This is a genomic window from Enterococcus mundtii (genome assembly GCF_002813755.1).
Taxonomy (GTDB): Bacteria; Bacillota; Bacilli; order Lactobacillales; family Enterococcaceae; genus Enterococcus_B; species Enterococcus_B mundtii.
The window spans coordinates 723,815-781,485 of record NZ_CP018061.1 but is presented as its reverse complement, the minus strand read 5'-3'; the positions used below and the strand labels follow the sequence as shown (position 1 = coordinate 781,485).

Here is a 57,671-nt window from a genome sequence, read left to right as displayed (position 1 = left end):
GCATAGGGTAGATCTGGTAATGTGTAAGTCATAAAAAATTCCTCCTCATAGTTGTTGGGTCTCTTTACACTAAAAGAGTAACAAAGTGAGGGGAATTCTTCAATTGTTATGCCTAGTCTTCCAATTTTTTACTGTTTTCTACTGGCTCTTCGATAATTTCTGTCTTATTGAAAATAAATAATTTGCTAAAGACATAATTTGCCAATACGACTAAAACCTGTGTAATGATTTTAGCCACATAATCATTCATTTCCAATCCTTTGATCATCAAGAACATGGCGCCCATGTCTAGTCCATAAGAAACGATTCGGTAAAAAACAAATTTTCCAAACTCGATAAACAAATGCGTATAACTAGGAGATTTTGATCGAAAGACCCATACCTTATTGGTGACAAATGCAAACAGAACAGAACAAATCCAAGAAATCGTATTCGAAACGGGCATCGATAACTGGAAGATTTGTTGCGCGATTGCATAACTGACAAAATTGACAATCGTTGCTAATCCACCAAAAAATAGATAGATGAAAACTTCCCAATACCCTTTACTTTCTAAATAGCTTTTAAATTGAACATAAATCTTCATTTTTCTACCTACCTTATTTATCATTCTTTCCTATCATACTCTATCTGCTAACAATTTTCATCTCTAGAAAACAATGAACAATAAGAATATAACCTTATCTATCGTGAGAGAATGTTTTAGAACTCTTGTAATTCATAGCATACTCCGCTAGAATTGCTAGTGATGACAATTCTACAGAAGGAGTAATTATGACAACAAAACAATTAATCATTAGCTCATTTGCTCGATTCACCGAGCTTAAAAATGCTAAAAACGTATCATTTGGAAAATCATTAGTCTATCTTTTATGTTTAAGTATACTAATGGCATTACCTATTTCTTACCAAATTTTTCAAGTGCTAGACACGATCAAATCCGATGGTCAAAAAATCGCATCTGAAATTCCAGATTTTAAGATTCGTGACGGACAAATCGATTCGCCAACAAATGATGGTTTTATTTATCAAACGGATTCGATCATCTTTACCTTTGATCCCGAAGGAAAACGTACCCCTGAAGATATCTCTTCAGATTTGATAGGGAATTTCCTAAGTGTCGGTCTGCTAAAGGATAAATTGGTTCTAGCTTTACCGAATACTGGCACGACTTCGGCATTGTTGAACAACAATCAATTTGAAATTGAGTATACGAATAATACCTTAAAAAATCTAACAGGTGAAAACTTACGTAGTACATTAAGTGAAGCAACGATCCCTTTTTGGATCAAAGCTTTAGTATTTTTGATTTCCATTTATCCTAGCTTTTTAAATTTGATCATCACTTTACTTATGGCCAATTTTGCAGCTTATGTTTACGCAAGATTACGTTTGGCTAAAGTAACTTTTCTCGATTGTCTAAAAACAATGATCTATGCGATTTCATTACCTACTGTTATTGCAACGATTCTGATGATTTTTGTACCAACTTTTGACACAACAGCGTTTATTGCATTTGCGGGTATATTCATTTTTGCTCAAGCAGTCAAAGGCTGGCCAAAAATCCAATTGCCAAAATAAAAGAATCTCTGGGAGAGGTAGTCACTACATACCTCTTCTAGAGATTCTTTTTCATTTAATAACCTTTAATAACCTTCATTCAAATCGATTTCATTTACTTCTAATTCTGTTTTTTCTACGTAGGATTTTAAGTTTTTTAGAAAAATATCCATAAACTTTGTTTGGAAATGTGGTGTCTGACCTGCAATGTGTGACGTGATCAATACATCTTCTCTTTCCCATAATGGACTATCTTTTGCTAATGGTTCTTCTTCAAACACATCTAAAGCCGCAAAAGCAAGTTGTCCATCGTCTAACGCAGCTATTAAATCAGATGTTTTTACAGAAGGCCCACGTCCTACATTGATGAATAGCGCTTCTTTATCAAAAGCTTCAAATACTTTTGCGTCAAACAATCCTTTTGTCTGATCTGTCAAAGGTAAGATATTCACCACAATCGTTGCTTTCGGCAAGATTTCTTTTAATTTATCTAATGGATAAGTCTCTTTGAAGCCCTCTACTGGATGTCCAGATGTGTTGATACCGATACATTCCAAACCAAATACAGCTGCATGTTGTGCCAATTTTTTTCCAATATGTCCAGTTCCAATAATTAGTAATTTTTGATCTGCCAATGCTTGATAATGGATCTCTGATCCTAGCCAATCTTTATGGAACTGCGCTCGTTGGGCTTGAAACAATCCACGTGAATAGCCTAAAATAATGCCCATCACATGCTCACTGATCGATTCTACATGGATACCACTTGCATTGGAAAGTAAGATATCTTTTTCGGCGAATTCGTTTAATGGAAGATTATCTACCCCGGCAGAAATCGATTGGACCCACTTTAAGCGATCAGAAGCGAATATACCTTCTTGATAATCACCGTTCCAACCGATACTGATCGCTATTTCAGAAAGTTCGTCGGATGCTACTTCCGTTTGAAATGAATATTCTGGTGCTATTTCTTTGATCTTTTCGATAAATTCTTCACGAAACGAACGTACTGAATAAATTATTTTTTTTGTCATCACACCCATCCTCTCTACTTATTAGTCTAGCTTAAACCCTCAAAAGAATGAAGTATGATGCACTTCATACCTTGAACGACTTTTTTCTATAATGAACCTAGTAAAAATGAATCAGCGTTTGACTGTCTAAAAAAAAGCCTAACAATCCGAAAGTAAGTAAATCTTACTTTTCGTTCGTCAGGCTTATTTTCCTAAAGATAAAAGACTATCTCTCACCTTATACATCTGCTGTTTCTTGGAAATGATACGTTGGTTCCTCTAATTGTGGATCATAATCAACAACCAGATCATAGCCTTTGAAGAACCAATCATCGGCTTCATCAATAAAGAATAATAGACCATCGATCGTTTCTTGTTTCATCGGACGTTCTGGTAACTCCACAGACATACCGATTGAAAATCCCTCATGTACTTCTGTTTTGCCATATACTTTCCCAAAAAAACGGATACCATAATTTTCAGGTAAATCTACCTCTGCTTGAAACCATTCTTTTGCTTTGTCCGTTATTGTTAATTGCATGTGATGAGCCCCTTTTTATTGATTCATTTTATCATCAAGTATATCTACATCTTCTGTTTCTCCGATAACAAGTAAATTATCATTTTCACGTACATACTCGTCAGCGGCTGGTGACACCACGACAGAACGATCGAAACGCCGGATGGCTACTACAGTCAAATCAAATCGCTGTCTGAAATTTAGTTCTGCTAACGTTTTATTAAAGAACTTAGGGTTGGATACCCGAATCTCAGCAAGCGAAAATTTGTCTGACAGCTCTAAATAATCCAAAATATTTTTAGAAACAAGATTATGTGCGATCCGTATCCCCATATCCCTCTCAGGATGGACCACGCGATCTGCACCGATCTTTTCAAGAACACGAGCATGATACTCATTTTGTGCTTTCGCTAAGATATTCGGAACGCCCATTTCTTTGACCATCAGAGTCACTAAAATACTTGCTTGGATGTCTTCTCCAATTGCTACGATCACATGATCAAAATTTCTGATTCCTAAAGACCGTAGAGTCATTTCATCTTGTGCATTCGCAACCACTGCATGTGTTGCGATATTCATATATTCATTCACGCGATCTTCACTGCTATCAATGGCTAAAACTTCTTGACCAGCTTCGACTAACGTACGACAGATACTGCCACCAAAACGTCCAAGTCCTACGATTGCAAAATTCTGTTTCACTTTTCTCCTCCTTTTTCCATTCCATTTCAAGTATAGCAAAGCCACTCTAAAAACAAAAGCAACCCTGCTTTTCTTTACGGAAAACCCTAATTTTTATGGAGGATCAAAAGAAGGGCTACTCTGGTAGATCATAGAATATTCCTTGATGTTTCTACTAAAAAGGTATGCCTATAATATACTAATTATTCCTACAATAGGTAGCCTAAGAATACGTTAACTGAAATAAAGTAAATAAATAACCCAGCAATATCTTTGATCGAGGTAATGATCGGTGCAGATCCAGCAGCTTGATCAATATTCAATTTCAATAAGATAAAAGGAATCAAAAAACCCAAGGCTGCAGCTAAGGTCATTGCAAAGACCAAGGAGATTCCCACAGCTACACCCAACAATGGTATCCCTTGCCACACAGAAGCGACTATTCCAGATACGATACCTACAACAATCCCTAAACTTAGACCAATACCTGTTTCTTTCAAAAAGTGCTTGATAAACGTGTTGAGATCAATGTGCCCTAAAGATAATCCGCGAACAAAAACCGTCGATGATTGCGTCCCTACATTCCCACCCATATCCATGATCAAAGGAATAAAAATAGCAACAGCGGCCACTGATTCTAACGTTTGTTCAAACTCATCGATCACTAGACCAGCTAACATCCCTGCAACTAATGTGATCGCTAAGAAAGGCAAGCGGACTTTCCAGATTTGCCAAAGACTGCCGTTAATCAGTACTGTACTACGATCAGCTTCTACAGAGGCGACGTCTGCTAAACCAGCAGCATTGAACATATCCTCGGTCGTTTCTTGCTCTAAGACATCGATGGCGTCATCCACTGTCACAATACCTACTAGTCGTGTTTCTTTATCCACGACAGGAATAGCGATCAAATCTAACTCTTGTAACAATCGTGCAGTTTCTTCCTGATCTGTATCTGTGGTTACATAAGCGACGTGCTTGATCATGATTTCTTCAATCCGTTGATCACTTTCTGCAATGACTAGATCCTTTAATGATAGTACTCCTTCAATTTTTTTCGCCATATCTGTCACATACAAAATATAGATTGTTTCCATTTCTTTCGCTAATTTTCTGATTTTATGCAGTGCTTCTTCAACAGTCATTTCTTTTTTAATTGAAATAAATTCAGTCGTCATGATCCGCCCAGCCGTCTCATGTTCATAGCCCATCAATCGATTCGTTGTTGCTCGCTCTTCTTCAGAAAGCTCTGCCAATAGTTTTTTAGTTACACTTGCTGGTAGTTCGTAAAACAACCTTACCCGATCATCTGGAGCCATCTCATTCACAAATTCAATCACTCCATCATCCGTAAACGAACGAAGCAAATCTTGTTGGATAGACGGTTCAAATGTTTCAAAGATTTCGAGGGCTTTGTCTTTTGATAATAATCGAAAGACCAGCACTTGTTTATCTAAAGGTAGCGTAACAAATAGTTGGATCAATTCCACTTTCTCGATCGTTGCTAAATAGTTCTTCAATTCTTCAAGCTTTTTTTGCTCAAGATAATTAAGAATCTTCAATTGTGTTTCTAGGTTATTTGTATCATTTAATGTTCTCATCTCGTATTCTCCTTTGTTACATCGTTTTTTCGATATAAACTTGTTGGATGGATTCGTTAGAAAAACAGGAAGTACATAAAAAAGACGGCCTCCAAAAGAAGCCGTCTCATAAGATCCCATCAAAATGGTACCAGTGTTTACCTGAACGAACTTCTCGTCTGAGCTTTAGCACTAAAAGACGTAATTCTGGAAATATGATCCAGATAGCTACGTTAAGCACGCCTTAAGCCGACGTTGCCTGTTATACCCTGTGGCGTCTCTCGACGTTTGAGGGCAGTAGCCTATGTTCTTTTAGGAGCCTCACCTAACAAGTTTTTATAATTAAACCCTACAGGTAAAATTGGTTTTTGTCAATAAGAGGATTAATATTTGATAAAAATAATCTGTAATATAGTTAATCGTATCCCAATATAGTTGTACATTCATTATTTTGCTTCTTTTTACTTTACCAACCCATGTTTGAACGCGTATATGGCAGCTTGGGTACGATCTTCTACTTCTAATTTCGCTAAAATATTGGAAACATGTGTTTTGACTGTTTTCAAAGTAATAAACAACTCGTCAGCGATTTCTTGATTGCTCTTTCCTTCAGAGATCAACATAAGAATCTCATTTTCACGATTCGTCAAATCATCGTGCAAGATTGGCTCATTACGTCGACTCATTTTTTCCATCATTTTAGAGGTTACTTCAGGTTCAAGCACGCGTTCACCTCTTTGAGTCGCACGAATCGCATCGGCGATTTCATGGGCTGTCGATGTTTTAAGTAAGTAGCCTGTTGCGCCAGCTTCAATAGCTGGATATACTTTCTCGTCATCAATAAAACTCGTAACAATAATGATTTTTGCTTCTGGCCAATCTTTGAGGATTGCTTTTGTAGATTCGATCCCGTCCATTTCTTCCATGACTAAATCCATTAGAATCACGTCCGGACGAAGTTCCATGGCTTTTTCGTAGCCTTGTCGCCCATCTTCTGCTTCTCCGATCACTTCGATATCTTCTTGGATCGACAAATAGGAAGAAACCCCTAAACGTACCATTTCATGATCATCGACTAGTAATACTTTTATCATTTTTCCGCCTCCTTTATTAAAGGAACTTTGATTTCCACACTTGTCCCTTGTCCTTTGAAACTAATGATTTTTACTGTTCCACCAATACCTGCTACACGTTCTCTGATATTGTTTAGTCCGTAGCTACCGGTTTTTGTTTCATTCATATTGAAGCCAGTACCGTCATCGATCACTCGTAATAAAAGATTATTATCGATTTTATGCAGATACACTTCTAATTCATTTGCTTTTGCATGACGCAACGTATTTGAAAGTAGTTCTTGAACGATCCGAAAGAGATGATCTTCAATCGAATCAGACAAAGTGATATCTTCAATATCCCATTTCAATGCAATTTGTATCTTGTTTTTTAATTCTTTTAATAATTGCTCAATCCCTTGTTTCAAACTTTTCTCTTCAAGGTTGACTGGTCGCAAATGTAGTAGCAACGCACGCATTTCAGATTGTGAAGCATTGATGATATCTGCTACCATTCTTAGTTGTTTACGAAACATTTCAGGCGTATCACTTTTTTCGGCTTGTTCTGTCAAAGCAGACATCATCATCATCGCTGCAAATAATTGCTGGGAAACTGAATCATGTAGCTCACGCGCTAAACGATGTCTTTCTAATTCTAAGATTTCCTCTTTTGTTTGTCCATCAACATATTGAGGTCGACTCGTCAATATTTGAAGTTCACTTGATACTTCGATCATTTTTTCTTTGATTTTAGTGATTTCTTTTTCAATTTCTTTGACATATATATCGTCAGATGCACTTGGTAAGGAATCATTTAAAACTTTTGCTTCATAGTTACCGGAAGAAATTGCCCGTAACTGTTCTTCGATTTTCCCATAACGTGCTTTTTGTAAAAGAGAGACAATCAAAAAAACAATCAAACCGACACCTGAAGAAATCGCTAATAAGTGAAAGATCAATGGTACGTATAAAATTCTGGCACTTAATAAAGTACGCCAAAAATGAGTTTGATTACTTGCGTAAAAATAAGTAAAAAATGAAAATAAAATGACGATAAATGAGGCGATCGAAGCATAAATAGCTAGCATCGGTCGAGAAAGTTTCTCAATCATGCTCGAATCACCTCAATATCCCCAAGTAATGTGTTCGTAATGATTTTTAAACGACGTGGATTTTCATCGTAATCGTTACTATAGATTTTAATCGACTCGTTCTTCAATGCAAATTGTTCTTCTTCAAATTGTACATTTCCTACTAACGTTGCATGTTCGAGACTGATTGCAATCCCTAATGGAACTAAAATGCGTGTCCGACCGATTCCTTTTCTGACGATAACGATATTATCGTCTTTAGGTAACAAGGTGTTCCCTAAATCGATGATCGTATCTCCTGAAAGTAGAGCGATATTGATATCATCCCATTCATACACATCATTACCAATTCGCTGATTACCGAATAATTGTTGTTTTTTTCGTTCATTATTGTGGGACTTCACTTGCTCTGTTTGAACCATAATGATTTGTTTTTTTCGCCAAAAAGCATTTTTTGTTAGATCGATCCCAGAAATCTCTACACCTTTAAGACCAATGAACAAGACAGCAAAGACTGCCATTACCCACAGCGCAGGACTATTGATCAAACTGAAAAAAATAACTAGTCCACCTAGTACAAATTGAAAATTTTGAAACCCCGATCTCGGTGATTTTCGCAATGCAAGATAGATATTAAAAATACCAAATAAAACTAATAGTAATAATTCAACATTATTTACGATTTGCCAAACTGCAAAGATCAATAGTAAGGCTTCTACTACTATAAAAAAGCGCCAAGAGCTATTCATCGCTATTCTCCTTTCCTTTTCATTCTCTTTTTTATCATACCTATTTTTGTTTTGAGATGCTATAGGACTTTAGATGTAACTATCGCTTTCTACAGTAAAAGGCCTGGGACTTTGTGTCATGGTCCCAGACCTTTTTGTATAGACAAACCAATAATTGATTATCTGTGTCTACATTTCAACTTATGCTTGCGCGACCTTGACGATTTTTACTTGCATATCGCCACCAGGTGTTGAAATCGTTACTTCATCATTTTTATATTTGCCGATCAAAGCTTGTGCGATCGGGGAATCATTTGAGATCTTTCCTGAGAAAGGATCTGCCTCAGCACTTCCCACGATCGTATACTCTTCTTCTTCACCATCTGGTAACTCAATGAACGTCACTGTTTTACCAATAGATACTTCATCCGAATCAACGCCATCATTGTCAATGATCTGTGCAAAACGGATCATATTCTCGATTGTCGTGATACGTCCTTCTACGAAAGCTTGTTCATCTTTAGCTGCTTCATATTCTGAGTTCTCAGATAAATCACCAAAGCCACGGGCGATCTTGATTCGTTCAATGATTTCTCCCCGTTTAACTGTTTTTAATTCTTCTAATTCTTGCTCTAATTTCGCTTTTCCTTCAAGCGTCATAGGATATACTTTTTCTACCATGTATAACTCTTCTCCTTTTTCTATGGAATACCGCAAAAGGTAATCTTTTACGGACTACAGTCCAAAAAAGATTACCATGCTTTTTCTAAAATGTAAATGTTTTTCTAAAAATAAATAAAGTTACAGATAACGCTCAATTTTAATTATTTACGTATTTTTGTACTAATTCCATATGCTCTTCATATGTTTTTGCAAAATAAACCTCACCTGTAGAGATATCTGCGACGAAATAATAATAATCATTCTCTGCAGGTTCAATCACAGCTTGAATAGCTGCTTCACTTGGGCTGTTGAATGGTCCTGGCCCATATCCCTTATTTGTATACAGATTATATGGTGAATCGACTGCCGTATCTTCATAAGAGACAAATTCTTTGTGTTCGCCTAACGCATATAAAATAGAAATATCTGATTGTAATGGCATCCCTATGTCAATCCGATTAAAGAAAACTCTAGCAATATTTTTACGGTCTGATTCAGATACGCCTTCTTTTTCGATCAATGAAGCAAGTGTCATGATTTCTTGAACCGTATGATTTTGCTGCTTGATCGTAGAGAAGTATGGTTGTAACACGGTATTCGTTTTATTGACCATCTGAATGATCAAATCTTTGAGTGACATATCTTTATAGTAATCATAAGTCGCTGGGAATAAGTAACCTTCTAAGCGATACTTGGTGTTTTCTGCCTTAGCTGCACTTTCTAATAAATCAGGATATTTTTGAGTTAACTCAGTGAAAAAGGCTTCATTTTTTAGTAGATCTAAAAATTCTTGCTTGTCTTTTCCAGTGATTTTAGCTACTCGTTCTGCAATCTGCTCTGCATCATATCCCTCTGGTATCGTGATCTTCCCATCTGCCACTTCTGTAGGTTCTGAGGTTCCACCTTCTTGGAGCTGTTTACCGATTTCATCTAACGTCATGTTAGGGGCTAATTGGTAGAAGCCAGCCTGAAAGCCAGTCATATTTTTAAATTTTGTATAATAATTAAATACGATACCGCTCTTGATGATATGGTCTTGTTCTAAAATCTCTCCGATTTGCTTATTTGAAGAGCCACTAGGGATTTCGATCGAAACCAATTGTTCATTCTCTGGGTCTAAAGGTTTTAAGCCACTATCGATATAGCGATAGACCGTAAAACCAAATACACATCCAATAATTAGCAACGTAAGCGCAATCACTAAAATAATTTTTCCTACGATTTTATCTTCTTTTTTACGTAGGTCTTTTCGCTTACTGACTACATCTGTCGAATCAGTTGCATTCTTTTGTCGTCGTCTCTTCTCATCTGGATGTTGTTTGTTTTCTGACAAAACAACTCCTCCTTACTATCAACTTCATAACTTTATTCATTATACATGAAATTCAGGCAGAGGTGAATTATTTTTAACAATTCTTATGTCAAAATTGTAAGTAGTAAATCGATTCTCTTCGGCTTAAAATAGAAAATAAAATGATTCTTATTTACTAAATAACAATAATCTGCTTCATTTAATCACTAAGCTCTTAGACAGGAAGGATTGATATACATGAACAAAAGGAAACATTTAAGAAGAAAACAAGCTTCCCATTTTTCTTTCTCTCAAAAAATCTGCTTATTCATTTTAGTCGTCACTATTGGAATCATCACTTGGTCTACCTATGAAATGGCACAGTCAAGAGTATCCGCCTCGATTCAAGTGGCAAACGATTCCCTAGATTTGACCAAAGACGAACAGGTCCTTGCCGATCAAATCGACCAATTGTTACAAAAAAATGATTATGTTGGATCTGTCTATATTCGTAAAAACAATCGAGTGATCCTTGAAAAGGGCTACGGATACGCTAACGAAGAAGCACAGCAACCAAATACTCCATCTCTGTATTATCAAATTGGTTCGATCCAAAAAGCAATGACTGCGCTACTGATTCTAAAACAAGTGGATATAGGGAAACTTTCTTTAGATACAAAACTGGCTAAATTTTATCCCCAAATCAACGGTAGCAATAAAATCACGATCAAAGATTTATTATATATGCGATCAGGATTGAAAAAAACAGCTTCTCCGACCGTACCGATGAATGACCAAGAGGTGATCCAGTTTGCCATAGACCATCTCGAATATACCAATGATCAAAGTTACAAATATGAACCATTGAATTTCACATTACTAACAGGTATTTTAATGAAATTGACCCATCAGCCATACGAAAAGTTGGTGTATGATCAAATCATCACTCCCTTACAATTGAAACAGACGACCTTCTATGACCAAGTCAAAAACACTTCAGAACACGCAGTCTCTTATCAAATGAGTCCAGACGATGATTATCATCAAGCTTTGACTGAATCTGAAACAGATATACGTAATGAATTAGGAACTGGGAATATCAGTATGTCCGTCTATGATTTGAATGAATTTTTTACAAAAGTATTAAAAGGGCAATTGATTCCAAAAGATTTACTTTTTTCTCTATGGGGAAAGAATTTGAGTGGGCGTCCATATAATGGTGGGGTCTATAGTGGAAGGGATACAATATTTGCTCAAGGAAACATCAATCGTTTCCATGCGGTATTAGCAATGAAAAAAGATACCTCTGATGCAGTTGTGCTAGAAAGTAATATCCAAGCCGATAAAAAATATAAAACAACTGCCACCGATCTTAGAGATCAGATATATAAATTGATGGGAAATGATGAATAAGCAATGTGTTGACCTGTCATCTATGATAATTGAATAAGAACGAAGAAAACCTTGTATAAGCAATTTGGCTTGATACAAGGTTTTCTCTGTTGTTTCCTGAATAAAGAAAATTTATTATTTTGTCGTATTTATTTCTGTTGCTAAATATTTTCTCATGCCATCAAGTATGCTATGTTTAGGTTGGTAACCTAGTGCTGAAAGCTTAGTGATATCAGCTAAAGAGTCGTGGATATCTCCTACTCTCTCCTCTTGATAATCCAACAGTAATTCAACTTCAAGAATCTGATTGATTGTCTGGATCAACTCAAGTAAAGTTGTACTGTTCCCCGTTCCAACATTGAATTGTTGCCCTAGTGCTTTTTCTTCTTTGGAAACAAGTAATAAAGCTTGCACAACATCTTCAACATAGACAAAATCTCTTGATTGACTGCCATCGCCGAATAAAGTAAATGACGCTTTTTCATCAGCAAGTTGCTTTTTATAGCGATCCACTAAAATCGAGATCACCCCACTATATGGCGAATTTGGATTTTGATTTGGACCGTATACGTTGAAGAAACGTACCGCAGTTCCTGGCACATCATACAAATGGCAATAATCAAGTACATATTGTTCAGCGGCAAATTTATCAATAGCATAAGGCGTCAACGGTCGAATAACTGACTCTTCTTTTTTAGGTAGTGTTGGTTCATCTCCATAAACAGCTGCAGAAGAGCTAAATACAATACGCTTTAAATTTGGCTGATACTTACGAATCAACTCAAGTAACATCAAGACACTATCAAAATTCACTCGATGAGTTTCCAATGGACGTTCAACGGAATCAGCAACACTAGCTATAGCAGCTAAATGGAAGATATAGTCAAACTGGTGATTGTTCAATAGCTCTTCCATTACTTTTTCATCAGCTACATCCCCCTCAACGAAGACAATGTTTTTGGTAGAATCAAGATTTTCTTTATTTCCCATAGATAGATCGTCAATAACGACCACTTTATTATTTTCACTCAAATGATTGGCTAGTGTAGAACCGATAAAGCCGGCTCCACCAGTTATTAAAATAGAATTCATTTGAACTCACTCCTCTATTTTTGATATTTTTATTTTCTTGAATGTACCATGCGTTTACCAGTCTTTAAAAGACCTTTTACGATGTCCATATTAACAAATAATAAAGCAATTAAGCAAACTAATTCTAATCCAATCAACAATAACCCATCGAATAAAAAGATCAATGCAACTTGGGCGGCCAAAACTACATGATTTAATACGATATTCCATACATTTATATTTACAGTGATAAATTTACTTGTATCATAAATTCGAATCATCCAACCAACAAACAAGCTGATCATCGAAGCAAATCCAACCCCTATCAAGCCAAAAGATGAAATGAAAAGAAAGTTAAGTATGACACTCAGTAAACCGGAAATCAATGAAGTATTCATCAATCCTTTTGTTTTCTTTTCTGCAATATAAAACTGTCCATAGAAACCGATAAATCCAGAATAAATAGCAGAAATCAATAAAAACGGAGTGACTTGCCAACTGATAAAAAATGAACTTTGGACTAAATTACCTAAAAGCCACTTTAAAATCACCATGATCGATGAAGCTGTAAAAAATAGCAAAAATGAATAATATTTAAAAATATTTGCATGAAATTCTCCACGAGATTCTGAGTCTCGCTCGTCAACAAGAGAAATCTGCCATGCTTGTGAGAAAACAGACTGCATCATAGAGATAACAGAAGGTATTTTATTAGCGACAGCATAGATTCCGTTTGCGCTTACTCCTAGAAAATACAAAATAAAGTATCGACTTGCACTATTGACAAACCACCATAAGACATCATTAGGAATAGTCGGAATCGAAAAAACTAGCATCTCTCTCATAAAAGATTTATTAATAAGTTTAACAGAAAAATCTTTAAAATATGGTGTTGTACATGCAAGATAAATGAAGGAAATGATTTCCGCAAGTATCAATGATATCAAATATCCATTCAATCCCATTTTTAATACTACCAGGAAGTAAATATTCAATAATCCGATCGCTAGAGTTTTGATCATACCATTAAAAGCAAAAATACGAACTTGTCCGTTACCTCTAGCAAATTGTGCAATGATTTGTGTAAATACTTGAAATGCCAGTAAAAACATAAATGCTAGAAGTATTTGATCAAAAGCACCAGTCATTGCCAATAATGGGTAACATAACGCTGTAATCACAATCCCAATTATTGCAATGATCGTAGCATTTGTTACGACTGATTTTTTATCTACATCTTTGTCCAGTGCAAATCTTAAAACAGCAACAGATATTCCTCCAGAAACAATTGGGATCAATAGGCTGACAGTTGTCGTAACTAAGTCAACCTTCCCATATTCTTGTGTAGTTAGATAATATGTATAAAGTGGAACCAATACGAATGATATTAGTTTACTCCCTAAATTACCTACTGCGAATATGAAAGAATTCCCGACTAATTTTTTGTATTTACTCATACTTCTTTTACGACCTTTCAGAATAAATTTGAGTTTGATATCGTGCCAAAAGTATTCTGTTTATTTCCGAAGAAACTACTTCTGGCATGCGCTTTGACCAAGTTTAAAAAGCCCTATGAACCTCTATTTATTCAGTTTTAGAGGTCCATAGGTGCCTAAATTAACGTTTGTAACAACCCCAAACTCTGTCTTGTCTATAACTAACTACTTAGACATCTCAATCAACAAACGATCTCCTAATGTTTTACTTGCATGACCAGATTCGGAAATATTCAAGCCTTGTTTAAATTCTTCCATTTTAGCTAGATACTCGTCCAAATCAAAATTCTCAATACCTTCAATGAATGTTTCTTGACTTCTAATCAACGGAAATGGCAAGTCTGCTAAATCCATTACTAGACCTCTATTTTCTAGATATTGGTCATAATCATACGCATAGATAAAACACTTTTTGTTAGATACTAATGCTTCACCGATAGTTGAAGAATAATCTGTGATCAATACATCTGTTGCGCACAACAATTCTTGCATATCATTATAGTCAGAAGCATCAATAAGAGTAGAGTTATCTAATTCTCCTAAAATCTGTTTTTTATTCTCCGTATCATTTGGATGAAGACGGATAAGCATCTGATAGTCGATGCCAAATTTATCTGAGAAAGCTTTTCTAACTTGCTCCAAAAAATCTGGACTGACTTTTATCAGTTCTCCTGCTCTAAAGGTCGGTGCGTATAAAACAATTTTTTGGTCTGTTGGAATTTGATAATACTCATACACTTTACGGATGATAGTGGGATCGTTATTGACGATCACGTCATTTCTAGGAACACCTTCTCTAAAAATTTCTCCCTCATACCAGAACATTTTACCGATATCTTTAAATAGATCAGAGCTTTCAAAAACCAATAGATCGCACATTTGAGAATCTTTTTTGGCTAATTTTACATATCTTGGTTTTAATTTACCAGCTGCATTATTCTCGATTCGCTTGAGTCCGAATCCAGCATGCCAGGTCTGGAGATAAAACTGTCCTTTTCTTTTGGGTGGATAAAAGCTTTTACGACAATTGTCGATCCAAATCTTAGCCGTGAACATCTCAATCAATGCTCGAACTGATTTATTTTTCACTAACCTTATCGTATCTGGAAATAGATCTGCTTGATGTTGAAGGACTTCTGGCTTACATAACCAAACAATGTCTAAATCATCTTTTTGGGATAGTAAATATTCACAAATATACTTAGGATTATCTCCATAACCTTTTCCAAAATAGCTAGAAACAACGATTTTATTTCTTTTTAAAGGTTGCATGACTAAAAATGGATAACAACAATAAAAAACAGCGTATCTTCCTACTCGCAAGAAGAGACTTTTGACTACAAAAATCATCCGATCGATATTATTTTTAAGCGACGCTATCATATAACTTTTCCTCACATTCTTATTGATTCATTCCATCGCTTGCTTTTAGCTTCCCGATTACTTCACCAAGTAAAAACCAGAATAAGAATGCGCCAGAAATATTCACAAGAATCATTTCATTATGGAAAAATCCAGAAAATGCTAATGCAAAAATACCACAAATACAATAAATCATTCGTGTACCAAATAAATTAGTGATTGGTTTGAATAAAAAGGTGATGATACGAGCTGCTTTACTAACGATGAAAGCAACAAATGTTAGACCACCTAATATCCCAGTAGATGCTAGAGTATTCAAATACGCATTGTGTACAGAAAAATTACGTTGTGCAATATAAGTATTTGGTAAAACATCTTGTGCATAAGCAATCATATTTTTAGGGGAAGTACCAAATAACCAACTTGATTGAAAAATCTCTACAGCACTTTTCCAAATAGTAAAACGTAAATTAGATACATCTGTACTTTGTGCCACATCGGGCCTTGTTAAGTTGACTCTACCTGCTGTAATTCCAGTTTGTTTTTTCTCAAAAAACTGTGGAAAATATGACCATCCGATTTTGATCAACTGAGCTCCGCCAAAAACAATGGCCATAACAGCCACCCCACTTACTATTGAAAGCAAGATGTTTAAAAGAAGGTTCATTTTTTTCTTTAATTGATACTGATACATCGAAAAGAAAACAAAAACAAAAGTTGTCACTAATAAAGTAATCAAGCCATTTCTAGAACCTGATAAAATGATGTAACTGATATTTAAGAAGATTGAAAAATACACACCTGTCAACAACCATTTGTTTGAATATTTCTTACTAAAGATATAATACAAGCTAAGAAAGATCGTTACTACACACATCACGGAACCATAGTTTGGATCAGAAAATACACCAAATAGTCTACCTTCCAACATACCTATTCTAAGGGGATTGACTCTGCTTAATTGGACTGAATAATTGTACTGAGTCAAAAACATCCCTAATGAAACGACTACTAAACTAGTCCAAATCACTATCAATGTTCCACTTATGATCGATAATAAGTGATCGGCCTTATTTCTATCACTGCTGATTCCATTGTCATAGACAATAAAGAAATATAATGCTTGCCATACAATAAATTTGAGATTACCAAATATACCGTACTTCATGTTTATCAAGCTAGAAATACACATGATAACGATAAATAAAAGTAGCAAGATATCATATGTCCAACGATTTTTTTTCAATACTCTAGTAAAAAAATCAGCTAATAATACAATTGAACCAAATATCGCTAATATCGAAAACAGTACACTATCAATTGTAGAAGGAAGTAAACTGTACGCACCAACTGCTCTACTGATGAGCAGGACCAATAACCCTACTATAAAAATATTTTTACCTTTTTGAAGATAATCATCTTTTTTTGTTTCCATAAAACTCATTCTTCTCCTGTCACATTCATTTTTAAGCCATCAACTATTTTTCTTAGTTACATAATTATATTTTATCTTGGCTAATGTATCATAACATAAATTACTTATCATTAATGCAAGCATCGACAGTTTTCGACTTTTAGTGAATATTGGATTTTTCATTACAAACATGAAATTCGATTTTAAAAATTTCACTAGCGGTTTTCTGATTTCTTTTGATTCACTATTATCACTGATCGCTATCTTATCTAAAACATCAAAATATGCCCAACATATTCTACGATGGATCGAATCTGAAAGTTCTGGGTAAGCGTTCTTCACTAACTCACCATTTTTTTCCCATGCTTCAATCACATCAAAATTTTTAGTCGAAAAAGACAATCCAGTAATACTGTCATTTCTTCGATAATAATAATATTTTTGTTCAGTATTAGTAACTATCCTATCACATTGAAGTAATAGATCCATAATTATAAAAGCATCTTCTACAATTTTCCCAATAGGATAGCGTACAGTGTCGAAAAGTTCTTTTTTATAAAGTTTATTGACTGCATACGCGTATACATCTGTACTATCTAGAACAGCTTTTATCGCATCTTTTTGATCTAGAACTTCAACTAATTTTAAGTTATTGACCTTTGTTTCTTTGTTTTCATACACATCGATCATGCCTATTGTAGCTATATCCGCATCATAATCCAGTAACTGATCATACAATATTTCAAACATATCTTCAGCAATATAATCATCACTATCAATAAATCCTAAATACTTTCCTTTAGCCATCTCAATACCCGCATTACGAGCACTACTCAATCCGCCATTTTCTTTATGAATGACCTTTATACGTTTATCTTGAACCGCATATTCGTCACATATTTTCCCACTATCATCTGGAGAACCATCATCGACTAAAATAATTTCAATATCAGTAAAAGTTTGTGCAATAATAGAATCAACACATTTTTTTAAATACTTCTCTACTTTATATACAGGCACGATTATACTAATTGTACACATTAAACTTCATCCTTAACTAATTTTACTGTGTGAGCTAAAGATTCTTCAAGTGTAAATGCTGAATTCCACCCAGTTTCCTTGAGTTTTTGATTGTCTAAGATTGCTGTATTTGCTTTTGAGAAACCTTTTTTTTCAGTTTCATCGGGCAATTCAAAGATAACTTTTTTATTGTTTATTTCTGCCAATTTTCCCGCAAGATCTCTTAATTGCAAGTCAAAAGCCTCTTCTGATACATTATACGCTTCTCCGTTTTTACCGTGGATCATCAAATGGAGGATGGCAGAGACTGCATCACCAACATAAATATAAGAAAAATACTGTTTGCCTTCACTTTTTAAAACGATATCTTCTTCTCGAGCTGCATTCAAAATAAATTGTGAAGAAGCTTTTGAATCAGATAATAACATCGTAGGTCCAAATGTACGGCATAATCTTGGTATGACAATATCTAGATCATGTTTAGCGATATACGCTTGACACAAGGATTCACTGACTCTCTTACCTTCAGGATAACCGGCTCTTAGCGTATTACAATCGATATAGCCACAGTAGTCTTCCTTAAATTTATCTACATCTCCTCTATTTTCCCCATATATTTCTACAGTAGATAAAAATAGTGTGCGTGTAGCATTCGTAGCTACTGCGTGCTTTAAGACTTGTTCCGTGCCAGCTAAATTAGTCATGATCGTCCCAATAGGATCTGTCGCATAGGCTCTAGGATGCGTATTACTAGCTCCATGAATGATGTAATCAGCTTTGATAGAAGGATCTAAAGGTTCAGTAACATCCCCTTCTACGATTTGAAAATTATTACTTGATTGATACTTTTCAAATCGTGCTTCTAGCTTCTTACGATTTCTCCCCATCGCATATACTTTAATATCGATTCCTAAATGATCATTTGCTAACATGATCGTATCGACTAAAAACGATCCGACCATTCCAGATGCACCAATCATCAAAAGTGATTTTCCATTTAAGTCTTTGATACCCTCAACGTGGTCGATCACTTTTTGCAAATCATTTATATATAGCGGATTTGTATTTAAAGCCATCTATCTCACCACCTAGTCTTTCATTTTTAAGTATGCTTTGAATAAATCTAAATCTTCTCTAGTTGTCAATTTGATATTTTTGTCTGAACCAGCAGCAAAATAAAGTGTTTCACCTAGATCCACCATCATCGTATTTGTATAAGAAGAATCCGTCATACCAATATTCTCTTTTACTGCTCGATCATATGCAGCTCGCAATTTACCATACTGATATGCTTGTGGTGTCGAAACACGTCGCAACGTATTACGATCCACATATTGTTCCGTCGTTTCTTCTGTTTTTTTGATAAAAATCTGTTCATTATAAGGAAGTGAAGTGACACCATTTCCAAATTCCTTACATTTTACGATGACATCAGACAGAACAAGTTCATCAACTAATGGACGAATGCCGTCATGAATGATGATCGTGTCATCGTCCTCAGAATAATCCCTTAAGAATTGTACACCATTATTAATCGATTCTTGACCTTTTGAACCACCAGTAATCACCCACTGAACTTTACTGATATTGAATTCCTTGATGTACGCCCACATCGTTTCTTCCCAACCTGATTTACAAACCACTAATATTCGATCAATTTGTGGATGGTGTTGGAATGATTCCAAGGTATAAATAATAATCGGTTTTCCTTCAATATTGATAAATTGTTTTGGGATATCTTGTCCCATTCTTTTGCCCACTCCACCGGCGATAATAACAGCTGTAATCATTCGATTTAAATTCCTTCCCTTTACAAGTACATGAAGTATTTGTCATATTTAATGTTCTAATAATAATCCAGTGTCAAACTGCATTCAACCTTTTACATTTTCTCACAACTACCAATAAGTTTCAATGTTTTCTATATTATGCCAGGTAAAATGTCCTAACGACAAACATTTATCTAGTTAAATTTTTACGCACTAGAAAGAACCAGGAACATAAAATAGTTGATCTTTTCATGTCCCTGGTTTTATTGTATTAGTTTACTTTTTTTACATAGGCTTGATTTGCTGTAATGTAACCATCCGCTGTTTTCAATCTTGGCATACCTGATGCGGTATATTCAATACCTTCGATTGTCAAAATCGTCCCTTTTTTAATTGCATTTCCTTTTTGAGTAAAGTTCAGATCCTTATAATAATGGTCATCTACCAAAAGTTGCACTTTATTTGGATTGGTCACAAAGTAGTTGTTATTGCTATTTGCTGCAGCTGTCACATATGTTTTATTTGCTGTGATATACCCATTGGCAGTTTTTAATCTAGGAACTCCTGTAGTTGTAAATTCTACACCTAATACATCGATTACTCTACCTTTTGGAATAGTCGCCCCAGGATTATTAAAAGCAAGATCCGAATAATAACGATCCTCTTTTAACATAATGATTTTCCTTGGGTTTTCTATGAAATAGTTATCACTATTAGAAACTAATGTCATAACATAAGATTTATTTGCTGTCACATAACCTTTGGCTGTTTTTAAACGTGGGATGCCACTAGTAGTGAAGACGATATCTTGCACTTTGATCACTTCATCTTTTAAGACAGGATCACCTTTTTGGCTGAATGAAACATCTTTATAGTAACTATCGTTCTTCTTCATGACTACTTGATTGATATTGCTATAGTAATAATCGTTGATGTTACTTGGCACTTCTTGTACGTAACTTTTATTCGCAGTTAAATAGCCTTTTGGTGTAATCAAACGTGGGACTGCATTTTCACGATATTCAACCCCGGTTACATTTACCAAGGTTCCTTTATTGACCGACGCTCCTTTATGCAAAAACTCAGGGTCCCGATAATAGGCGTCATTTGCTTTTAAAACAACCTGTGTCGGACGCATCGTGTAGTAATTATCAATGCCAGATACTGTAGCGATCACGTAGTCTTTATTAGCAGTATAATAGCCTTTATTTGTCTTGAGACGAGGAATCCCACTTTTAGTTTTTTCGATACCTGTTACTTTTATGACTGTACCGGTTGGGACAGATTCACCTGCTGTCGAAAACTCAACGTCTTTATAATATTGATCATTTTTTAAAGTAATGATTTGACCAGGATTTGCTGTATAATATAAATCTGACATTTCTAAAAATTGTTCAACTATATTTTTATTAGCTGTTAAATAACCATTCTTTGTTTTAAGACGGAAAATGCCTGATTGGGTATACGCTAGATCCTCTACTTCTACGATGGTACCTTTTGACACTTTATTCAAACGTTGCTTGAAGTCTGTGTCTGCGTAATAATAATCATCTGCTTTTAAACGAACTTTTTTAGGATTCGTTGTGAAGTATGAATCGATATTGCTCTGAGCCGCAACTACATATGATTTATTCGCCGTTAAGTAGCCTTTATCTGTATACAATCGAGGGATACCGCTAGCAGTTGTCTGAATACTTTTTACAGTCACAAGAGTATTTTTTTTGACTCTAAGACCTGGATCAGTAAAATTCACATCATTGTAAAAGTTATCATCTTGTTTGACAATGACTCTACCTGGATTGGTTGTATAATATTTACTTAGATCTGGACCGGGATTAGGCGCACTGAAAAATGCACTGTAACTCATTGAGATATCAAATGGTCTGTTTTCATAATTAGCAATCCCAGGGAAGTGCATATTAGAAGACCACTGCCACGCGCCATGGTCATTGTTCCATTGCATTGATTGATCTGGTGAATAAGGGTATTGCGCTACCCATACCCGATCTTTACCGAAAGCCGAAGTATTGATATATCCGTTAGTGATCCAATATTTTCCTATATATAGAGCTGCATTAGAAAAACCTTTTGCCTGTAGTTGTCTGTTAAAAGCTAGCGAATTATTATGTGCGTCTCTTCCGTTGTTAATCAACGTAGGGTCTTCTGCGTCGTTGAACATGATCGTATTCTTATTTAATCCCAATCGATTTGCAGCATCAGCAAAATAATTTGCTTCGGCTTGTGCAGTTTGGGCTGATGTATATAAACTGTAATGGTAGGCAGAAACTGTCAAGCCAGCAGCTTTTGCATTGTTAATTTGATTCTCAGCATAAGGGTTAGTGTATGAAGTTCCTTCTGTTAATTTCACCGATACAGATGTCACACCATAACTTTTTATTTTTTGGTATTCAGCTACTGAAATATTTCCATTCCAACTAGCTACATCTATAAAATGTTTACCTGGAAGATTAGGATTGTTCGCATAAACTTTGTCAATCACTGATGCTGCTCGCAAAGATATCCCACCAGATTGCATTGCATACGTACCTTTTTTATGGTTTGTTCCTTGTTTACCAACTTCGACATCTTCAGTTGATTGTTGTTTTGCAGCCTCATCAGTTGATTCTGTCGTTTCTTGGTTTGTAGAGCTACTCTCGGTTGTTGAAGAACTATCTCCAGTTTCTGTTGTAGTCGAACTATTTTCTACGGACTCACTTGACTCATCCGTAGTGGTAGAGCTCTCTGATATTGTTTCTGTAGTAGCAGTACTCTCTTCTACATTCTCAGTTGAGCTGCTCGATGTACTTCCCGCTGTATCTTCGGTAGTGGTATCACTTTGTTGGACAGCTGAAATATCTTTACCTGTTTTGGCTTTTGAAAACTGAATTTCATTTGCAGACATACTAGGAGCAAAACCATTCAATAGCATTGTGCACAAAAGTGTTCCTGACAAGATCTTTTTAATGCTGATTTTTCTGGGCAACATTCTTGTATTTTTCTTCACCATTTAATTCTCCTTATTTTTATTATGTCTTTTTTTGTATGATACTTTTGTATCAAGAACAACAGCCTCGTGATGGGGTTGCCGATCTTCTATTGGAGGTAGTTCCATATATTCTCCAAAAACTTGTTTCAAATAGCGATCATAACCGATTGGAATCGGCATCTTGACATCTTCAAAAGGGACAAAAACTGCAGATTTAAAATCATCCAACTTATAAATATTACCCATATATTTTGGCCCGACACACAACTCTGTCACATACTTTGTTGAACCAAATGGATATTTACTCATTTGTTTTTCAGCGAAACGCCAAATCTTATATCGTGCTTTTTTAGAGCTAAAGATATTCAGAAGTACTGTGCTTCCAGTAGCTAAAAGCCCCCCATGTTTTTCTGGTACTACTTGTGAGCAGAATAAAGCATAGATCAATGCCCATATTTTTTGAATCTTTTGTTTATATCTGCTTTCTGGTGCACCATCTAATGGAAAAATGTCGATAGGAATACCATGTGGGATATCCATATTTTCTTGGTACGTTTTTACAAACGTTGTTTCTGTATCACGAATAGTCATAAACGAATTATGATCATTGTAATCTAATGAAGCAAATAATAACGGATAACGATCCTTATTTGCATGTTTGTTCCAAAGGATCTTTAGTTTCTCGTAGTCTTGTCTAGGCATAAAAAAATCTAAGTCATCATCCCAAGGTATGAATCCCTGATGACGAATCGATCCAATACAGCCACCGCCACAAAAATAACATACCAATCCATTCTCATTACAAAATTCAACAAAGTACTTTGACATTTCAAGTACGACTTTTTGCACATTTTTTAGTTCTACATCATTACTATACATTATTACAGCCTCATCCATTTTTAATTTCTTATATATTTTCGCACAAGCGTGTGTTTTTTACAAGTTGCCATTTGGTTAAAAAACATTACGAAAAAGCACGCTCAACTGATTGAGCGTGCTTTTTAATACGATCGTTTTAAGAAAGCCATCAATCCTGGCATCTTTTCTTCTACAAAACTACCTATTCTAACAGCCGATAAAAAAATCGGTGCAGGTAATTTATACAGAAGCTTCGTAACCTTTTTAGCCGTTGAATCTGTCAAAGCTATATTTTTAGCTTCAAGAATCACCGGATCAGCTAAAACTTTTTTTGCTTCTCTGTTTTTTTCTTTAGATGTTTGATCGGAATTGCCATAAATAGAAAAAATCACTGAAGTCGTTCCTTTTAATAAAAGTGCAGCCATTCCGGGTTTGTTTATTTGATTTGTTACATCGTTTGCTATCAAATAAAATTCTTTGAAGGTTTGAAATTTATTAGGATAATATTTATTAGTGATACCCTTTCCTCCAACGAATTCATACGTATATTCAACGATTGGATTCATGACCACATATTGGCAATGTTGATAGTATTCTAAATTAAAGATACGATCTTCGCAGCTACGGTAATTTCTAAATCGAATATTTTGTGCTATGACTATATCTCTGCGATAGCACTTATTCCATACCACATACATTAGTTGTTGATTCATCAAATGATACATGTCTTCTAAAAATGTTTCATGGCTTCGATAAATGGAATCAGGTACCTGATTCACTTTTTCGGATACTACTTTTTCATTATCCATCGTTCTAAAAAGAAAAGAGCTGACTATCAAATCTGTCTGCGGATGATTGGTAAGTAGTTGATCATAGTTCTTTAAAATCGATTTGCTCGGTTCATCATCGGCATCAAATAATAAAATATAAGAACCCTTTGCCTGTTCAATACCAATATTTCTTGCAATACCTGGGCCATTATTCTCCGTTGTTATCAATTGAAAAATTGGATTTCCTTCAGTCAATGTGACAATCATTTTTTCAGTATCATCTGTTGAACCATCGTTGACGATGATCACTTCATAATCATCGTAGTCCAATGTCTGTAATGTTTTGATCGTTTTTTTTATCGTGGATTGCGCATTATAGACTGGCACAATAATGCTAAATTTTGGTTCTATCATTTTATGTGCCTCCCGATCTAGCGATAAATTCGTTCTTTTGGAAAATCTATTTCCTGCAGTGAACTAGCATTTTCATCCTCTTCTAACCCTTGGGAAGACATTTTATCAAAAAGGATCTTGATCGTTTGCAATAAAATCTTTAGATCCATCATTAACGAATATTTTTTGATATACAACAAATCAAAGCGTAACTTGCTGTTATAGTCAGAAACATATTTTCCATAAACTTGGGCATAGCCGGTGATGCCTGCACGGACATTATGTCTCAAATAGTAATAAGGATTTTCTGCATTGAATTGATCCACAAAAAAAGGTCTTTCTGGGCGTGGTCCGACAATCGACATGTCGCCTTTTAACACATTAAAAATCTGTGGCAATTCATCAAAACGTACAGCACGGATAAATTTACCGACCGGTGTTACTCGAGCATCATTACTTTTCGCTAAGACAGGCCCTGATTTTGCTTCCGCTGTCGCTGTCATTGACCGGAATTTATAGATTGAAAATTCTTTTTGATTTTTAGTGATACGGACTTGTTTATAGATCACTGGTCCTGGTGAAGTCACTTTGACTAGTATTGCTGTAAGCAACATGAAAGGTGATGCAAGGATCAGTAAGATAAAGGAGATGATAATATCGAATAATCGTTTGAACAATTCATCTTCTGGTTGTATCTTGAAACCAGATGCTTCAATGATACTTTCATCTTCAAAGTTCATGATATTTGGATTGATCATTGTTAAGTTCTCAAAAGTCGTATTCAAGAATAATTTTTTTTCTTTCTTAGTGATCAATTGATAGATTTTGATTTTTTCATTTTCTTCAATATGTGATGACAAGTAGACGATATCGATCGTATCGATCATCTTCTTGATGTTCTCATAATAGTTATCGATAACGACCGCTTCAACTTTATGTTTATTATTTTTTTTAGATTGGAAATTTTGGATTGCTGGAGCAACATCTTTTTCAAGTCCAACGATCACTACTTTTTTGTCTCTACTGACTTTCAAATATAATTTGTAGACCAAAATACGGTATAAGCTCAGTAAAATTGTTCCAACTACCAAAGATAAAAGAATAACTGCCCGTGGAAAGGCAAACCATCGACCAGCGAAAGTTACCACCATTACGCCTAAAGACATCAATACTTGCCCTATTACGGTCACAAATATAATGTCACTGATCATTCGATTATAAAAGACGTATGCCCCTAATAAAATATTTAAGACGATAAAGATAATAGATATAAACACTGCAGAATGTTGAAAGGTCTCAAAATTCCGTGTGGGAATTTCTCCTTGAAATTTCAATAAGAAACTTATATATATTGCTGCATTGTAAACTAAGACATCCAGCATGATAATGAATATCCGACGAGCAGCATTCCATTCTCCATTTTTATTCATGTATACACTCCTAACCACAAAATAATACCTCTATCATCTTACCATAGCACACTTTAAAAACATAGTGGATAACCAAATTGTAACCTAATTTCAAAGTTTCTCTTAGTAGCTTTAGCAACACTGTTGTGTCAAAAACAGTCCCCATAAAATATGCCTTCAACAAGACTTGATGAGGTATCAAGTTTTGTTGAAGGCATAGCATAATATGCAAGAATCATTCTGGTCGTAATGAAAAATCGCCAATTCCTTGTTTTGTCAAATTGTCATTATAGAAAGGATCATGTGCGATATATTTGGGCCATTTATCTTGCATTTTTTTGATTTCACCCGCAAAGCGTTTCTGCTTTTCTGGCGTATCTTCATACCCGCGAGATTTTGACTCAAAGTGATAAAGCTCAACTTGGTGAGCATATACATTGTTTCGACCCAATTCATAGACTTTAAGACATAAGTCTACATCATTGAAGGCAACTTTTAATGTCTCATCGAAGCCACCCACCGCTTTGAAATCATCTGCTTTGACCATCATACAAGCGGCAGTCACTGCTAAATAATCGACGTCGATCACTAATCGTCCGAAATAGCCACAATGTGTGCGGTCATAATTATTCAACGCATGACCAGCGACGCCACCGATTCCAACGAGTACACCCGCATGTTGAGTCGTATCATCTGGATAGTAAAGTTTGGCGCCAACACAGCCGATCGAATCAAACTGAGCATATGAGACCATTGTTGTCATCCAATTAGGAGCAATCACTTCGGTATCATTGTTCAGGAATAAGTAATACTTTCCACTAGCTTTTTCAGCCGCAAGGTTATTGATGCGAGAATAGTTGAAGGGAATATCGATCAACTCTACAATGAAGCGTTCTTTCAGTTGTTCCTTGTAGGAGTCAAAAAGATTTTGCATCTTAGGATCAGTACTACCGTTATCAGCTACAATGATCTCGTAGTTAGGATAGGTCGTTTTTTCGATGATCGAATCAATACACATTTTCAAATCGTCATACCCATTTTTGGTTGGGATGATGACGCTGACTAGCTCCTCTTGTAGGACATCATAATTGATCTCATAAAACCCTGAGATTCTTCCTGGACGCACATTACCTTTGATATTCCTGCGAGCTAATGCATCCGTCAAAGCTTTCACACCAGAATCGTAAATATAACTTTTAGCTTCACCACTACTAGCTGTTGATCCTGGAATCGTACGCCAATGGTAAAGGACACGATCGATATGATAAATATGATCTGCTGGGATCTTTTCTGTAAAACGGAGAACTAGGTCATAATCTTGTGAACCTTCATAGCCTTTTCGGAAGCCACCTAGTTCTTTGACGATACTTAATCGATAGACGCCTAAATGAGAAATATAGTTATTTCCCATCAACGTATTAGGTGACCAGTCTGCTTTAAAATGAGGATCGAAGCGATTGCCATCAGCATCGATCTTATCTTCATCACTATAAATCAAATCAAGTTCTGGCCGATCATTCAAGACATTGACTACTTCAAACAATGCATTGACAGGAAGTTCGTCGTCGTTATCAAGTAGTGCCATGAATTCTCCTTCAGCGATCTCAAGTGCAGAGTTCGTGGCTAAACTAATATGACCGTTTTCTTCACGAAAGACAACTTTGATCCGTGGATCTTTTTGCTGATAACGTTCTAAACATTTATGGATTTTAGGATCGGTAGAGGCATCATCACTGATACACAATTCCCAATGGTCATATGTTTGAGCAATCACAGAATCGATACATTTTTCTAGCCATTTGATTTCTACGTTATAAACTGGCATCACGACAGAAATCAATGGACGATAGGCAAAGGCTTGCGCTTTTGTTTTTTGTGCTGCAACGTCAATTTGTTCATGCTTAGCGATCCATTGCGCATAGTCGATCGAACCTGGTTTCAATTCCATTTTCACACGACGTACAGCCTTTTTTAGGCCATGCGTCCGAGCATAGTTCAAGCCTTTTTTTAACAATCGTTTTTTCTTTTCCAAACTCGACTCGATGCCATCATCATAAGGATAACGTCCATTCAATTTGACGGCTATTCCATTTTGATGATCTTTCGTTTGAAAATCTAAAATTGCTTTCCCCTTCATCTTTCCAGATAATCGAAGATTAAAACCACTTTGCGTCTTTACGTCCAAATCATAGAGATGATTGATATCTAAACGAACGACTGGTGTATTTTTTGCTATAATATTTTCTTTTTCAACTTGGATCGTCGGTATTTCTTTCGTTACTTCATCGATTGCCCAACCAACGATCAATAAATCGCCGGTCGCCCGCTCACGAGTGATTTTATCGATAAATACAGCAATTTCTTTTTTTTGCACTGGTTTGGTACTCCTTTACCTAATAAGTTATTTATATTTCAACTAGCCAAGACTGCCCATTTTCTGCAATCAATTCGATCAAAAATGATTTTTCTTGTTCACACGCTATCTGGATCTCAAAACCAGCTTTTGTGTGGGGAGGAAGTTTTTCGGCTTCATTCACTTCGGCTCGCTCAATCTGCTGAACCTCGAAGAATGGTGATTGATCTACAGACAACTTATAAGATAAAGGTTTACGTTCCGCATTTGAAATTCCCCATCCAATGATTTTGAGTAATTTTGTTTCTGGATCCCAATTTTTTTCGTCGACACAAAGAGAAAGTTCTTTGGCTTGGATTTTTTTTGCCGTTTCTTTTGGTCTCACCAATCGTCCTTTTGGCTTTATTGCCCAATTGTTAGGTTGCAACAAGTCAAAATATCGATCAGTCGTAGTCTTCAAGACTTTCGTCTGCTCTTTATTCTCTATTTGTAAGTGCTGGTTTTCTTTTGTTAATCTCTCGTTTTCAGCAGATAATTCTTTTTGAACAGCAGCCATAGGTTTGATTTCTCTAAGGACTTCAGCCATCGTTGCTGGTAATTCACCAATGAATCGATAATGGCAAGAGATTTTGATCGTTTCTCCACTTATATCGGTCAATTCTAGTCTTGGTGCTTCTGATCCATCAAAGATATAACAGTCTGTCGCTGTTTTGATGACCGCATTCGATGCGATAAAATCATGCTTTACTCCGTCTACTTCAACACTGAACTCAAGGTAACTTGGTTGCTTTTCAAATTGAAAAATAAAACTTGCCGGTTCTTCTGTCAGTGGAAAAGTCAATACTTGGTTTTCTCCCGTATAATTATTGAACGGGATCTGTAATATTTCTTCTTGCGTACTCTTTTTGATGATTTCCATCATTTTGACATAATTTGAATTTTGCGGTGAATTGATTTTAGCTTCCACATTTGGGTGTTTTTTCAATGAAAAGAAATACTGATACACTTCGCCAAATGGGCGCATTTTGAAATCATAACGAACTGCTTCTGATAAGTCAGTATATGCTGACTTCAATTCAGTATCCCCTACTGCTAGATATAAATAATCTTCAATGTTGATGTGCAGATCAGCGTTTGCAAATACTTTTTGGAAGCCTTCGTGGGTATAAAATGAATTATGTGTTTCATCTAATAGCCCAAACGAAGCCCACGGCAATTCGTTATTAAAGAGGTGAATCAATACAGAGTTATGCACGAGATTAGGGAAAGTAATCAAAATCTCGCCTTCTTCATTTAGAAATTCTCTGACTTTTTTTAATGTCTTCAAAGGATCCACTAAATGTTCCAAGACATCTGCAAATAAAATATAATCAAATGTTTGACCAGCATAATATTTTGCCCATTCAAAACTTTCAATGTCGCCATAAAAACCATCTTGTGCAATTTCATTGACGTAATCAAATAGTTCTTTGTCCAGTTCAACGATGCTTACTTCACAGTTTTTTGCACCGATCAAATGTTTCGTCATGCGTCCATTGCCAGGACCAAATTCCAAGACTTTACTTCCTGGTTTGATTTGTCCAACAATCTTACCTACGCTACTTTGTTCATCTAAATCCATCTCGAAATCATACTTCATTGTTTTGATCTCCTTCTTTCCACTGGTGATCCAAGACCACGATCCCTTCACCAATATAAGAACCCGTCACAAATAAGTTCATATACTTCGTTTTATACACTAGTGGGACGGTGGCATTTTCTTCAAAAACCGCCACATCGAAATAGTATTCGCCAGCAAGTAAGCCTAACTTCTTATACTTGAGATAAAAGACATTTTTTCCTTTTTCCCAAGGAATTGTGATATCGTCCAGTAAAGTATTCAAGCCACAGACATAGAAATTATCGACCGTTCGTAGGGCAATCCCTAACACAGGTTTTTTGATAGTATCATCTTTCACTTCATAGGTGACCTTTACATAAAGATCTTCCCCTTGTTCTAACATATCGATCGGTTTCTTGTTTTCATCTAGTAATTCAGCACTTAACACATCGACGATATCTGGGGCAGCAAAACGCTCCACTTGATTTTTGTTACGATCCACTGTTTTTACTGATTTTTTCTTTAAGAAGTTTTCGTAATTGGTTGTCACATCCATCGTATCTCCAAATTCTACAACTTCACCATTTTTTAGCCAGTAAGAGCGGTCGCAGAAACGACGGATCGAGCTGATGTCATGGGAAACAAATAAAATCGTCTTCCCAGAATTTTTGATTTCCGTAAATTTTTCCATACATTTCAATTGGAACTCCAAGTCACCTACTGCGAGTGCCTCATCAACAATCAGAATATCTGGATTGACATTGATCGCTACCGCAAAAGCTAAGCGCACGAACATCCCACTTGAGTAAGTTTTTACAGGTTGATAAACGTGGTCTCCGATATCTGCGAAATCAATGATGTCATCCACCATCGCATCGACTTCTTCACGGGAAAAGCCAAGAACCATTCCATTTAAATAAATATTTTCATATCCAGAATATTCTGGATTAAAACCTGAACCCAATTCAAGTAAGGCAGAAATCTTTCCTTCGATCTCCATGGTTCCACTTGTTGGAGTCAAAACGCCTGTAATGATTTTGAGCATCGTTGATTTACCAGAACCATTTTCACCGACAAAACCGATCATTTCACCTTTTTTGATCTCTACATCAATATTTTTCAATGCATAGAACACATCATGGTACGATTTCTTGAACGGATTCAAAGCTTCTCTAAAACGATCCGTCGGTTTCGCATACATATTGTATGATTTAGTGATGTTGTTTAATTTAATTGCGTATTCTGTCATAACTATACTCCTTACAGCACATCTGAAAAATGTGGTTTCAATCTACGGAACACCAAGGAACCGATTACGAACATGATTAATGTAACTACCCAAAAATAGATTGTATAAGTACCATGTTCCCAGAACCAAGCTTGACTTAAGAAGGATTCACGGTAACCTTGAACAACATAATACAATGGGTTTAGTTTTAAAATCTTTATGATTGCTGGATTAAATTGACTTGGACTCCAAAGAATCGGCAATGTCCACATAATCAGCTGTAGTAAAATCGTGATAAATTGCATGATATCTGGTATAAAAGGTTGAATCGAGGCGGTCAACCACGTCAATCCGGTCAAAAAGGCGACCATACAAAATAGATAATAAATCAATTGTAAAGACATGACCGTTGGAAAAATACCATGTCCCATTGTTACGACTAAACCAATCAAAATAAAGAACATATGTGAGTACAGGTTTGAAAGGATTTTAGTTGTTGGTAAGATACGGATATTGAATACCACTTTTTTCACTAAATAGGTGTATTCTCGGAAAACAAGTGTTGTAGAGGTAAACGCATCTGAGAAAAAGAACCATGGGACCATCCCTGTGATCAGATAGACGATAAACGGATACTTCCCATCAGTCATCGCCGCTTTCAAGCCGAAGCCAAAGACTAACCAGTAAATGAGAACCGTAAACACGGGATTGATGAACGCCCATAAAATCCCTAAAAATGAACCCGCAAAACGTGATTTAAAATCGTTTAACGAGAATTGAAGTAATAGCTTTCGATTTTGATAGATATCCTTCATAAATAAAAACAAATCTTTCAACATTTGTGTTCCTCCAAGCAGTTTCAATTAATTACAGTCAACAGCCATTTTACCACATATTGAGCCAAGGACTGCGATATTCGTTGTTTCTTAATTTTCTATTAAGTAAACTTTTTATCAACGTTACTATTTTACAAAAGATGATACTTAATTGCAATGAAGCAAAAAACGTGGGCTTGCCTAAAAAAGGCTTACCCACGTTTTTATTTTATTGATTGAGGTTGAGACAGAAGTGTTCAGCCTTGTTTCCGAAGTGCTTGCTCCTGTTCTCACCATTTATTCGATTCTAAGGTGAAAGACGAAATTGATTGTTACTGTTGTCTCACACCCCTTATTTTCAAATTCAGTGATAGCGTGCAAGTCTTGAAGTTGACAGTTGATTTTCCTCTTGTATTTTTATTTGCTTACCCTGTGGCTGATCGTAACGATGACTTGCCATCGCTAACAACAAGTAGCCGATAGGTACCCAAGGGAAAGAAGTCAATGTATCTTCCATAAACGATTGGATCATTACTGCCATGAATGCCCATAAGAACGTAAGCTGTCCATTCGAATAATCTGCTTTCAGTGTTAGTCTTCCAACAAAAACAAGTAATAAAATCCCTACAATTGCGATTCCTATCAATCCATATAAATTCAAAATAGAATTATAACTATTGTGATTACCTAAAACCTCATCCCCACGAAAATAAAGAAAAGGCTTCATTCCAACCAGTAGTTGCTCCGTACTCTCGGAAATCGTTTGATAAAATTTCAGCCATATGCCTTCTCTTCCAGTGAAAAGATTGATCTCTTCAGAAGTAGCAGCTAAATAGGATATCGGTAGCGCCAGACTAAAAATAGCTAAATAGCCGATAAAAGGTGCACGAATAAATTTAAAGAATCTTTTAGGCCAGATATCTAATAAAGCAAAAATGATGATCGCAATCAATGCCGAGCGTGATTGACATACCCAGATTCCTAAAAATGCAGCGACGATCGCTGGTACCCCAAGAATCCGAATATACCAACGTTCAAACGAACTGGCGAAACCACTGATCAGTAGTCCAAGCATCATCAACGAGCTACCGATCGTATTTGTATTGATCCAAATATCGGATAATTTATTATCTTGGTTCCATATGCTTTGTCCTTCAGGTACTTGAATCTCTGTAAATACTCGATATACCGTAACAGCAAGGAAAAATGAGAAGACAAGCAAATAAATCCCTCGATCTACTTTGTCAAATTCGATCCACTTTACACTCAATCCAATCAGAATCAGGATTGGGATCAACAGGTTACCTGCCAAAGAACCATCTCGTATCCCACTGAAATACGTATAGAAACAGAAGATGACAACTGCTGCTCCTAGATAAAAAAAGTCAAATCCTCTTGCTTTATAGATATTCAGTCCTGTTAAGACAAATACACCAAAAGTGACGAACTGTGCGCTATGTTCATATAAAAATAAAGTAGCTGGTGTCCCTATACCGATCGTCCAGACAGAAAAAAGAGCGATCAGCATCAACAACAAAATCCCAGTACTCATTTTATTTATGAATTTTTCGACAAATGTTTGAATGGTTTCCACCTCCTCTTCTAAATAATACTTTTTAAGAATGGATGATTGGATCAGCGTAACCAATAAGGTCTCTGGCTAATCCAATATCTCCATTTTTAGCACACATCTTCTTCAAACTACAAATTTTTATTGACCTGTTGATTGGGTTTGCCAAATAGCATAGTTTGGATAGGCTACTTCATAGATCATGTGCCCATCGTCGTCTGGTCCATATAATTTAGTGAACTGCGCTTCATTACGCTGGTTATAGTCATCTAAAGGACGCTTGGTTACGACATATTTGATGCCTAACTTTTCAGCATCATCAAAATTCAAAGTCACTGAGAACATGTCTGGACGATCTAGCTTGAAGGCTGTATCTTCTTTAGCAATAAAGGCTCTAGTATGAGCATAACGATTGTAAAAACGCTCATATTCCCCTTCTGGATCAATCAATTGCCATGCAGCTTTGTCTGGATAAAAGCGGACCGTATTGAACGCCTTCACTCCTAAAGCCGGTGTGAAGTTATAGAGCTCATCTTCGGTTAACCATACTTGACCTGGATCTTGTTGGTCGATTCTTTGGATTTCCTTAGCTAACGTTTTTTCAAAAATCGCACCTGTTCCTTGGACAACTGGATTCACAAAGAAGCCAGAAGCAATGATCAATGCACTAAATGAAAGGTAGAAAAATACGCGTTGTCGAAACAGTGCAAATGCTAAAAGGAGTGTTCCCAAAACAATCACACTGATCAGCTCAAGGTCAGAGAAATACCCTTCCATCTTGGAACCTTGTAACGCATAGTAATAGATACCTGCATTAGCAATCAATAAGACGAATTTATACCACGTAGGGATGACATCGTGTTTCCAAATGTACGCGATAAACCAAATCGATAATAGAAATGCCGCAAAGCTGAAAGTCAAGATCGCACGAAATGGTGGGACAAATGATAACAAGGTCAATTGAGCCATCGTTCTAGGTAAGCCAATGGTGATCCAAAAGATCGCGAATAGACAAAAGAGCATTAAGATCCGACCAATAATTTTTTGATCGTCGTCTTTTTTCCCAAACAAGACAAATGGACTTGCTAAAAAGACAGTTGGGAAGAAATGGTAAAATAGTGCTACTTCTGAATTATTTGAGAAACTGATATCTTCGAATGGGATTTTCCAGTTCGTTAAGAAATAGAAAAATTCACTAAATTTCCATTTACCACCTGTACTTACTCGATTCCCAGGATACAACGTATTCAAAGAGGCGAGTAACGCATCTTTAGAAATTGACCAAAAATGCCACATGACAATACCAATAAACAACAACGCAGCAGTAATCAATACAGCGTCAAACCAATCCCATTGTATTTTTTTGCGGTAATAGACCAGTAAACCGACAAAATAAAAAACTAATAGATAGGCGAGCATCACTTGATGGGCCGGATAGATGACTAAGATAAAGCCGAGACCGAATATGACCACTAGTAACATCATCAATGCGCGCAGCCACTTTTTTTCATGTTGATAAAAATAATGATAAAAGGCGACCATTAAACCAATCGTAAAGAAAATCAAATCGCCAACGTGTTGCATGAACCACCATTGAACAGCTGGTGAGAAGGTCAATGCAAATGAACCGATCAACGAAAGTGGCTTGTTTCGTTTCGTTAAGATCATCAGTAGTTCAAATCCTAACAGGACCATGACTACCAGTTTCATTGCCCAATAAAAAGATAACCCTCGATCCCTTCCTAAAAAGAAGAATCCCCAGTTAAATGGTTTACCGATAACAGTGATATCTTTCACTGGTGAATTGTAGGCAATGATCATATTTTGTCCATTCAATGAATAATCTTCGTTGATGACCGGATAGCCCGATTCTGCTTGAGAGAAATAAAAAGGCGTTTGGACCAGCCATTCATCTGAACGAACTTCTCGATTTTGACCAAAAATCACATCCGTCTTTTTTCCATCATCTCTTTGTGACACATAGTTATCCCAACTGCCGATCGAACTACCATTCAAGTTGAATGTCACAACGATAACGATCACCAGTAAACCAATCACATAACGCAATTTCAATAGGATATCTAAAAATGGATGCGTCTGTTCTATTTCCGTTTGTCGTGATTTATCTCGCCTTGCACTTCTTGTTTGTTTTTCCATAAAATTCTCCAATTTCTTCGTTGTTTCTTTTTTCTAAGGAAAAACCTTATTTGTTTAATTTTTCAGAAGCTTGTAACATTTGTTCAAGTGCTTCTTGCCACGTTGGAATAATAAAACCAAGATTTTCCGTTTTTTTCAGGCTCATCACTGAATATTGTGGACGTGTTGCTTTTTGTGGATATTCAGCTGAAGTAACAGGTGCTACTTCTACTGCTGTATCTTTTAAGATTTCTTTTGCGAATTCATACCATGAACAACTATTCTCATTTGATAGATGATAAACACCATATGGTACTTTTTCTTCGATTACATAGACCATAAATTCAGCTAGTGTGCGTGTCCATGTCGGACGTCCAAATTGGTCATTGACCACTGTTAATCGATCATGGGTTTGTGCCAAACGTTGCATCGTATAAACAAAGTTATGACCATATACGCCAAATACCCATGACGTACGAATAATATAATAATCTTCTAAAATTTCCTGCACTGCTTGTTCGCCTAGTAGTTTTGTACGACCATATTCATTCAATGGATTCGTTGCATCATCTTCTAGATATTCTTCATCTTCTTTTTTACCATCAAAGACATAATCGGTACTGATATAAATCAATTTCGCATTCACTGCTTTCGCTGCCAATGCAACATTTCTCGTTCCGTCTACATTGATTTTTTCATCTAATTCTTTTCCTTCGTCTTCTGCTTTATCGACAGCAGTATAGGCTGCACAATGGAAGATGACTTCAGGCTTTAAGTCTGTGATATAAGTCATTGTTTTTTCTGCATCCGTGATATCCAGTTCTTGGGCGTCAGTCGAAACATAATCTAACCCTTTCTCATCTAATAAATGACGTAACTCGGTACCAAGTTGACCATTTCCACCTGTTAATAAAAACATAACGCAATCGCTCCTTGATTTATTTATTTTTAAATTGTTTTTGTAAAAATATCATTAGCTTTCTTGTTGTCTTTAATGAACGCTTTATCTTTTGAAGACGATTCATTCAACTGTTTGTTCGGAGTATTGGACAAAAATAACGGTATCTTTCTCTCCCCTTACCCCAAAACAACGGCAGAACAGTTATGTTCTAACCACGTTCTAAGAACCAAGCTTATTCTACCATATCGGTTCTCGCTTTTCGAGAGGATGAGCATCCATCAAGCGCTCTTAAAAACTTTTTCATGAAAAAAGGGGCAGCGTCAGTTAAACGCAGTGCCCCTTCATTGACTATTTAAAAGAGGTTGAGTCTCTCAAGCTATCTATTCAAGCAAGAAAAACATCCGATAAGAGGAAGTCTTTGACTCTTATCTACGCAGCTTGTCCGAGGAAGCTTGGTTGCTCACCTCTTATTGTCCATTTTTAGCGTAAGCTGCTTCAACTGCTTCTTTCTCTTTTTGCCACCATTCTTGGTTCTCTTCGTACCACTTGATGGTTTCTGCTAAACCATCCCGGAAATTAGTGAACTCTGGTTGCCAACCCAGTTCTTGACGAAGCTTGGTTGAGTCGATCGCATAACGCAAATCATGGCCAGCACGATCTTTGACATGTTCATAGGCATCTTTAGGCTGACCCATCATTTCTAAGATCATTTCCAACACGGTTTTGTTATCTTCCTCGCCATCAGCGCCAATCAAATAGGTTTCCCCAATATTTCCTTTGGTTAGGATCAACCATACGGCAGAAGAGTGGTCATTCGTATGGATCCAATCACGAACATTTTTTCCTTCTCCATATAACTTAGGTTGGATACCACTTAAAATATTAGTGATTTGACGTGGAATGAATTTTTCAATGTGTTGATAAGGTCCGTAGTTGTTGGAACAATTTGAGATTGTCGCCTTTAGTCCAAATGAACGAACCCAAGCTTTCACTAATAAATCAGAACCAGCTTTTGTTGAAGAATAGGGGCTGGACGGGTTGTAAGGTGTTTCCGCAGTGAACTTCTCACCTTCACCCTCGCCATGACCTGGTAAATCTTCACGTAATGGTAGGTCACCATAGACTTCATCCGTAGAAACATGATGATAACGAACATCGTACTTACGGCAAGCTTCTAGCAATGTATACGTACCAATGATGTTCGTGTGTACAAATGGAAACGGATCTTTAAGTGAATTATCATTATGTGATTCAGCAGCATAATGAACCACTGCATCTGCTTTTTCCACTAATCGATCGACTAATTCTGCATCTGCGATATCTCCGACAACCAGCTCCACACGATCAGCTGGCAATCCTGCTAGATTTTCTTTGTTTCCTGCATAAGTTAATTTATCTAAGACTGTCACATGTACTTCTGGGTGGTTTTGTACAACATAATGTACAAAATTTGATCCAATGAAGCCTGCTCCACCAGTAACAATGATATTTTTCATTTAATATTTCTCCTCATCAAATGTTAGATTTCACCATAAACAAATGGGTTTTCTGCTTCAAATTCTTTCAGTGTAGGATGATTATGATCTTTTTCAGACATGATTGCTTTTGAAAGATCGATCGGCCAATCAATCGCTAACTCTGGATCGTCAAATGCGATCCCACCGTCTGCTGCGGCATCATAATAATTATCGCATTTATAAAGGAAATTCACATTTGGTGTCAACGTCACAAAACCATGTGCGTATCCCTTAGGTACAAGTAATTGACGATGATTGTGTTCAGATAAGATATAACTTTCCCACTGTCCATAGGTCGGACTACCTTTACGAATATCGACGATCACATCTAAGACTGCTCCTGAAGTGACACGGATCAATTTTGTTTGAGCGGATGCCCCTTTTTGAAAATGCAAGCCACGAATCACTCCCGCTTCAGCAGATAAAGAGTGATTGTCTTGGACAAAATCAAAATCTAATCCATGTTCCGCAAATTTTGCTTTTGAATAGCTTTCTGTAAAGAAACCACGATGGTCCCCAAAAACATCCATTTCGATAATTTTAACATCTGTTAATTTAGTATCCGTCACTTTCATCACTAAAAACTCCTTATTCAGCAGCCAATCTTAATAAGTATTGACCATATTGATTTTTTTTCAGTGGTTCTGCCAAAACAGCTAATTGTTGTTTGTCGATATAGCCCATTCGATAAGCCACCTCTTCTAAACAAGCAACTTTTAAGTTTTGACGCTTTTCAATCGTTTCAATAAAGGTAGAAGCTTCAAGTAAAGATTCATGCGTGCCTGTGTCTAACCAAGCAAAACCACGTCCCATAATCTCTACAGAAAGTTTTCCTCTTTCTAAATACGCTTTATTGACGTCAGTGATTTCTAATTCACCACGCTCAGATGGTTTGATTTCTTTTGCAATTGAAATCACATCGTTGTCGTAGAAATAAAGTCCTGTGACAGCATAATTTGATTTTGGTTCTGTTGGTTTCTCTTCAATAGAGAGAGCTTGCATATTTTCATCAAATTCGACCACACCAAAACGTTCCGGATCATTAACATGATACCCAAAAACGGTCGCTCCACTTTCTCTAGAGGCAGCACGTTGTAACATTTTTGATAGTCCGCCACCATAGTAGATATTATCTCCTAAAACAAGGCAAACACTATCATCGCCAATAAATTCTTCCCCAATGATAAAAGCTTGAGCTAAGCCATCGGGACTCTCTTGAACCGCATATTCAAGGTGAATACCTAGATCATGCCCATTTCCAAATAATTCTTTAAAGCGTGGGGTATCTTGAGGTGTTGAAATAATCAATATCTCCTTGATACCTGCCAACATCAAAATAGACATTGGATAATAGATCATTGGTTTATCGTAGACTGGCATCAACTGTTTCGAGGTTGCCTTTGTTAGTGGATATAAGCGTGTTCCGCTTCCTCCCGCAAGGATGATTCCTTTCATGAATATAAGCGCTCCTTTTTCTTTGAATTTTCACTTTTGTTATTATCTCATCAATCCTGCTATTTGTCATGGATTTCTTGAGAATTTAACAATATCTTTTAGGGATGTTTTTTCCATTTCCGCTGTATAAGTGCTTGGATCAAATGGATCCGCCAAGCGATTTTCTGGCGCCAACTACTCTTCGTTTCAATTTCACTTGCATTAAAATCGTGTCGCCGATAAAGAGTCAAGGGTTCTCGAATAAAGCCCGCATGATTTCCCGCCAGCAAACCAATCCACATGTCATGCATCGGTACATTGTCAGGTATCGGTAAGATCGTCTCTTTTAATGAAGAGCGAAAAGCCATCCCTGCACCGATATAGTTACTACGAATCAAATTCGTCAACCAGCCTTCTTTGGATCTCCTAAAGGTAAAGTATGAGGAATGGATCTCATTCAACTGGCTATCTACGATCACTAAATCTGAAATAACTACTAGTTGTTTTGGATGAAGGCTAAAGTATTGTGTGATTTTCTCTACTTTCCCATCTAACCATACATCATCTTGATCTGCTAAAAATATCAGGTCTCCCTGAGCTTGTTCAATCGCAAAGCCAAAATTTTTGATCAAACCTTGTTTAGGACCTTCAAAAAGTTTGATACGTGGATCATTATGTGCATATTCTGTTAAGATCGACCAAGTATCATCGACTGAACCATCATCCGAAATAATCACTTCATCTTCTGGAGAAAGTTGCTTTAAGATACTATCCAATTGTTCTTTTAAATACGCGCCACCATTAAAGGTTGCTATACAAACCGATCGCATCATTTCACACCTTCCAATTATCAACAAACGAACGTAAAGTCATTCGCCAGATTTGACGATTCTTGACAGTCAAAAATTGCTTTGTCATTCTTAATACTAACTGCTTCCGATGTTGCATTAAATGCTGACGGTCGTATTCTTGGTAAAAGATCGACTCAGCAGCCAATATCGACTGATAGCGTGTTACGTTGACTTTTTTATAATCTAATACTGAGAGATCATGAGTTATTCTAGTGGGTAATACTGCAATTTCTTTGTTTAATTGTTTGATTTGCCAAAAAAGCCAATGATCTAAAAAATCGAGTGGGAACACGGTATTATAGCCATTGATTTCTCTTAAAAATGCGAGCGAGAATGCCGCGCCAGAATTGATTGCCATGATACGCTGACGTGTGACCACTGGCTCTTCGATCACTTCGAAGTGGCGATTGATATAGTGGTCTGCCCACACCGGAGAGATTTGTTTTGTACCAGAAAATACTAAGGGAACCGCAGCTACTCGTTCTGTTGTCCAAGTGAGTTCGGCTACGGTTTCTAAATAATCAGTACCTAACTGAGTGTCCTGATCTAATGTTATAAGTGTCTGTACCGTATCAGAAATGTGGTCAATTGCATAATTGTAAGCAACCGCTAGGCCTGGATTTGCTGGATCATGATGATAATGGACATTCTTTTCTGAATAAAGCACATCAGCATGTGCAACAGGACTATTATCAAAAATAACTAACTCCACTGTCCCAGCTTGCGTAGCTGTTTTTAAATAATCGTAAGAAGGCGATTGGCTGATTTTTTGGTGATACAATACGATCACTACTGCTATTTCTGGTGTCATTAGAAGAAAGTCCACCCCCACTTATGGAAGAATTTCATCATTGAATTTAAAAAGATTCGAAAAAGCTTGAAATTACGATGTGCTCCTTTTCCATATAGATGGATGACACTGTAACGTGGCGTATAAAGGATTTTTTCGTTTGCTTTTTCAAAACTTAAACAAAGATCATTATCTTCAAAATACATAAAGTAGCGAGTATCAAACCCATTGATTGATTTAAATTTCGCAACATCTACTACCATAAAACTACCAGAAATCATGCGAACATAAGAATCACGATCCTCCGGTAAATCACGACATTCAAAGCGAGTCAAGCGCCGATCAAACATTTTTTTGACAAATTTGAAAGGAATGAAACGTAGTACATAGTCGAATAGAGCTAAACGCTGTCTAATCAAGTATTGAGTCGTCCCATCTTCATTCAAGATTTTAGGTGCCAACATCGCACATTCAGGATGCGTTTCCAAGAGCGCAACCAGATCGATCACCGTCTGCTCGTCAACTAAGATATCTGGATTAAAAATCACCGCATATTGTGCAGCGCTTTGGAGCAAGGTATGGTTATGACCAAATCCAAAGCCTCGGTTTTCATTATTGAAATAAATATTCACGAACGGATATTTTAAATATTCGCGTAATCGATCTTGGTATTCAGGTGTCGAGTTATTATCAAAAATTTGAAATTCAATTGCCGGTTCTTCACCGATCGTCGCAATGATCGTATCTAATGTCTGGAATATTTTTTTACTATTTGCTGTCACAATGCTAATTAAAATCGGCATTTTTTTATTGTTCTCCATTAAGGTCTTTTCCATTTCTTAAAGTATTTCTGCATCACTTGTGTACGGTATTCTTTATTCCCTAAAAACCGTAATGTTTTTAGAATAAATTGGTATTTTTCATTGATCAATCCGATCAATTCAAATAATAAAATAGCAGCAAATAGCATCACTAAGAACAAAGCGATCGTTCCAAGGCTTCCCGTATAATTCATGATCATTGCAGTAAATGAAAACATCAAAGCAATGGAGTAGATCGTCAAAACAGCTCCTTTATGCGTAAAGCCTAAAGCGAGCAATCGATGATGCAAATGCTTCTTATCAGCCGTAGAAAATGATACTCGATTCGCTTTTCTACGAATGATTGCAAAAAAAGTATCTGTAACAGGTACCCCCATGATGATCAACAAAGAAATCGATGAAACAAACGTAACATTCTTTAATCCTTGTAAAGATAAAACCGCCATCATAAAGCCTAAGAAAAGTGCACCTGTATCTCCTAAATAAATCTTGGCTGGATAAAAATTATAAGGGAAAAAGCCGATGATACTTGCGACTAAACAAAAAATAACTATAGGTATATATACTGTTGAGGCATGTAAAAAAAAGTAGCCAATAATACCAATGGTCATCAAGCCAATCAAAGATATCCCTGCTGCTAAGCCATCTAAACCATCAATCAAATTGACTGCATTAGTAATCCCAAAAATCCAAAAAATGGTAACAGGAAAACTAAGCCAACCTAATTGGATATAACCTAAGAATGGTAAGGTAAAAGAATCGATTCTGATATCAGCGATGAAATAGACGATCAAAGCCGCTAATAAAATGCCAATACTTTTTTGCTTAGGTGAAAGTTCATATTTATCATCAAGTAATCCGGTCAACACGATGACGGATGCAGCCAATAATATAGGTAGAATATAAAATTTAGGGATGATATCTTTGAACAAAAACAAACTAGATATCACGAAGGAAACAAAGATAGGTAAGCCACCAGCTGAAGGCATCGGCACTTTGTTTATTCGTCGTTCATTCGGTTTATCGACCATCCCAGTTTGTACTGAAATTATTTTAAAAATGGGGGTCAATATCAAAGACAATAAAATTGTCAAAAAAATCCTTATTACCATACTAAAAGAAACCAGCATACGGGCACCTACTTTATTTAAAGAGTCATTAATAATTATAAAACACTGTCGCTATTTTACAATAAGAACTCGTGTTTCTAATTCTTTTTTTGAGAAAATTTATTTTTTAGTTTACCAAGCCATGTTGATGTGATGCTTCTTCGTTCTTTTATTTCGTTTCCTGTTATGTACTCTTGCACAACAGCATTGATGATTCCACCAAGAATAATGATCGTCGCAGCAAAGTTTAACCAAAGCATCAAAACGATAAAACTTCCGATGATTTGATAACCGCTCACACGCGTTGCAAAATAACGAGCATAAATCCCAAAAACTTGTGACAACAACATCCAACCAGTCGTTGCAAATACAGCACCAGGAATCACTGCTTTAAATTTCAATTGCGCATTTGGTACAATCCAATAAATCATAAACATGATCACAAATAATGCCACCAAAGTAATCGGCCATTTCAATGTTTGGAATTGGTCAATAAAGTTTACAGGTATTTTAAAGATCGGTTGAATCGCCTCTAAAATCATTTGTCCTAATCCAAGTACTAAAGTGACACCACTAATCGCAATCATGAACAAGATGATAACTATTAAGGAAAAGAAACGGACAATGATGAAATTTTCTCTATTTTCAACTCCATACGCTTTATTCATGGCAATCTGTAATGCATTGATACTCTGACTAGCTGACCATAAAGCTGCAATAGCTGACAATGACAACAAACTACCAGAACTTTGTGTCAACAAATTTTTTACCGCCGGTCCAATAAACTGATAGATCGTTTCAGGAATCACTTGGCGAATATAAGTCAAGACAGTTTCTTGATCGATTTGAAGATACGGTAGAATATTTCCAAGCGCAATAATCAATGGAAACAAAGATAAGAGTAAATAATAAGCCACAACTACTGAAGTCGTTCCCATTTCAGAATCAACGATCCTCTTTTGCGTCGTCTCAATAAAACGCATTAAATTCTTATGTTGTTTTATTTTATTCAAAATATTCATAGTAATCTCCTGTTCAAGGTTGTGAAAAAGCCGCTTAGCTCCAAGTATTAAGAGCAACATCGAGAAAATAGCTTCTCATATTTTTTCGATGTTGCTCTTAATATCGTAGGAGTTGGCTTTTGAACACCGTTTATCATAGGTTGTGAGAAAAGCGCTTTGACCTGAGCAGTAAGATAGAAAATCAGAAAATAGCTCCCCATATTTTTTGATTTTTTAGCTTAATGTTGAAGGTCAACTTTTCGTACACCGTTTATCAAGGTTGTGAAAGAAGCGGTCTACACTGAGTAATAAGGCAGAAAAATCGAAAATGGCTTTTTCATTTTGGATTTTTTTTACTTATTATTGAAGTGTTGCTTCTTGAACACCGTTTATCATAGGGTGTGAAAAAGCCGGTCAGCTCCAAGTATTAAGGTAGAATTTGAGAAAATAGCTCTTCATATTTTTTCAAATTTTGCCTTAATATTGAAGGAGCTGGCTTTTGAACACCGTTTATCTAGGTTGTAAAAAAAAGCTAATAACACTGAGGAAAAGGGTGGCAAACCAGAAAATAATAGACATATTTTTCCAATTGCCACCCTACTATCTTAGTTACTAGCTTTCCTACAACTTTTATCCATTATTTGAAGAAGAAAGTCATCTACAACTTTCTCTAGTTAATCAAACAGTTTGAAAACTGTTCACGGAAAGAAGAACTTAATAAGTTCCTTCCTCACCTTGAGAAGTCAAGATTTTTGGACCATCTTTAGTGATAGCCAATGTGTGTTCATATTGGCAAGATAACCCACCATCTCTGGTATACGCTGTCCAACCATTTGGGTCCATTTTCATTTTCCATGTTCCTGTATTGACCATTGGCTCGATCGTAATGACCATACCTTCTTTTAATCTTAGCCCTTTGCCAGGTTCACCATAGTGAGGAATAGTTGGTTCTTCATGGATCGTTGGTCCTACCCCATGTCCAACAAAGTCTCGTACGATTCCTAGATTTTCTCCTTCGACGTACGTTTGGATTGCATGACCAATATCCCCAATACGATTACCAACTTGTGCTTGCTCAATGCCGATATATAGTGCTTTTTTTGTCACTTCCATCAATCGATCAATTTCAGGTGTGGATTCACCGACCACATATGCCCAACAAGAATCAGAGATTCCGCCTTTTAAGTCGATACACATATCTACTTTCACTAAGTCACCACTTTTAAGTGGTTTTTTTCGGGGAAACCCATGACAGATCTCATCATTGATGCTGATACATGTCGCATATTCGTATCCTTCAAATCCAATTTGGGCAGCGACTCCGCCATGACTTTCAATATAATTACGCACAAATACTTCGATATCCCAACTAGTTACTCCTGGTTTAATGAAGTCTCGCAGATTTTTATGGACATCTGCTAATAATGCACCAGACTCTGCCATTGCTTCGATCTCACGTGCTGATTTTAATGTTATCATCTATTCTCGTCTCCTTTTTACAAATCCTTTTTATTTTAACATAGTAGGAAGTATTTAGCCAAATCCCATAGTACCTTTATAAATCTCGCTTCCTTTTTCTCAAACTTTTGGTATAATTGGTAGTTGTTGAAATGCTATTCATTAAAATTTAGGAGGCGCCTTATGGCTTTAGCAAAAATCGTTTATGCAAGTATGACTGGTAACACGGAAGAAATCGCCGATATTGTTGCAGAGGCTCTGGAAAATATGGATATCGATGTTGAAATCAATGAATGCACACAAGTAGATGCAGAAGACTTTCAAGAAGCAGATATTTGCGTAGTTGCTACTTATACATACGATGACGGTGATCTACCGGACGAAATCGTTGATTTCTATGAGGACTTACAAGAACTTGAATTACCTGGAAAAATCTACGGAGTGTGTGGATCTGGAGATACTTTCTATGATGAGTTTTGTAAGTCAGTGGACGATTTTGATGCTGCCTTTGCAAAAACTGGTGCTGTTAAAGGTGCCGAAAGTGTGAAAGTTGATTTAAACGCTGAGGAAGAAGATATTGAAAATCTTGAAGCGTTCGCAAAATCTCTTGTATCCATGTTATCTTAATCACAAAAAGAAGGATGTGTTTACCACATCCTTCTTTTTGTTTAGAAGCATTACGTTTTGTAAATCAAGGCATTACTATCAAATGGGGTCGATCAATTTTTCAAATAAGCAGATCAGTCTACTTCAATCGGATCTTTTAAGCTTAAAATGGCATTGATGCTGTCTTGGATCATCTTTTCGATTTGTGTATCCGTCGGATGGATGATATTCGATGACATCAAAGCTGCGATACCTGTTGCAATGATCCAAGTCCCATTGTGAAGCGAGACTAGTTTATCATCTGACAAGTCCATGTATTTTGGATCTTCTTTCACTACGTCCATAAAGTAATTATAGGAGAAATTTTGCATCTCTCTTCCGCCGCCATACTCTTCCAAGTAAAGTGAGCTATATAATTTCTTTTCACGATTTGCGAAATGGATGTAATTCAACGCTAGATCGACAATCGTATTGCCGGTATGTTCTACAGGAAAGACTTCGTATTTTAGATAATCGTAGATTTGCTCAAATAGCGCGTGTTTCAAATCATCCATATTTTTAAACTCTAAATAGATTGGTTGAGTAGAACAGTTCATTTTATTTGCAATGTTTCTCGCAGTGAATTTTGAAAATCCTTCATTGGCAGCAACTTCATAGGCGGCTGCCAAAATCTGCTCCTTTGTTATCGTTTTTTTTCTTGCCATAATTTTCTAATCTCCTTGAAATTTTTTATAACGCTTCCACCATTGATTAATACTATTGTACCATTTTTTTTCAATAAGCAAAACTTGTTTTTTTATTTTTTACAAATTTTTCTGTCATTATACTCGGATATCAATGCTTTTTTCTGTTTTCTAATTAAAAACAAATGATTATTTTATCAGATGTTTATTTGTTTCACTTCTAATAAAATGTTATCATACAATGAGGAATTACAAAAAATATGATGAGGAGGAATTTAATTATGTTAGCTGATTTTAATGTTAATTTAAAAAAATACGCCCGTTTAATTGCAGAAACAGGGGTCAATGTATCGAAAGGGCACACAGTAGTCTTACAAATCAATGTAGAGCAAGCGGAATTAGCCCGATTGATCACGAAAGAGGCTTATCAATTAGGCGCAGATGAGGTGATCGTTCAATGGACAGACGATATCATTCAAAAAGAATTCTTGACTCACGCAGCAGATGATCGAATCACTACAGTTCCACAATATAAAATCGATCAAGCAGATGATTGGATTGAAAAAGGTGCGAGCAGAATCAGCGTTGTTTCTTCTGATCCAGACGCATTCGCAGGAGTCGACAATGATCGTGTAGCCACTTATCAATCAGCAGTTGGAAAAGCATTGATGAATCTAAGAAAAGCGACACAATCAAACAAAGTAAGTTGGACAGTTGTCGCAGCTGCTGGGAAACAGTGGGCAGCAAAAGTATTCCCTGATCTACCAGAGGAAGAACAAGTCGACGCATTGTGGGATGAGATTTTCAAAACGACACGCATTTATGAATCTGATCCTGTAATTGCTTGGAAAAATCACGATGAAAAATTAGCGACAAAAGCAGAAGAATTGAACAAGGAACAATTTACAGCTTTACATTATACTGCCCCAGGGACAGATATCGTAATTGGCTTGCCGAAAAATCACTTGTGGGAAGGCGCTGGAAGCTATAATGCTCGTGATGAAAAATTCATGGCAAACATGCCAACAGAAGAAGTCTTCACAGCACCTGATAGTCATCGCGTTGATGGATATATCTCAAGTACGAAACCTTTAAGTTATGCAGGAACGACCATTACTGGAATGAAATTTACTTTTAAAGACGGCAAAGTCGTTGATTTTTCAGCGGAACAAGGACAAGAAGTCTTAGCAAAACTACTAGATACCGATGAAGGTGCACGTCGTTTAGGCGAAGTTGCTCTAGTTCCTGATCCTTCACCGATTTCACAATCTGGTATCATCTTCTATAACACATTATTCGACGAAAATGCTTCAAACCATTTAGCACTTGGTTCAGCCTATGCGTTTAGTGTGCAAGGTGGAACAGAAATGACCGATGAAGAATTGGCAGCTGCAGGCTTGAATCGAAGCCAGACGCACGTGGACTTCATGGTTGGTTCAGATAAAATGGATATTGATGGCATCCGCGAAGATGGCTCACGCGTACCGATCTTCAGAAATGGCGACTGGGCGTAATACTAAAACAAAAAAAGATCTGAGATTCCCAGATCTTTTTTTGTTGTTCCACAGATATGCTTATAATAAATCTTCTTTTTTAGTAAACGTAAATTTGCGACTTTCTTTTTCTACAGGTTTTTCTTCTTCGTGTTTGTGGATTGCCTCTTTCGTAATTTCTTCACGTTCTCTTTTTGCTTCATCTAAACGTTCTGCAATTACTTCTTCTTTTGGCTTATCAGACATAATCAAAACCCCCTTTATCACCATCATTCTACCACTCAGGATTCCTTTATTGGAAACGTTTTGCTCTAAAATCAGCTTGCATGTATGCCTTCAAAGCGCTAAAATAATAGTATTGATGCTTGTTCCTGTAGCTCAGTAGGATAGAGCGATCGCCTCCTAAGCGATAGGTCGCTGGTTCGATTCCAGTCAGGAACGTCTTAGAACTTATCACGAGTTTGTGATAGTGATGTTCAGCTCCGAGAAATAAGCCTGCTCCCCAGAAATTGGTTCTTGTATTTTGGGGGGCGGGCTTATTTCTTATGAACACTGTTTATTTAGTTTTAGGAATCCTGAGATGCCATAGGTCACAATCCCCTATTATATTTCTGCTCTTTTAAAAAAATAGCAACAAAAGTAAAACTCCATTTTTCAACTTATTACCAAATACATTATGCGAAGTCATTTTATTCGATTATGAGGTAGCATCCATTTTTTGCTATTGGAATAAACTTTATTGATGTTTCCACCTTTTTAAATCTGGGAAAAAGTGATGCATGAATTCACGCGCTTCTTCCTTTGTCTTGCCTTGTTCTTTCAGCATGCCTGATTCACTCATGTGCTTGACACTCTCTTCAATCATTTCATCCATTGTACAATCAGTTAAAAATGCGCCATCTTTGTAGCAGTAAATGCAATATTCTTCACTCTTGCTATTGTTTTTATTTGTCCCTAAAACCTCAACTGAATCAAGTGGCATCCCACAACTTTGACAATATGTCATTTCTTCCATTTCTATGATCCTCCTATCATCTGATTGTCTTCACTCAGAAATAATCATTGAGAATTGGTTGTTGGCTAGGCAGTGCTTGACTAAGTTCAGCCACCAATACGCCTTCTACTTTGATTTTTTCATGGAAATCAAGCGCTTCAACTGTTTGATATCCTAACAATAATTGTGTCATACTTTGAATCGTTCCACTGACCACAGGTAATTCTGTCTGTTGGACTTTCTTCACCTCAAGTACTCCATCGACATAAGAAATATCAAAAAATCCTTCGTTCCATTTTGCATACGGATCTTCCGTCACTTGAATAGAAAAATTGATTGCATGTTGGAATGGATAAGTCTGCATAAATTTCTCAATATCTACGATTCTCCCCATCATATAAGGTGTGATCGTGGTTTTAGCATATGGATTATCCAATAAATAATTTTTGCTATAGCCAGAAAAACCACATGTATACTCAAACGAATCAAATGCGCCACTATGTGAACCAATAAAACGCATCAAGCCTTTCAATGCTTCATGATTTAGATAACCCATTTCGACGACTACAAAAGTAGGGGCGGCTAATTTATAAACGACATATCCTGTAGCATTTCCCTCACGGTCGTAATACAGTGCATAATGATTCTCTTTTCGTTGCTTGAACTTGTAAGAATACCACCATTCTTCTCGTACCAAACCGCCTCGGCTACTCTCCGGCATACTTGTATAAATGGATCGTATGGCATCCACCGATTCCTCAAAGGTTGTCCGTTTCATAAAGCCTGTCGTTTTCTTTACTGCTGGGAAATCACGACTCGCCAGTTCATAGCTGATCCGGTCAAATAATTGTTCATACCCATAGCGACGATAAAAAGGATAAGAAAATGGTGCTAGATAAGACAGCGTGACATTTCTTTCTCGACAGTCTTCAAGGATTTTTTCCATGATACGATTGATACCGCCCTGTCCTCGTGCTTCAGGATAGGAAGCAACGTAGCCGATTCCAGCCATCAAGTAGTTTTTTCCATAGAAATTCACTGAAAAAGGTGTGGCCATTACTTGACTTGTCAAATGGCCCTCTGGATCTAAAAAGCCGTAGTTCCATGAATTCTCAACAATCATTTTAAATCGTTCACGTCGTTCGTCTGTATCTTGTGAATTAAAAGCATAGGTTGCTAAAGTGTACATTTCTTCTAGTGCTTGGTTCCCCAATTCTTTTATAACATTCGTCATACTTCCCCTTCTTCCTTTAAATATCTATACCAATTGTACTATTTTTTTCTTTATAAGAATAGCAGGCGGACCTTCATTCCTTTTCAAAAAGTAGTCTGCCACAAAAAAATGATTTAAAAAAATAGCGCTAAAAAGCCAAAATAGAACAAACGATTTTGGTTTTTAGCGCTTCGTTTTTTTGATCCAAACGTTGTTTCCACAACTTATTCTCATTTTGATCATTAGTTATCCTCTTGGATTGACGGTTTGATTTACAATCCTCTTTTAATAGGATTCTTCAATCATCCCTAGCATCTTTTTAAAACGTCTCTTTTTAAAATACATCAACATCGTCCCTAAGATCATATCATTCATTTTCTGCAACATACCATGTGATTCCATTTGTTCCGTGTAGTGGACTTCACACGATTTTTCATCAATTGGTTTGATTTGATAATGAACGACAAAATCATTTTTAGTCGTTGAGGTACGAAATTTATAAGATTGGTTATCAATGACTTCCTCAATGATAATGCGTGCACGATTATTTTGAGAGAATTGTTTGACGTATTCAAGATTCTTTAATTGTTTGCGTGTCACTGATTTCCCAGTGGCTTTGCGGACATCAAAAAGAACAGAATCCATCACTTTATCATAGAAAAACGATGCCGGAATATTTAGTGTTTTAATTATTTCCATTAGTTCTTTTTCTCCTTTGCTTCTTCTTTCTTCTTACCTTTTAAAAAGAAGTAAATCCCTAGTCCTGCAAAAAACAATCCAGTGACCATACTATAAATGTCATATTGTTGCGTTCCCGGATTTAAACTATATAGTATGATCAGTGAACCAATACTACACAAAAACAATCCATTTTTTATCATTTGAACCACCCTTATCTTGTTTCTTAGACTGCTGCTGCTTGGAAATATAATACTGTGCCCCATGGTTGGGCTTTGATCAATTCTTTTGCTGTTTTGGCAGCTGCTTCTTTATCTTCTGCACTTGTTTCAAAGAATAATTTGATTCCTTGTTTTTCTTTGAAAGTAAAGGTCATGCCTTCTTCGTTGTATCCTTCTAACAACTCTTTGATTGCATCTTGTTGCATAGCACTAGCGATTGAAATCATTTATTTTCCTCTTTTCTTTTTTTATTGATTACTTTTAGTTTTACTCGAATGAAGCGAGGGCTAGGGATTTGACTGATCGTCATCGCCCATAGCCCCTACTTCGACTGTTTATTTCGGTTCGCCTGCTGCTGGGTCCATTTTATTTGCTGACATCACAAATGGTGCCCAAATCAGGAAGGTCACGACCATACATACTAATGTAACGATCGGTGCCCGCCAGTCTGCTCCTGTTGCAAGGAACGATAGCAAGAACGGTGGAACGACCCACGTCACTTGTTGAGATACCGGTGCGACTAATCCTAGATAAGTTGCCACCCAACCAATCGTTGTCGCAACAACTGGTGCGACTAAGAATGGAATAAACATGATTGCATTCAAGACGATTGGTAAACCAAACATGACTGGTTCATTGATATTGAAGATACCAGGTCCAATCGATAGTTTTGCTACAGTCAAGTAGTCAGCACGTTTTGATAATAGTAAGATAGCAATCAATAGAACGATTGTTCCACCTGACCCACCAAACCATGCAAAAGCATCAAATGAGCCACGTACCCACATGTACGCTTTACCATCTTCAATCGCATCTAATACTGCAGGTGTTCCTGTTTTACCATTGTAACCCTTTTGGAAGATATCGATGTTGATCAATTGTGCTTGACCCCAAATACCTTCTAATACTGGTGCTAATACGTTCGGACCATGGATACCAAAGAACCAGAAAATCTGAACGAAGATCGTAACGATCAATACAGCACCAAGACCTTGTGATAAGCCCAAGAAAGGTTCTGCAATATATTTTTGTACTAAATCAATGATCAGTTGACCATCTGCCACACGTCCAACAACATAATTAATGATAGCGATGACATATAATGAAATCGTTGCTGGTAGGATTGCTGCAAATGCTTTAGAAACTGCGGGTGGTACTGAGTCAGGCATTTTGATCGTGATATTAGCAAGCATCAATTTACAGAAAATGATAACAGAGATTGCACCCATGATCATTACTGTAAAGTAGGCGTTACCATTTAAATGATCAAGCTTCAACCATCCCCATAAACCAACTGATAGAGTGCCGTCAGCAATCGTTGCCCCGATTTCCGATCCATTGATCGCATCTGCCACATTTTGTGGAACATTGACATTCAATGCAGCTGATAACGACGGGCCAAAAGCGATTCCTTGGATCAACGTTGCTAAACCAACGATCCCTCCTGCTAAGTCATTTACGCCATAAGCACGGGCTAAATTATATCCCCATGAAAAGGCAAAAATCAGTCCTGCAATTGCTAGTGTACCATTCCAGACGAACCCATTGATGCCGATGATCACATTCAATACGGCAAAAAAACCTTTGTCTGCTGCTAAGCTGTCAGCATACGTACTAATAAATTGCTGTGGTAAATCACGAATAATTGCATTGATCATTACAGCTACTGATCCAGCCATTGTTGCAGGCATCGTACCGATAAAAGCGTCACGCAATGCCACTAAGTGCTTTTGCGCGCCGATTCTTCCGGCAACTGGAAGGATGTATTTTTCCATCCAACTTGTTAATCCATTCATTATTACTTCCTCCTATAAGTTTTTATATAAAGAAAAACTCCTTATACCAAATTAAAAAAATCCGTTCAAAAATTTTTTTCTTCTTCCGTTCAAAAAAGAAGTGTTTTGGTTATTCAACGTAAGTTCTACGATATAAATCAATGATTTCTTTTGCAAGGTCTGTAAATGCGATCGATGTCATCAAGTGATCTTGACTATGCACAGTCAACAGCGTTACTTGCATATGATTTCCTTGTGCTTCTTGCGTGAGCATTTGAGTTTGTGAATGATGTGCTTCTACCAGAGAGGCTTCAGCATCGCGGATTTTTTGCTCCGCTAAATCAAAATCTCCTTTTTTTGCCGCAGAAATCGCTTCCATTGCATCGCTTTTTGCATTTCCACCATACATGATCAATCCCATGATGGCTTCTAGATTTTGTTGATCTTCCACTATTCTACCTCCAGCTTCACGTTTGATTATTTCATTAATTTTTCAGCTTGCTCAAGTACTTTTGCACCGTTCATCATGCCATAATCTTGCATGTTGATAACATCCAATGGAATTCCTTTTGGCGCTAATTTTTGTTCAAATTGTGCTTTCATAAAGCGAACTTGTGGACCTAATAATAGAACATCTACATTTTTTGATTCAAGGTTATTGTCAGCATCTGAAGCTGAAACCGCGAAGATATCTGCTTCCATTCCTTTTTCTTCTGCTGCTTTTTGCATTTTTGTTACTAATAAACTTGTACTCATTCCTGCAGAACATACTAACATGATTGTTTTTTTCTCCATTTTTTCCACTCCTTTAAATTTGGTTTTACACTATAACTATAATGCAAGAAGCATGCCAAACACTAAATAGCTAAAATAGCGTTTTCATAACGCTGATCAAACAAACACAGTGCACACACTAATGATTAGTGTGTGCACTGTGCAATTTCAATCATTTTTTTATTTTATTTTCTATAAACATTTGTGTGATAAAAGCAATCTCATGTTCCGGGATTTTCACACCATATTTACGTTCGATCCCGATCAAATTCGTTCGAACGATATCCATTTCTAAGCGATACATTTTTGCAAAAATCGGGAAATCATCAAATGTACGTAATTTTTCATGTTTGATCAGACCATCAATCAAAAAAGCAACATGAATCACGATTCCCGTATCCACACCTGGTTCAACGATGATCGATAAGTCTGTTTGGATTTGTTGGATCGCTTTTTGCAAAGCTTGGATCAAACGCTCAACAGATGATATCGCATTCAATGAGTCTTTTAACGAATCAACGATTTTTGCTGTCGGAACTTCGTCATCTGCGATACGTTTCAATGTATTGAGTTTTTCATCATCGAATACGTCATAGGCAGAGAAGAATGGAATATTTTGATAATCTACCTCAACAGTTCCGGCAATCGCCTTGATCTCATATTCTTCCAATAACGCATCAATGTGGCGTTTAAATGATTCACGTTCCAAAAACTGCATTTGGATCACTTCAACTTTATCCTGATTGATAACGGGTACGATTCGTTGATACAGTTTTGCGGCCACTCCTTCTCCAGTAAAACAAGTTACGATCACTGCTTTTTTCCGTTCGTTCAATTCCTGCTTTTCGATTTTAAATTGATCTTTGACAATCGATTCAAAAGACATTTGGATACTTTGGTAGATATCTTCTAAGCTTCTACCAACATTTGCCATCCGGATTGCTTCGATGACGATCATGGTACTGGTCATTGTGATTGCTTTTGTACGTATCCCCGTCTCTTCATAGATCAAATCGCTGAATGTATTCAGTGAACCCATATCAGTCAGTAGAATCAAGCCATTTGTTAAATTGCTTTGACGATTTTTTACATATTTCAATACTTCTTCATACATGGATTGAACTTCCATCTCTAATGGCATATTGAACGCTTGACCGATCGTTGTTCCGAGTAAAGCTTGTGCCATCTCCAACATACTTGAAGCAGTTTGTCGGCCGTGCATCAAGACTAACACGTCGACTTTATTTTCTTTGACTGGCTCACTTTCTCCGAGATTGATCGATAAAAACATACTGATAAAACCAATTTCATCAAATGGGATCTCTACTTGTTGATCTTCTTCAATGATCGTAGATAAATCGATCGCAACTTGAAATTCTTTTTTGAACTTCTTTCGTATATTATTCAAGTCAGGATGAACGATCATGTGACCATCTTTGACACGATCTAATGTACTTTGCAAATGTAAGGCAAACGCAAAGCGTGCTTTTTGGTTATAGATTCGATCTAATCGTTTCTCAGCGACATCATATAGCTCATTTGTCAAACGCCAGATGTCTTCTGGAAGTAAATCTTTAGGAATCGTACTTTTCGTCAATTCTTTGACGTACGTTTGAAAATAGGCATCGACATCTTTCGAGATCAACGCTTCAAGATCAATATTTTCGCCACCCGATTCAGAAAGCGACATCACCTTTTCTTCAATGTCATTGTACACTTGCATGTTTCTTTCTGGGTCCCTAGACCAAACCACATCAGCGAATCCTGGCTCAAACGTCAAATATTGACTCTTACTATCCATGAAGCGATCTAATCGTTCAGGGACTTCTTTGATTCGTAATAATCCTTTTTGGACTTGCAGGGATAACTCTTCTTTTCGAATGACTAATTTTTCTTCTTGGTGCATACGATAATGAAGGAATGACTTCGCACAGACTAATTTCAGGTCACGTTTTACTTGCCCGATATTTCCCTCTGCGTCGTATAGCATAAAAGCTAAAATCGCTTCTTTTTCAATATCGATCCGTTGATTCAAGCGATTGGCTTCTTGCTTGATAAACAAGGAAATGATTTCATACCGCTCATCTAATGAACGAGAGGCAAGATTTGGCAAAGTGATTGCCATAGGTATCCTGCGGTTAAATGTCGTCAAAAAACTTTCAGATGATTCTGTCGTTGCTCCAATGATCTGAACAGACGCCTCATGGACTTGTGCGCTCTCCCCTAATGGGCGATAAACCCCTTTGTCGATAAACGTGAAGAGCATCTCTTGCCCTTCTGGAGGTAAGCGATGGATCTCATCTAAAAATAAGATCCCCCCATCTGCTTTAGCCATCAAACCTTGGCTATCTTGTGTTGCACCTGTATAGGCACCTTTTTTTATTCCGAAGATATGCCCAAACAACAACTGTGGGTTTTGCGCATAATCCGCACAATTAAATGAAATAAAGGGGGCATCTGGGGAAAGCATTTCCGAATCGATTGCAAAATGGTACATACATTCAGCAAACATCGATTTTCCAGTTCCTGTCTCCCCAAATATAATCGTATGCAATCCTCTTGGCGGATATAAGATCGCTGCTTTTGCCTGTTGGATACTTACTTTTAATGATTCATTCTCCCCTACTAAGGTTTCAAAAGTGACTTGTGTAGAAGCGTCCACATGAACTTTATCTGAAGCTGTTTTTTTGGGAGGCATAGAATAAACTACAGGTCTGCCAGTGCTTTTCACGATGTAATGCGCTTTATATAAATCACTTAGATAACGGCTTGCATTACTACGATCAATCTCTAATTGCTTCGCAACATCTGTTGCTGTCAATCCTTTATGATTTTCCGTAAGTAAATCCAAGATTTCTTCCTGTCTTTCGTTCATGCTAACTCTCCTTTAACCAAACGACCTGTTTCCATTTTCAATATAATAACACAAAAAGGCGCTTATTTGCGCCTTGCTCCTTTATTTTTATCTTTTTTATGCTTGTTTTTGTGTTTTGTTTTCGGAGAAGAAGCAACTTTTTTTGTTACTGTTTCACTTGCTTCTTTTTTTCCTAATTCTTTCTTTTTTGGGAGCATTTTTGTTGGGGCTTTTTCAGGGGCTTCTGTCTGTAAGCCTCCCCCATAAATAAATAATTCAGTGAGTTCTGTTTCTGTTTGTCGAGCAATTTTTTTTAAATCTCTTAGTGTATGTTCATTCACAAAGGTGATGACTTGTCCTTGTTGCCCCATTCGACCAGTTCTACCTGCACGATGCAAATATGTTTCTTCTGTCATTGGCACGTCGACATTGACAACATAAGGAAGTTCAGCGATATCTAGCCCACGAGCAGCTACATCCGTTGATAACAACATGCTGATTTTGCCTTCTTTGAATTGAGTTAATGCCGCTTTGCGTAATAGCTTGTTTTGGTCAGATGCTAAACTCGCCACGCGGATTCCTCGATAACTCATTTTTTCTTCCATCATGCCTAACTCACTTAACTGGTTGAAAAAAACAAGACCTTGGAAACCTTCCACATGCGCTAATCGTCTTAG

Annotated in this window: 54 protein-coding genes, 1 tRNA gene and 1 riboswitch (2 of these 56 running past the window's edge); of the genes, 5 read left to right on the top strand and 50 right to left on the bottom strand. The window is 36.6% G+C overall.

What is annotated here, in order from left to right:
• Positions 1 to 32: the start of a superoxide dismutase gene (locus EM4838_RS03785; protein ID WP_071865975.1), read on the bottom strand. Its footprint begins 571 nt before the window's first position; the window shows 32 of its 603 coding nt (coding positions 1-32); its start codon is at positions 30 to 32; its stop codon lies off the left edge, out of view.
• An 80-nt stretch (positions 33 to 112) separates the two neighbouring features.
• Positions 113 to 586, bottom strand: coding sequence for a GtrA family protein (locus tag EM4838_RS03780; protein WP_071865974.1), 474 nt, complete (start codon positions 584 to 586; stop codon positions 113 to 115).
• A gap of 188 nt (positions 587 to 774) precedes the next feature.
• Between EM4838_RS03780 and EM4838_RS03775 the strand changes: the two genes are divergently transcribed.
• Positions 775 to 1,581, top strand: coding sequence for a DUF1189 domain-containing protein (locus EM4838_RS03775; protein WP_071865973.1), 807 nt, complete (start codon positions 775 to 777; stop codon positions 1,579 to 1,581).
• Positions 1,582 to 1,646: 65 nt separating this feature from the next.
• On the opposite strand, the gene EM4838_RS03770 is transcribed toward EM4838_RS03775, so the two are convergent.
• The 9 genes from EM4838_RS03770 to mltG all read right to left on the bottom strand — a co-directional run bounded on the left by EM4838_RS03770 (position 1,647) and on the right by mltG (position 10,221).
• On the bottom strand, positions 1,647 to 2,594 hold the full coding sequence (locus tag EM4838_RS03770; protein WP_071865972.1) for a phosphoglycerate dehydrogenase: 948 nt from the start codon (positions 2,592 to 2,594) through the stop codon (positions 1,647 to 1,649).
• A 217-nt stretch (positions 2,595 to 2,811) separates the two neighbouring features.
• Positions 2,812 to 3,114 (bottom strand): HesB/YadR/YfhF family protein, encoded by a 303-nt coding sequence (locus EM4838_RS03765; protein ID WP_010735915.1) that lies wholly within the window; start codon positions 3,112 to 3,114, stop codon positions 2,812 to 2,814.
• Between the two features lie 15 nt (positions 3,115 to 3,129).
• Entirely contained in the window at positions 3,130 to 3,795 is a 666-nt protein-coding gene (locus EM4838_RS03760; RefSeq protein ID WP_010735916.1) for a potassium channel family protein, read from the bottom strand.
• 188 nt (positions 3,796 to 3,983) lie between these two features.
• Positions 3,984 to 5,375, bottom strand: a complete 1,392-nt coding sequence (gene mgtE, locus EM4838_RS03755) for a magnesium transporter (protein WP_071865971.1) — start codon at positions 5,373 to 5,375, stop codon at positions 3,984 to 3,986.
• A gap of 143 nt (positions 5,376 to 5,518) precedes the next feature.
• A riboswitch (M-box (ykoK) riboswitch) is annotated at positions 5,519 to 5,694 on the bottom strand.
• A gap of 121 nt (positions 5,695 to 5,815) precedes the next feature.
• Positions 5,816 to 6,448 carry a response regulator transcription factor gene (locus EM4838_RS03750; RefSeq protein ID WP_071865970.1) on the bottom strand — a complete coding sequence of 211 codons (633 nt, stop codon included), beginning with the start codon at positions 6,446 to 6,448 and terminating at the stop codon, positions 5,816 to 5,818.
• A complete protein-coding gene (liaS, locus tag EM4838_RS03745; RefSeq protein WP_019723158.1) occupies positions 6,445 to 7,518 on the bottom strand; it encodes a two-component system sensor histidine kinase LiaS in 1,074 nt (357 codons plus the stop codon). Before liaS ends, EM4838_RS03750 begins: the two co-directional genes overlap by 4 nt.
• Complete coding sequence (gene liaF / locus EM4838_RS03740; RefSeq protein WP_019723159.1) at positions 7,515 to 8,246, bottom strand: cell wall-active antibiotics response protein LiaF; 732 nt, start codon at positions 8,244 to 8,246, stop codon at positions 7,515 to 7,517. The genes liaS and liaF overlap by 4 nt, the downstream gene beginning before the upstream one ends.
• A gap of 180 nt (positions 8,247 to 8,426) precedes the next feature.
• Positions 8,427 to 8,906: a transcription elongation factor GreA gene (greA, locus tag EM4838_RS03735; RefSeq protein WP_010735922.1), complete on the bottom strand. Its 480-nt coding sequence runs from the start codon at positions 8,904 to 8,906 to the stop codon at positions 8,427 to 8,429.
• Positions 8,907 to 9,045: 139 nt separating this feature from the next.
• The gene (mltG, locus tag EM4838_RS03730) at positions 9,046 to 10,221 is read right to left on the bottom strand and encodes an endolytic transglycosylase MltG (RefSeq protein ID WP_071865969.1); all 1,176 of its coding nucleotides are present in this window, start codon (positions 10,219 to 10,221) and stop codon (positions 9,046 to 9,048) included.
• Between the two features lie 216 nt (positions 10,222 to 10,437).
• Here mltG and EM4838_RS03725 point away from each other — a divergent pair, with 216 nt between their 5' ends.
• Positions 10,438 to 11,592 (top strand): serine hydrolase domain-containing protein, encoded by a 1,155-nt coding sequence (locus EM4838_RS03725; protein ID WP_071865968.1) that lies wholly within the window; start codon positions 10,438 to 10,440, stop codon positions 11,590 to 11,592.
• 114 nt (positions 11,593 to 11,706) lie between these two features.
• Here EM4838_RS03725 and EM4838_RS03720 read toward each other — a convergent pair whose 3' ends face one another.
• From EM4838_RS03720 to map, 27 genes are all read right to left on the bottom strand, one after another.
• On the bottom strand, positions 11,707 to 12,663 hold the full coding sequence (locus tag EM4838_RS03720) for an NAD-dependent epimerase/dehydratase family protein (protein ID WP_071865967.1): 957 nt from the start codon (positions 12,661 to 12,663) through the stop codon (positions 11,707 to 11,709).
• A 29-nt stretch (positions 12,664 to 12,692) separates the two neighbouring features.
• The gene (locus EM4838_RS03715) at positions 12,693 to 14,099 is read right to left on the bottom strand and encodes a lipopolysaccharide biosynthesis protein (protein ID WP_071865966.1); all 1,407 of its coding nucleotides are present in this window, start codon (positions 14,097 to 14,099) and stop codon (positions 12,693 to 12,695) included.
• Between the two features lie 204 nt (positions 14,100 to 14,303).
• A complete protein-coding gene (locus EM4838_RS03710; protein ID WP_071865965.1) occupies positions 14,304 to 15,521 on the bottom strand; it encodes a CDP-glycerol glycerophosphotransferase family protein in 1,218 nt (405 codons plus the stop codon).
• A 19-nt stretch (positions 15,522 to 15,540) separates the two neighbouring features.
• A complete protein-coding gene (locus EM4838_RS03705) occupies positions 15,541 to 16,935 on the bottom strand; it encodes an O-antigen ligase family protein (RefSeq protein WP_233433764.1) in 1,395 nt (464 codons plus the stop codon).
• 39 nt (positions 16,936 to 16,974) lie between these two features.
• A complete protein-coding gene (locus EM4838_RS03700) occupies positions 16,975 to 17,955 on the bottom strand; it encodes a glycosyltransferase family 2 protein (RefSeq protein WP_071865963.1) in 981 nt (326 codons plus the stop codon).
• Positions 17,955 to 19,010: an NAD-dependent epimerase/dehydratase family protein gene (locus tag EM4838_RS03695; protein ID WP_071865962.1), complete on the bottom strand. Its 1,056-nt coding sequence runs from the start codon at positions 19,008 to 19,010 to the stop codon at positions 17,955 to 17,957. Before EM4838_RS03695 ends, EM4838_RS03700 begins: the two co-directional genes overlap by 1 nt.
• A 12-nt stretch (positions 19,011 to 19,022) precedes the next feature.
• Complete coding sequence (locus tag EM4838_RS03690) at positions 19,023 to 19,724, bottom strand: IspD/TarI family cytidylyltransferase (RefSeq protein ID WP_071865961.1); 702 nt, start codon at positions 19,722 to 19,724, stop codon at positions 19,023 to 19,025.
• 250 nt (positions 19,725 to 19,974) lie between these two features.
• A complete protein-coding gene (locus tag EM4838_RS03685) occupies positions 19,975 to 22,710 on the bottom strand; it encodes a DUF5776 domain-containing protein (protein ID WP_373865787.1) in 2,736 nt (911 codons plus the stop codon).
• On the bottom strand, positions 22,711 to 23,568 hold the full coding sequence (locus tag EM4838_RS03680; RefSeq protein ID WP_071865960.1) for a LicD family protein: 858 nt from the start codon (positions 23,566 to 23,568) through the stop codon (positions 22,711 to 22,713).
• Positions 23,569 to 23,690: 122 nt separating this feature from the next.
• Positions 23,691 to 24,731 (bottom strand): glycosyltransferase family 2 protein, encoded by a 1,041-nt coding sequence (locus EM4838_RS03675; RefSeq protein ID WP_071865959.1) that lies wholly within the window; start codon positions 24,729 to 24,731, stop codon positions 23,691 to 23,693.
• 17 nt (positions 24,732 to 24,748) lie between these two features.
• On the bottom strand, positions 24,749 to 26,140 hold the full coding sequence (locus tag EM4838_RS03670) for a sugar transferase (RefSeq protein ID WP_071865958.1): 1,392 nt from the start codon (positions 26,138 to 26,140) through the stop codon (positions 24,749 to 24,751).
• A 214-nt stretch (positions 26,141 to 26,354) separates the two neighbouring features.
• Complete coding sequence (locus tag EM4838_RS03665; RefSeq protein ID WP_071865957.1) at positions 26,355 to 28,493, bottom strand: glycosyltransferase family 2 protein; 2,139 nt, start codon at positions 28,491 to 28,493, stop codon at positions 26,355 to 26,357.
• Positions 28,494 to 28,524: 31 nt separating this feature from the next.
• On the bottom strand, positions 28,525 to 30,111 hold the full coding sequence (locus EM4838_RS03660; protein ID WP_071865956.1) for a class I SAM-dependent methyltransferase: 1,587 nt from the start codon (positions 30,109 to 30,111) through the stop codon (positions 28,525 to 28,527).
• Entirely contained in the window at positions 30,101 to 31,321 is a 1,221-nt protein-coding gene (locus EM4838_RS03655; RefSeq protein WP_071865955.1) for an ABC transporter ATP-binding protein, read from the bottom strand. Before EM4838_RS03655 ends, EM4838_RS03660 begins: the two co-directional genes overlap by 11 nt.
• 11 nt (positions 31,322 to 31,332) lie before the next feature.
• On the bottom strand, positions 31,333 to 32,139 hold the full coding sequence (locus EM4838_RS03650; protein ID WP_019722596.1) for an ABC transporter permease: 807 nt from the start codon (positions 32,137 to 32,139) through the stop codon (positions 31,333 to 31,335).
• Positions 32,140 to 32,479: 340 nt separating this feature from the next.
• Positions 32,480 to 33,709 carry an EpaQ family protein gene (locus tag EM4838_RS03645; protein ID WP_153188051.1) on the bottom strand — a complete coding sequence of 410 codons (1,230 nt, stop codon included), beginning with the start codon at positions 33,707 to 33,709 and terminating at the stop codon, positions 32,480 to 32,482.
• A 117-nt stretch (positions 33,710 to 33,826) separates the two neighbouring features.
• Positions 33,827 to 35,842, bottom strand: coding sequence for a DUF7657 domain-containing protein (locus tag EM4838_RS03640; RefSeq protein ID WP_071865954.1), 2,016 nt, complete (start codon positions 35,840 to 35,842; stop codon positions 33,827 to 33,829).
• Between the two features lie 46 nt (positions 35,843 to 35,888).
• A complete protein-coding gene (rfbD, locus tag EM4838_RS03635; RefSeq protein ID WP_071865953.1) occupies positions 35,889 to 36,740 on the bottom strand; it encodes a dTDP-4-dehydrorhamnose reductase in 852 nt (283 codons plus the stop codon).
• Positions 36,741 to 37,189: 449 nt separating this feature from the next.
• On the bottom strand, positions 37,190 to 38,218 hold the full coding sequence (gene rfbB / locus EM4838_RS03630; RefSeq protein ID WP_071865952.1) for a dTDP-glucose 4,6-dehydratase: 1,029 nt from the start codon (positions 38,216 to 38,218) through the stop codon (positions 37,190 to 37,192).
• A 23-nt stretch (positions 38,219 to 38,241) separates the two neighbouring features.
• On the bottom strand, positions 38,242 to 38,814 hold the full coding sequence (gene rfbC / locus EM4838_RS03625) for a dTDP-4-dehydrorhamnose 3,5-epimerase (RefSeq protein ID WP_010735944.1): 573 nt from the start codon (positions 38,812 to 38,814) through the stop codon (positions 38,242 to 38,244).
• A 13-nt stretch (positions 38,815 to 38,827) separates the two neighbouring features.
• Complete coding sequence (gene rfbA / locus EM4838_RS03620; RefSeq protein ID WP_010735945.1) at positions 38,828 to 39,694, bottom strand: glucose-1-phosphate thymidylyltransferase RfbA; 867 nt, start codon at positions 39,692 to 39,694, stop codon at positions 38,828 to 38,830.
• 98 nt (positions 39,695 to 39,792) lie between these two features.
• Positions 39,793 to 40,503 (bottom strand): glycosyltransferase family 2 protein, encoded by a 711-nt coding sequence (locus EM4838_RS03615; protein ID WP_071866072.1) that lies wholly within the window; start codon positions 40,501 to 40,503, stop codon positions 39,793 to 39,795.
• Between the two features lie 4 nt (positions 40,504 to 40,507).
• Positions 40,508 to 41,335 (bottom strand): glycosyltransferase, encoded by an 828-nt coding sequence (locus EM4838_RS03610; protein WP_071865951.1) that lies wholly within the window; start codon positions 41,333 to 41,335, stop codon positions 40,508 to 40,510.
• Positions 41,335 to 42,135 carry a glycosyltransferase gene (locus EM4838_RS03605; RefSeq protein ID WP_071865950.1) on the bottom strand — a complete coding sequence of 267 codons (801 nt, stop codon included), beginning with the start codon at positions 42,133 to 42,135 and terminating at the stop codon, positions 41,335 to 41,337. Before EM4838_RS03605 ends, EM4838_RS03610 begins: the two co-directional genes overlap by 1 nt.
• Positions 42,135 to 43,265 (bottom strand): MraY family glycosyltransferase, encoded by a 1,131-nt coding sequence (locus EM4838_RS03600; RefSeq protein ID WP_071865949.1) that lies wholly within the window; start codon positions 43,263 to 43,265, stop codon positions 42,135 to 42,137. Before EM4838_RS03600 ends, EM4838_RS03605 begins: the two co-directional genes overlap by 1 nt.
• Before the next feature lie 77 nt (positions 43,266 to 43,342).
• Positions 43,343 to 44,266, bottom strand: a complete 924-nt coding sequence (locus EM4838_RS03595; RefSeq protein ID WP_010735950.1) for a YihY/virulence factor BrkB family protein — start codon at positions 44,264 to 44,266, stop codon at positions 43,343 to 43,345.
• Between the two features lie 693 nt (positions 44,267 to 44,959).
• Positions 44,960 to 45,724: a type I methionyl aminopeptidase gene (map, locus tag EM4838_RS03590; protein WP_071865948.1), complete on the bottom strand. Its 765-nt coding sequence runs from the start codon at positions 45,722 to 45,724 to the stop codon at positions 44,960 to 44,962.
• A 162-nt stretch (positions 45,725 to 45,886) separates the two neighbouring features.
• On the opposite strand from map, the gene EM4838_RS03585 reads away from it, so the two are divergent.
• Positions 45,887 to 46,330 (top strand): flavodoxin, encoded by a 444-nt coding sequence (locus EM4838_RS03585; RefSeq protein WP_010735952.1) that lies wholly within the window; start codon positions 45,887 to 45,889, stop codon positions 46,328 to 46,330.
• Between the two features lie 113 nt (positions 46,331 to 46,443).
• Here EM4838_RS03585 and EM4838_RS03580 read toward each other — a convergent pair whose 3' ends face one another.
• Positions 46,444 to 47,013 (bottom strand): TetR/AcrR family transcriptional regulator, encoded by a 570-nt coding sequence (locus tag EM4838_RS03580; protein ID WP_010735953.1) that lies wholly within the window; start codon positions 47,011 to 47,013, stop codon positions 46,444 to 46,446.
• Between the two features lie 260 nt (positions 47,014 to 47,273).
• On the opposite strand from EM4838_RS03580, the gene EM4838_RS03575 reads away from it, so the two are divergent.
• Positions 47,274 to 48,506: an aminopeptidase gene (locus EM4838_RS03575; protein WP_071865947.1), complete on the top strand. Its 1,233-nt coding sequence runs from the start codon at positions 47,274 to 47,276 to the stop codon at positions 48,504 to 48,506.
• Positions 48,507 to 48,566: 60 nt separating this feature from the next.
• On the opposite strand, the gene EM4838_RS16550 is transcribed toward EM4838_RS03575, so the two are convergent.
• Positions 48,567 to 48,731: a hypothetical protein gene (locus EM4838_RS16550; protein WP_169823209.1), complete on the bottom strand. Its 165-nt coding sequence runs from the start codon at positions 48,729 to 48,731 to the stop codon at positions 48,567 to 48,569.
• A gap of 121 nt (positions 48,732 to 48,852) precedes the next feature.
• On the opposite strand from EM4838_RS16550, the gene EM4838_RS03570 reads away from it, so the two are divergent.
• Positions 48,853 to 48,926: transfer RNA gene (locus tag EM4838_RS03570), tRNA-Arg, on the top strand.
• A gap of 295 nt (positions 48,927 to 49,221) precedes the next feature.
• Here EM4838_RS03570 and EM4838_RS03565 read toward each other — a convergent pair.
• The 10 genes from EM4838_RS03565 to EM4838_RS03520 form a co-directional block, all read right to left on the bottom strand.
• A complete protein-coding gene (locus EM4838_RS03565) occupies positions 49,222 to 49,500 on the bottom strand; it encodes a zinc ribbon domain-containing protein (protein WP_071865946.1) in 279 nt (92 codons plus the stop codon).
• Between the two features lie 34 nt (positions 49,501 to 49,534).
• Positions 49,535 to 50,713, bottom strand: a complete 1,179-nt coding sequence (locus EM4838_RS03560) for a GNAT family N-acetyltransferase (RefSeq protein WP_071865945.1) — start codon at positions 50,711 to 50,713, stop codon at positions 49,535 to 49,537.
• 264 nt (positions 50,714 to 50,977) lie between these two features.
• A complete protein-coding gene (locus EM4838_RS03555) occupies positions 50,978 to 51,391 on the bottom strand; it encodes a DUF3284 domain-containing protein (RefSeq protein WP_010735958.1) in 414 nt (137 codons plus the stop codon).
• Positions 51,391 to 51,573 (bottom strand): DUF3188 domain-containing protein, encoded by a 183-nt coding sequence (locus tag EM4838_RS03550; RefSeq protein ID WP_010735959.1) that lies wholly within the window; start codon positions 51,571 to 51,573, stop codon positions 51,391 to 51,393. The genes EM4838_RS03555 and EM4838_RS03550 overlap by 1 nt, the downstream gene beginning before the upstream one ends.
• 23 nt (positions 51,574 to 51,596) lie before the next feature.
• A complete protein-coding gene (locus EM4838_RS03545; RefSeq protein WP_010735960.1) occupies positions 51,597 to 51,818 on the bottom strand; it encodes a hypothetical protein in 222 nt (73 codons plus the stop codon).
• Positions 51,819 to 51,926: 108 nt separating this feature from the next.
• Positions 51,927 to 53,387 (bottom strand): PTS sugar transporter subunit IIC, encoded by a 1,461-nt coding sequence (locus EM4838_RS03540; RefSeq protein WP_071865944.1) that lies wholly within the window; start codon positions 53,385 to 53,387, stop codon positions 51,927 to 51,929.
• A 109-nt stretch (positions 53,388 to 53,496) separates the two neighbouring features.
• On the bottom strand, positions 53,497 to 53,817 hold the full coding sequence (locus tag EM4838_RS03535) for a PTS lactose/cellobiose transporter subunit IIA (protein ID WP_010735962.1): 321 nt from the start codon (positions 53,815 to 53,817) through the stop codon (positions 53,497 to 53,499).
• A gap of 26 nt (positions 53,818 to 53,843) precedes the next feature.
• Entirely contained in the window at positions 53,844 to 54,161 is a 318-nt protein-coding gene (locus tag EM4838_RS03530) for a PTS sugar transporter subunit IIB (protein ID WP_010735963.1), read from the bottom strand.
• Positions 54,162 to 54,312: 151 nt separating this feature from the next.
• Entirely contained in the window at positions 54,313 to 57,015 is a 2,703-nt protein-coding gene (locus EM4838_RS03525; RefSeq protein ID WP_071865943.1) for a sigma 54-interacting transcriptional regulator, read from the bottom strand.
• A 62-nt stretch (positions 57,016 to 57,077) separates the two neighbouring features.
• Positions 57,078 to 57,671: the 3' portion of a DEAD/DEAH box helicase gene (locus tag EM4838_RS03520; protein ID WP_071865942.1), read on the bottom strand. 684 nt of this gene lie beyond the right edge of the window; 594 of the gene's 1,278 nt are visible here — the last part of the coding sequence; its start codon lies beyond the right edge, outside the window; its stop codon occupies positions 57,078 to 57,080.

What these genes read in the sequence shown, in the direction of transcription:
- EM4838_RS03780 (WP_071865974.1), bottom strand. Translation starts at nt 586, where the DNA reads ATGAAGATTTATGTTCAATTTAAAAGCTATTTAGAAAGTAAAGGGTAT.
- EM4838_RS03775 (WP_071865973.1), top strand. Translation starts at nt 775, where the DNA reads ATGACAACAAAACAATTAATCATTAGCTCATTTGCTCGATTCACCGAG.
- EM4838_RS03770 (WP_071865972.1), bottom strand. Translation starts at nt 2,594, where the DNA reads ATGACAAAAAAAATAATTTATTCAGTACGTTCGTTTCGTGAAGAATTT.
- EM4838_RS03765 (WP_010735915.1), bottom strand. Translation starts at nt 3,114, where the DNA reads ATGCAATTAACAATAACGGACAAAGCAAAAGAATGGTTTCAAGCAGAG.
- mgtE (WP_071865971.1), bottom strand. Translation starts at nt 5,375, where the DNA reads ATGAGAACATTAAATGATACAAATAACCTAGAAACACAATTGAAGATT.
- EM4838_RS03750 (WP_071865970.1), bottom strand. Translation starts at nt 6,448, where the DNA reads ATGATAAAAGTATTACTAGTCGATGATCATGAAATGGTACGTTTAGGG.
- liaS (WP_019723158.1), bottom strand. Translation starts at nt 7,518, where the DNA reads ATGATTGAGAAACTTTCTCGACCGATGCTAGCTATTTATGCTTCGATC.
- liaF (WP_019723159.1), bottom strand. Translation starts at nt 8,246, where the DNA reads ATGAATAGCTCTTGGCGCTTTTTTATAGTAGTAGAAGCCTTACTATTG.
- greA (WP_010735922.1), bottom strand. Translation starts at nt 8,906, where the DNA reads ATGGTAGAAAAAGTATATCCTATGACGCTTGAAGGAAAAGCGAAATTA.
- EM4838_RS03725 (WP_071865968.1), top strand. Translation starts at nt 10,438, where the DNA reads ATGAACAAAAGGAAACATTTAAGAAGAAAACAAGCTTCCCATTTTTCT.
- EM4838_RS03720 (WP_071865967.1), bottom strand. Translation starts at nt 12,663, where the DNA reads ATGAATTCTATTTTAATAACTGGTGGAGCCGGCTTTATCGGTTCTACA.
- EM4838_RS03715 (WP_071865966.1), bottom strand. Translation starts at nt 14,099, where the DNA reads ATGAGTAAATACAAAAAATTAGTCGGGAATTCTTTCATATTCGCAGTA.
- EM4838_RS03710 (WP_071865965.1), bottom strand. Translation starts at nt 15,521, where the DNA reads ATGATAGCGTCGCTTAAAAATAATATCGATCGGATGATTTTTGTAGTC.
- EM4838_RS03705 (WP_233433764.1), bottom strand. Translation starts at nt 16,935, where the DNA reads ATGGAAACAAAAAAAGATGATTATCTTCAAAAAGGTAAAAATATTTTT.
- EM4838_RS03700 (WP_071865963.1), bottom strand. Translation starts at nt 17,955, where the DNA reads ATGTGTACAATTAGTATAATCGTGCCTGTATATAAAGTAGAGAAGTAT.
- EM4838_RS03695 (WP_071865962.1), bottom strand. Translation starts at nt 19,010, where the DNA reads ATGGCTTTAAATACAAATCCGCTATATATAAATGATTTGCAAAAAGTG.
- EM4838_RS03690 (WP_071865961.1), bottom strand. Translation starts at nt 19,724, where the DNA reads ATGATTACAGCTGTTATTATCGCCGGTGGAGTGGGCAAAAGAATGGGA.
- EM4838_RS03685 (WP_373865787.1), bottom strand. Translation starts at nt 22,710, where the DNA reads ATGGTGAAGAAAAATACAAGAATGTTGCCCAGAAAAATCAGCATTAAA.
- EM4838_RS03680 (WP_071865960.1), bottom strand. Translation starts at nt 23,568, where the DNA reads ATGTATAGTAATGATGTAGAACTAAAAAATGTGCAAAAAGTCGTACTT.
- EM4838_RS03675 (WP_071865959.1), bottom strand. Translation starts at nt 24,731, where the DNA reads ATGATAGAACCAAAATTTAGCATTATTGTGCCAGTCTATAATGCGCAA.
- EM4838_RS03670 (WP_071865958.1), bottom strand. Translation starts at nt 26,140, where the DNA reads ATGAATAAAAATGGAGAATGGAATGCTGCTCGTCGGATATTCATTATC.
- EM4838_RS03660 (WP_071865956.1), bottom strand. Translation starts at nt 30,111, where the DNA reads ATGAAGTATGATTTCGAGATGGATTTAGATGAACAAAGTAGCGTAGGT.
- EM4838_RS03655 (WP_071865955.1), bottom strand. Translation starts at nt 31,321, where the DNA reads ATGACAGAATACGCAATTAAATTAAACAACATCACTAAATCATACAAT.
- EM4838_RS03650 (WP_019722596.1), bottom strand. Translation starts at nt 32,139, where the DNA reads ATGTTGAAAGATTTGTTTTTATTTATGAAGGATATCTATCAAAATCGA.
- EM4838_RS03640 (WP_071865954.1), bottom strand. Translation starts at nt 35,842, where the DNA reads ATGGAAAAACAAACAAGAAGTGCAAGGCGAGATAAATCACGACAAACG.
- rfbD (WP_071865953.1), bottom strand. Translation starts at nt 36,740, where the DNA reads ATGTTTTTATTAACAGGTGGAAATGGTCAACTTGGTACCGAGTTACGT.
- rfbB (WP_071865952.1), bottom strand. Translation starts at nt 38,218, where the DNA reads ATGAAAAATATCATTGTTACTGGTGGAGCAGGCTTCATTGGATCAAAT.
- rfbC (WP_010735944.1), bottom strand. Translation starts at nt 38,814, where the DNA reads ATGAAAGTGACGGATACTAAATTAACAGATGTTAAAATTATCGAAATG.
- rfbA (WP_010735945.1), bottom strand. Translation starts at nt 39,694, where the DNA reads ATGAAAGGAATCATCCTTGCGGGAGGAAGCGGAACACGCTTATATCCA.
- EM4838_RS03615 (WP_071866072.1), bottom strand. Translation starts at nt 40,503, where the DNA reads ATGCGATCGGTTTGTATAGCAACCTTTAATGGTGGCGCGTATTTAAAA.
- EM4838_RS03610 (WP_071865951.1), bottom strand. Translation starts at nt 41,335, where the DNA reads ATGACACCAGAAATAGCAGTAGTGATCGTATTGTATCACCAAAAAATC.
- EM4838_RS03605 (WP_071865950.1), bottom strand. Translation starts at nt 42,135, where the DNA reads ATGGAGAACAATAAAAAAATGCCGATTTTAATTAGCATTGTGACAGCA.
- EM4838_RS03600 (WP_071865949.1), bottom strand. Translation starts at nt 43,265, where the DNA reads ATGCTGGTTTCTTTTAGTATGGTAATAAGGATTTTTTTGACAATTTTA.
- EM4838_RS03595 (WP_010735950.1), bottom strand. Translation starts at nt 44,266, where the DNA reads ATGAATATTTTGAATAAAATAAAACAACATAAGAATTTAATGCGTTTT.
- map (WP_071865948.1), bottom strand. Translation starts at nt 45,724, where the DNA reads ATGATAACATTAAAATCAGCACGTGAGATCGAAGCAATGGCAGAGTCT.
- EM4838_RS03585 (WP_010735952.1), top strand. Translation starts at nt 45,887, where the DNA reads ATGGCTTTAGCAAAAATCGTTTATGCAAGTATGACTGGTAACACGGAA.
- EM4838_RS03580 (WP_010735953.1), bottom strand. Translation starts at nt 47,013, where the DNA reads ATGGCAAGAAAAAAAACGATAACAAAGGAGCAGATTTTGGCAGCCGCC.
- EM4838_RS03575 (WP_071865947.1), top strand. Translation starts at nt 47,274, where the DNA reads ATGTTAGCTGATTTTAATGTTAATTTAAAAAAATACGCCCGTTTAATT.
- EM4838_RS16550 (WP_169823209.1), bottom strand. Translation starts at nt 48,731, where the DNA reads ATGTCTGATAAGCCAAAAGAAGAAGTAATTGCAGAACGTTTAGATGAA.
- EM4838_RS03565 (WP_071865946.1), bottom strand. Translation starts at nt 49,500, where the DNA reads ATGGAAGAAATGACATATTGTCAAAGTTGTGGGATGCCACTTGATTCA.
- EM4838_RS03560 (WP_071865945.1), bottom strand. Translation starts at nt 50,713, where the DNA reads ATGACGAATGTTATAAAAGAATTGGGGAACCAAGCACTAGAAGAAATG.
- EM4838_RS03555 (WP_010735958.1), bottom strand. Translation starts at nt 51,391, where the DNA reads ATGGAAATAATTAAAACACTAAATATTCCGGCATCGTTTTTCTATGAT.
- EM4838_RS03550 (WP_010735959.1), bottom strand. Translation starts at nt 51,573, where the DNA reads ATGATAAAAAATGGATTGTTTTTGTGTAGTATTGGTTCACTGATCATA.
- EM4838_RS03545 (WP_010735960.1), bottom strand. Translation starts at nt 51,818, where the DNA reads ATGATTTCAATCGCTAGTGCTATGCAACAAGATGCAATCAAAGAGTTG.
- EM4838_RS03540 (WP_071865944.1), bottom strand. Translation starts at nt 53,387, where the DNA reads ATGAATGGATTAACAAGTTGGATGGAAAAATACATCCTTCCAGTTGCC.
- EM4838_RS03530 (WP_010735963.1), bottom strand. Translation starts at nt 54,161, where the DNA reads ATGGAGAAAAAAACAATCATGTTAGTATGTTCTGCAGGAATGAGTACA.
- EM4838_RS03525 (WP_071865943.1), bottom strand. Translation starts at nt 57,015, where the DNA reads ATGAACGAAAGACAGGAAGAAATCTTGGATTTACTTACGGAAAATCAT.